This is a genomic window from Leisingera sp. SS27, assembly GCF_028368855.1.
Classification (GTDB): domain Bacteria; phylum Pseudomonadota; class Alphaproteobacteria; order Rhodobacterales; family Rhodobacteraceae; genus Leisingera.
In genome coordinates, this window is the sequence record NZ_JAQNCY010000001.1 from 111564 (window position 1) to 167723 (window position 56160).

Annotated in this window: 53 protein-coding genes and 1 pseudogene (1 of these 54 cut by a window edge); 36 read left to right on the plus strand and 18 right to left on the minus strand. The window is 63.6% G+C overall.

What is annotated here, in order from left to right:
• Positions 1–152: 152 nt before the first annotated feature.
• The gene (locus N6L27_RS00535) at positions 153–1025 is read right to left on the minus strand and encodes a PilZ domain-containing protein (RefSeq protein WP_271905101.1); all 873 of its coding nucleotides are present in this window, start codon (positions 1023–1025) and stop codon (positions 153–155) included.
• Between the two features lie 409 nt (positions 1026–1434).
• On the opposite strand from N6L27_RS00535, the gene fabF reads away from it, so the two are divergent.
• The 3 genes from fabF (at position 1435) to N6L27_RS00550 (ending at position 5154) form a co-directional block, all read left to right on the plus strand.
• On the plus strand, positions 1435–2700 hold the full coding sequence (gene fabF, locus N6L27_RS00540; protein ID WP_271905103.1) for a beta-ketoacyl-ACP synthase II: 1266 nt from the start codon (positions 1435–1437) through the stop codon (positions 2698–2700).
• Positions 2700–3857, plus strand: a complete 1158-nt coding sequence (gene mltG / locus N6L27_RS00545) for an endolytic transglycosylase MltG (protein ID WP_271905105.1) — start codon at positions 2700–2702, stop codon at positions 3855–3857. The genes fabF and mltG overlap by 1 nt, the downstream gene beginning before the upstream one ends.
• A 418-nt stretch (positions 3858–4275) precedes the next feature.
• Positions 4276–5154, plus strand: coding sequence for a hypothetical protein (locus N6L27_RS00550; RefSeq protein WP_271905107.1), 879 nt, complete (start codon positions 4276–4278; stop codon positions 5152–5154).
• Positions 5155–5332: 178 nt separating this feature from the next.
• On the opposite strand, the gene N6L27_RS00555 is transcribed toward N6L27_RS00550, so the two are convergent.
• Positions 5333–5731, minus strand: a complete 399-nt coding sequence (locus tag N6L27_RS00555; protein ID WP_271905109.1) for a hypothetical protein — start codon at positions 5729–5731, stop codon at positions 5333–5335.
• 472 nt (positions 5732–6203) lie between these two features.
• Entirely contained in the window at positions 6204–7436 is a 1233-nt protein-coding gene (locus tag N6L27_RS00560; protein ID WP_271905111.1) for a PAS domain-containing protein, read from the minus strand.
• Positions 7437–7730: 294 nt separating this feature from the next.
• Here N6L27_RS00560 and N6L27_RS00565 point away from each other — a divergent pair, with 294 nt between their 5' ends.
• The 18 genes and pseudogenes from N6L27_RS00565 (at position 7731) to N6L27_RS00650 (ending at position 22571) form a co-directional block, all read left to right on the plus strand.
• Positions 7731–8135 carry a hypothetical protein gene (locus tag N6L27_RS00565; protein WP_271905113.1) on the plus strand — a complete coding sequence of 135 codons (405 nt, stop codon included), beginning with the start codon at positions 7731–7733 and terminating at the stop codon, positions 8133–8135.
• Positions 8128–9413: pseudogene (locus N6L27_RS00570) on the plus strand (DNA-packaging protein). The gene N6L27_RS00565 and the pseudogene N6L27_RS00570 overlap by 8 nt, the downstream one beginning before the upstream one ends.
• 268 nt (positions 9414–9681) lie before the next feature.
• Complete coding sequence (locus N6L27_RS00575) at positions 9682–10941, plus strand: phage portal protein (protein ID WP_271905114.1); 1260 nt, start codon at positions 9682–9684, stop codon at positions 10939–10941.
• Entirely contained in the window at positions 10934–11158 is a 225-nt protein-coding gene (locus N6L27_RS00580) for a GTA head formation protein, RCAP_rcc01685 family (protein WP_039182700.1), read from the plus strand. The genes N6L27_RS00575 and N6L27_RS00580 overlap by 8 nt, the downstream gene beginning before the upstream one ends.
• A gap of 26 nt (positions 11159–11184) precedes the next feature.
• Positions 11185–11751, plus strand: coding sequence for an HK97 family phage prohead protease (locus N6L27_RS00585; protein WP_442915719.1), 567 nt, complete (start codon positions 11185–11187; stop codon positions 11749–11751).
• Positions 11748–12929: a phage major capsid protein gene (locus N6L27_RS00590; RefSeq protein WP_271905119.1), complete on the plus strand. Its 1182-nt coding sequence runs from the start codon at positions 11748–11750 to the stop codon at positions 12927–12929. Before N6L27_RS00585 ends, N6L27_RS00590 begins: the two co-directional genes overlap by 4 nt.
• 182 nt (positions 12930–13111) lie before the next feature.
• Positions 13112–13711, plus strand: coding sequence for a head-tail connector protein (locus tag N6L27_RS00595; RefSeq protein WP_271905120.1), 600 nt, complete (start codon positions 13112–13114; stop codon positions 13709–13711).
• The gene (locus N6L27_RS00600) at positions 13708–14040 is read left to right on the plus strand and encodes a head-tail adaptor protein (protein ID WP_271905122.1); all 333 of its coding nucleotides are present in this window, start codon (positions 13708–13710) and stop codon (positions 14038–14040) included. The genes N6L27_RS00595 and N6L27_RS00600 overlap by 4 nt, the downstream gene beginning before the upstream one ends.
• Entirely contained in the window at positions 14037–14444 is a 408-nt protein-coding gene (locus N6L27_RS00605; protein ID WP_271905123.1) for a DUF3168 domain-containing protein, read from the plus strand. The genes N6L27_RS00600 and N6L27_RS00605 overlap by 4 nt, the downstream gene beginning before the upstream one ends.
• Before the next feature lie 153 nt (positions 14445–14597).
• Complete coding sequence (locus N6L27_RS00610) at positions 14598–15011, plus strand: phage major tail protein, TP901-1 family (RefSeq protein WP_039170035.1); 414 nt, start codon at positions 14598–14600, stop codon at positions 15009–15011.
• Positions 15012–15014: 3 nt separating this feature from the next.
• Positions 15015–15335 carry a gene transfer agent family protein gene (locus N6L27_RS00615; RefSeq protein ID WP_271905124.1) on the plus strand — a complete coding sequence of 107 codons (321 nt, stop codon included), beginning with the start codon at positions 15015–15017 and terminating at the stop codon, positions 15333–15335.
• Complete coding sequence (locus N6L27_RS00620) at positions 15332–15547, plus strand: rcc01693 family protein (RefSeq protein ID WP_271905126.1); 216 nt, start codon at positions 15332–15334, stop codon at positions 15545–15547. The genes N6L27_RS00615 and N6L27_RS00620 overlap by 4 nt, the downstream gene beginning before the upstream one ends.
• On the plus strand, positions 15540–16199 hold the full coding sequence (locus tag N6L27_RS00625; protein WP_271905127.1) for a phage tail tape measure protein: 660 nt from the start codon (positions 15540–15542) through the stop codon (positions 16197–16199). Before N6L27_RS00620 ends, N6L27_RS00625 begins: the two co-directional genes overlap by 8 nt.
• A 17-nt stretch (positions 16200–16216) precedes the next feature.
• Positions 16217–16849 carry a DUF2460 domain-containing protein gene (locus N6L27_RS00630; protein ID WP_271905128.1) on the plus strand — a complete coding sequence of 211 codons (633 nt, stop codon included), beginning with the start codon at positions 16217–16219 and terminating at the stop codon, positions 16847–16849.
• On the plus strand, positions 16846–17733 hold the full coding sequence (locus N6L27_RS00635; protein ID WP_271905129.1) for a DUF2163 domain-containing protein: 888 nt from the start codon (positions 16846–16848) through the stop codon (positions 17731–17733). The genes N6L27_RS00630 and N6L27_RS00635 overlap by 4 nt, the downstream gene beginning before the upstream one ends.
• On the plus strand, positions 17730–18263 hold the full coding sequence (locus N6L27_RS00640; protein WP_271905130.1) for a peptidase: 534 nt from the start codon (positions 17730–17732) through the stop codon (positions 18261–18263). The genes N6L27_RS00635 and N6L27_RS00640 overlap by 4 nt, the downstream gene beginning before the upstream one ends.
• Before the next feature lie 16 nt (positions 18264–18279).
• Positions 18280–22209 carry a baseplate multidomain protein megatron gene (locus N6L27_RS00645; protein ID WP_271905131.1) on the plus strand — a complete coding sequence of 1310 codons (3930 nt, stop codon included), beginning with the start codon at positions 18280–18282 and terminating at the stop codon, positions 22207–22209.
• Positions 22206–22571 carry a DUF7742 family protein gene (locus N6L27_RS00650; RefSeq protein ID WP_271905132.1) on the plus strand — a complete coding sequence of 122 codons (366 nt, stop codon included), beginning with the start codon at positions 22206–22208 and terminating at the stop codon, positions 22569–22571. Before N6L27_RS00645 ends, N6L27_RS00650 begins: the two co-directional genes overlap by 4 nt.
• Before the next feature lie 217 nt (positions 22572–22788).
• On the opposite strand, the gene N6L27_RS00655 is transcribed toward N6L27_RS00650, so the two are convergent.
• Complete coding sequence (locus tag N6L27_RS00655; RefSeq protein ID WP_271905133.1) at positions 22789–23127, minus strand: TraR/DksA family transcriptional regulator; 339 nt, start codon at positions 23125–23127, stop codon at positions 22789–22791.
• 84 nt (positions 23128–23211) lie between these two features.
• Here N6L27_RS00655 and cysE point away from each other — a divergent pair, with 84 nt between their 5' ends.
• The 4 genes from cysE to N6L27_RS00675 all read left to right on the plus strand — a co-directional run bounded on the left by cysE (position 23212) and on the right by N6L27_RS00675 (position 27373).
• Complete coding sequence (gene cysE, locus N6L27_RS00660) at positions 23212–24033, plus strand: serine O-acetyltransferase (protein WP_039182723.1); 822 nt, start codon at positions 23212–23214, stop codon at positions 24031–24033.
• Positions 24034–24334: 301 nt separating this feature from the next.
• Entirely contained in the window at positions 24335–25399 is a 1065-nt protein-coding gene (locus N6L27_RS00665; RefSeq protein ID WP_271905134.1) for a PLP-dependent cysteine synthase family protein, read from the plus strand.
• A 274-nt stretch (positions 25400–25673) separates the two neighbouring features.
• Positions 25674–26513, plus strand: a complete 840-nt coding sequence (locus tag N6L27_RS00670; RefSeq protein WP_271905135.1) for a DUF2189 domain-containing protein — start codon at positions 25674–25676, stop codon at positions 26511–26513.
• A 305-nt stretch (positions 26514–26818) separates the two neighbouring features.
• Positions 26819–27373: a hypothetical protein gene (locus N6L27_RS00675; RefSeq protein ID WP_271905136.1), complete on the plus strand. Its 555-nt coding sequence runs from the start codon at positions 26819–26821 to the stop codon at positions 27371–27373.
• Between the two features lie 115 nt (positions 27374–27488).
• Here the strand turns inward: N6L27_RS00675 and N6L27_RS00680 are convergent, their stop codons facing one another.
• From N6L27_RS00680 to pdhA, 3 genes are read right to left on the minus strand one after another with little or no spacing between them, the layout of a single operon-like run.
• On the minus strand, positions 27489–28808 hold the full coding sequence (locus N6L27_RS00680) for a pyruvate dehydrogenase complex dihydrolipoamide acetyltransferase (protein ID WP_271905138.1): 1320 nt from the start codon (positions 28806–28808) through the stop codon (positions 27489–27491).
• An 11-nt stretch (positions 28809–28819) separates the two neighbouring features.
• A complete protein-coding gene (locus tag N6L27_RS00685) occupies positions 28820–30193 on the minus strand; it encodes a pyruvate dehydrogenase complex E1 component subunit beta (RefSeq protein WP_271905139.1) in 1374 nt (457 codons plus the stop codon).
• A gap of 16 nt (positions 30194–30209) precedes the next feature.
• Entirely contained in the window at positions 30210–31199 is a 990-nt protein-coding gene (gene pdhA / locus N6L27_RS00690; RefSeq protein WP_039146169.1) for a pyruvate dehydrogenase (acetyl-transferring) E1 component subunit alpha, read from the minus strand.
• Between the two features lie 301 nt (positions 31200–31500).
• Here pdhA and N6L27_RS00695 point away from each other — a divergent pair, with 301 nt between their 5' ends.
• Positions 31501–32256 (plus strand): SDR family oxidoreductase, encoded by a 756-nt coding sequence (locus N6L27_RS00695; protein WP_271906223.1) that lies wholly within the window; start codon positions 31501–31503, stop codon positions 32254–32256.
• Between the two features lie 51 nt (positions 32257–32307).
• Here N6L27_RS00695 and N6L27_RS00700 read toward each other — a convergent pair whose 3' ends face one another.
• Together N6L27_RS00700 and N6L27_RS00705 are read right to left on the minus strand one after the other, a co-directional pair.
• Positions 32308–32607 carry an FtsB family cell division protein gene (locus N6L27_RS00700; protein WP_271905141.1) on the minus strand — a complete coding sequence of 100 codons (300 nt, stop codon included), beginning with the start codon at positions 32605–32607 and terminating at the stop codon, positions 32308–32310.
• Positions 32608–32795: 188 nt separating this feature from the next.
• Complete coding sequence (locus N6L27_RS00705) at positions 32796–33986, minus strand: phosphoglycerate kinase (RefSeq protein WP_271905142.1); 1191 nt, start codon at positions 33984–33986, stop codon at positions 32796–32798.
• Between the two features lie 139 nt (positions 33987–34125).
• On the opposite strand from N6L27_RS00705, the gene N6L27_RS00710 reads away from it, so the two are divergent.
• The 3 genes from N6L27_RS00710 (at position 34126) to N6L27_RS00720 (ending at position 36288) form a co-directional block, all read left to right on the plus strand.
• A complete protein-coding gene (locus N6L27_RS00710) occupies positions 34126–34632 on the plus strand; it encodes a peptidylprolyl isomerase (protein ID WP_271905143.1) in 507 nt (168 codons plus the stop codon).
• On the plus strand, positions 34625–35173 hold the full coding sequence (locus N6L27_RS00715; protein ID WP_271905144.1) for a peptidylprolyl isomerase: 549 nt from the start codon (positions 34625–34627) through the stop codon (positions 35171–35173). The genes N6L27_RS00710 and N6L27_RS00715 overlap by 8 nt, the downstream gene beginning before the upstream one ends.
• Before the next feature lie 176 nt (positions 35174–35349).
• Positions 35350–36288, plus strand: coding sequence for a DUF3179 domain-containing protein (locus tag N6L27_RS00720; protein WP_271905145.1), 939 nt, complete (start codon positions 35350–35352; stop codon positions 36286–36288).
• Positions 36289–36342: 54 nt separating this feature from the next.
• Here the strand turns inward: N6L27_RS00720 and N6L27_RS00725 are convergent, their stop codons facing one another.
• The 7 genes from N6L27_RS00725 to N6L27_RS00755 form a co-directional block, all read right to left on the minus strand.
• On the minus strand, positions 36343–38067 hold the full coding sequence (locus N6L27_RS00725; protein WP_271905146.1) for a calcium-binding protein: 1725 nt from the start codon (positions 38065–38067) through the stop codon (positions 36343–36345).
• A 204-nt stretch (positions 38068–38271) separates the two neighbouring features.
• Positions 38272–38826 carry a bactofilin family protein gene (locus N6L27_RS00730; protein WP_271905147.1) on the minus strand — a complete coding sequence of 185 codons (555 nt, stop codon included), beginning with the start codon at positions 38824–38826 and terminating at the stop codon, positions 38272–38274.
• Complete coding sequence (locus N6L27_RS00735; protein WP_271905149.1) at positions 38816–40147, minus strand: M23 family metallopeptidase; 1332 nt, start codon at positions 40145–40147, stop codon at positions 38816–38818. Before N6L27_RS00735 ends, N6L27_RS00730 begins: the two co-directional genes overlap by 11 nt.
• A gap of 218 nt (positions 40148–40365) precedes the next feature.
• Entirely contained in the window at positions 40366–42384 is a 2019-nt protein-coding gene (locus N6L27_RS00740; RefSeq protein ID WP_271905150.1) for a Hint domain-containing protein, read from the minus strand.
• A 252-nt stretch (positions 42385–42636) separates the two neighbouring features.
• Positions 42637–43146 (minus strand): ribosome modulation factor, encoded by a 510-nt coding sequence (locus N6L27_RS00745; protein WP_271905151.1) that lies wholly within the window; start codon positions 43144–43146, stop codon positions 42637–42639.
• An 80-nt stretch (positions 43147–43226) separates the two neighbouring features.
• Positions 43227–44069, minus strand: a complete 843-nt coding sequence (locus tag N6L27_RS00750; RefSeq protein WP_271905152.1) for a ferritin-like domain-containing protein — start codon at positions 44067–44069, stop codon at positions 43227–43229.
• Between the two features lie 254 nt (positions 44070–44323).
• Positions 44324–44785, minus strand: coding sequence for a peroxiredoxin (locus tag N6L27_RS00755; protein ID WP_271905153.1), 462 nt, complete (start codon positions 44783–44785; stop codon positions 44324–44326).
• 50 nt (positions 44786–44835) lie between these two features.
• On the opposite strand from N6L27_RS00755, the gene N6L27_RS00760 reads away from it, so the two are divergent.
• The 5 genes from N6L27_RS00760 (at position 44836) to N6L27_RS00780 (ending at position 52204) form a co-directional block, all read left to right on the plus strand.
• Positions 44836–48303, plus strand: a complete 3468-nt coding sequence (locus N6L27_RS00760) for a YhdP family protein (RefSeq protein WP_271905154.1) — start codon at positions 44836–44838, stop codon at positions 48301–48303.
• A gap of 61 nt (positions 48304–48364) precedes the next feature.
• Positions 48365–49414: a tRNA preQ1(34) S-adenosylmethionine ribosyltransferase-isomerase QueA gene (queA, locus tag N6L27_RS00765; protein ID WP_271905156.1), complete on the plus strand. Its 1050-nt coding sequence runs from the start codon at positions 48365–48367 to the stop codon at positions 49412–49414.
• 204 nt (positions 49415–49618) lie between these two features.
• Positions 49619–50893, plus strand: a complete 1275-nt coding sequence (locus N6L27_RS00770) for an MFS transporter (protein ID WP_271905157.1) — start codon at positions 49619–49621, stop codon at positions 50891–50893.
• 138 nt (positions 50894–51031) lie between these two features.
• A complete protein-coding gene (locus N6L27_RS00775) occupies positions 51032–51610 on the plus strand; it encodes a DUF924 family protein (RefSeq protein WP_271905158.1) in 579 nt (192 codons plus the stop codon).
• Positions 51611–51769: 159 nt separating this feature from the next.
• Positions 51770–52204 carry a GFA family protein gene (locus N6L27_RS00780; protein WP_271905159.1) on the plus strand — a complete coding sequence of 145 codons (435 nt, stop codon included), beginning with the start codon at positions 51770–51772 and terminating at the stop codon, positions 52202–52204.
• A gap of 8 nt (positions 52205–52212) precedes the next feature.
• Here the strand turns inward: N6L27_RS00780 and N6L27_RS00785 are convergent, their stop codons facing one another.
• Positions 52213–52626: a hypothetical protein gene (locus N6L27_RS00785; protein ID WP_271905160.1), complete on the minus strand. Its 414-nt coding sequence runs from the start codon at positions 52624–52626 to the stop codon at positions 52213–52215.
• 195 nt (positions 52627–52821) lie between these two features.
• On the opposite strand from N6L27_RS00785, the gene lpdA reads away from it, so the two are divergent.
• Positions 52822–54216: a dihydrolipoyl dehydrogenase gene (gene lpdA / locus N6L27_RS00790; protein ID WP_271905161.1), complete on the plus strand. Its 1395-nt coding sequence runs from the start codon at positions 52822–52824 to the stop codon at positions 54214–54216.
• Positions 54217–54348: 132 nt separating this feature from the next.
• On the opposite strand, the gene N6L27_RS00795 is transcribed toward lpdA, so the two are convergent.
• Positions 54349–55638, minus strand: coding sequence for a WD40 repeat domain-containing protein (locus N6L27_RS00795; RefSeq protein WP_271905162.1), 1290 nt, complete (start codon positions 55636–55638; stop codon positions 54349–54351).
• A gap of 261 nt (positions 55639–55899) precedes the next feature.
• Between N6L27_RS00795 and N6L27_RS00800 the strand changes: the two genes are divergently transcribed.
• On the plus strand, positions 55900–56160 hold the 5' end (the start) of the coding sequence (locus N6L27_RS00800; RefSeq protein WP_271905163.1) for an MFS transporter. Its footprint extends 909 nt past the window's final position; 261 of the gene's 1170 nt are visible here — the first part of the coding sequence; the start codon lies at positions 55900–55902; the stop codon falls past the right edge of the window.

Sequence of the window (56160 nt, forward strand, 5' to 3'; positions counted from 1 at the left end):
TGAGCAGCCTGCCGCTGCAGAGGGCGGCTGACGGTCTGAGGATGCAGGGCCGAAGATGCAGGGCCGAAGATGCAGGTCCGAAGAAGCCGGTCCGGGACAGCGGGGGCCAGGCCGGCCTGCGCTTCTGATTCCGGGAGAGTTGCCGGAGGCGTCTACGACCCCATCCGGGCTTCTTCCCGGATGCCGCCGTCCTCCATCGGGAATTCCTCCAGCAGCCGGTGCAGCTGCATGAAGTTGAATTCGCTGACGAACTGCACGCCCACGTAATCGGCCGTCTTCCAGCGCACCTGGGCCTCCATGATGTGGCCGCCAAAGCGCAGAGTCACCCGGCCGGAGGGATCGCATTGGGTGTTCGGATGCACCTTCGCGCCGGCCCGGCTGAGATCGACAAGATAGCCTTGCACGGTCCGCCCGCCCGCCTGCAGAACGCAAGGCACGGCGCAGGGGTAGCGTTTGGTGCGGCGGATCTTGCGGATACCGATCCGGTCCAGAAAATACAGAACGCTGCCCCCCAGCACCAGAAAGGAAACCCAGGCAATGGCGGCGTTTATGATCTGCTGGCGCTGGCGGGCATCATTGGCACTGACCGCCACCAGCTTGCTGCCGAACCCGTCTTCCTTGATCTGATCGCACGGCAACGCCTCCACCAGAATACCGTAGTCCGACTGAAGTTCGAAAATTCCCATGTGGCGCGCCCCCTCCAGCGCCGCCTGGCGGCCCTGGCTGGACAGGATCTGAAGCAGAACCGTGGTTTGCTGCATCAGCTTGAGCGTGCCGGCCTCAACCTGCTGAATCCCGACGGCCCGCATCCGCTGCTTGAGCGGCGCAGGCGGATTTGCGCCGATCCAGCTGTTCAGCTGCTGCACGTAATAGGGGCTCTGTCCGGTCTCAAGATAGCCCAGAAACCCCGCAGAAGCCCGGTTCAGGTCGGAGAGATCCTGATGCACAGGGCAAGCCGCGTCCGCCCGTCCGGGCAGCAGGGACAGGGTCAGCAAAACGGCAGCTGTCGGAAGCCATTTGCGCATGGCAGTGTTTTCCTCACGTATTTCCGAAGGAGAGTCTGGCGCAAAGTTGCGAATTTGAGGTTAACGCGGAGACATCCGGCGCGGAAAACTGCCTGCAGGCGGTCCCGGTCACGGCTTCGCCGCTCCGGCCATGAAACACAGTTGTCTCCCGCCCGCAAAAATAACGGGCTGGAGACATAATGGCCCAGAGCTCCAGCCCGTTCTGGCAATCACGAGGACGGATGCCAAGTTTCGCGTTTTGATAAAATCAACTTAGGACAGAGTAGTTAATCAATCGTTCTCGTGACGCAAAAATAGCGTCACCACGCATTTTCCGCTGCGTCACACCAGCGGCCAGCCCGCTCTTGCACCCGGTTGCCATTCCAAGCTATTTGAACGGACGGATTGCCGAGGCATAGGAGAGCAAGGAATGCGCCGAGTAGTAGTCACCGGACTGGGCCTGGTCACCCCGCTGGCCAGCGGAGTCGAAGAAACCTGGTCCCGGTTGCTGGATGGACAGTCGGGTGCCGGCCCCATCACCCTGTTTGATGCCGAGGCAAGCGGCGTCACCACGACCTATGCCTGCGAGGTCCCGCGCGGCGATGGCTCCGAGGGCACCTTCAACCCCGATGACTGGGTCATCAAGAAAGAACAGAAGAAGATCGACGACTTCATCCTCTATGGCATCGCCGCCGCCGACATGGCCGTGCGCGACGCCGGCTGGACGCCCGAGGATGAGGAAAGCCGCCTGCGCACCGGCGTGATGATCGGCTCCGGCATCGGCGGCCTCAGCTCGATCGCTGACACCGCGGTGATGATCAAGGAGAAGGGCCCCCGCCGGGTGTCGCCGTTCTTCATCCCCGGCGCGCTGATCAACCTGATCTCCGGCCAGGTCTCGATCCGCTTCGGCTTCAAAGGCCCGAACCACTCCGTCGTGACTGCTTGCTCGACCGGCGCCCACGCTATTGGCGACGCGGCCCGGCTGATCAAATCCGGCGACGCCGACGTGATGATCGCAGGCGGCGCCGAAGCCGCGATCTGCGAAATCGGCATTGCCGGCTTTAACGCCTGCAAGGCGCTGTCCACCAAACGCGCTGACGACCCCACCAAGGCCTCGCGCCCCTATGACGCCGACCGCGACGGCTTCGTCATGGGTGAGGGCGCCGGCATTGTGGTGCTGGAAGATTATGAACACGCCAAGGCCCGCGGCGCCAGGATCTATGCCGAAGTGCTGGGCTATGGGCTCTCAGGCGACGCCTACCACATCACCGCACCTTCCGAGGACGGCGAGGGCGGCGAGCGCTCGATGAAGGCTGCCCTGGCCAACGCAGGGCTGGACGCCTCCGCCATCGACTACATCAACGCCCACGGCACCTCGACCATGGCCGACACCATCGAACTGGGCGCCGTGGAACGGCTGCTGGGCGACCACGCGGGCAATGTCACCATGTCCTCGACCAAATCCGCCACCGGCCACCTCCTGGGTGCCGCCGGCGCGATTGAGGCGATTTTCTCGATCCTGGCGATCCGTGATCAGGTGGCGCCGCCGACCATCAACCTCGACAACCCCGCGGTTGAAACCCCGGTCGACCTGGCCCCCAACGCCAAGCGCGAGCGCAAGATAAAAGTGGCGCTGTCGAATTCCTTCGGCTTTGGCGGCACCAACGCTTCGGTTCTCTTCGGAAAGCCTGAGTAATGTGGCGCAGCCTCGCCTCAAATATGATGACGGTCCTGATCGCCGCCCTGTTCCTGCTGGGCGGCCTCATCCTGTGGGGCCAGTCGCAATATAAGGCCGAGGGTCCGCTGGACACCGCCATCTGCCTCCGGGTGGAGCGCGGCTCCAACATGGCCCGTGTCAGCCGCGATCTGGAAACCCAAGGCGCGGTGTCTTCCGGCACCATCTTCCGCCTTGGCGCCAAATACAGCGAGAAAACCGGCCAGCTGAAGGCCGGCAGCTTCCTGGTGGAGCCGGGGTCGTCGATGGAGCGCATCGTTGACGAGATCACCCACTCCGGCGCCTCCACCTGCGGCACGGAAATTGTCTACCGCATCGGCGTGACCCGCACCCAGGCTGAGGTGCGCGAGCTGGACCCGGCGACAAACAAGTTCGTCGAAAAGGCGGAATTTGTTCTGGGCGAGGGCGAGGTGCCGTCTGAGTACACCGAGACCCGCCAGGACGCCGACACCCGCTACCGCATTGCGCTGGCCGAAGGCGTGACCAGCTGGCAGGTGGTTGAGGCGCTGAAAGCGATGGACGTGCTGGACGGCGAGCCGGGCGAGCGCCCGGGTGAGGGTCTCCTGGCGCCTGACAGCTATGAGGTCACCCCCGGCACCCAGCGCGCCTCCGTGCTGGCCGAGATGCAGGAGCGCCAGCAGCTGCGCATCAACGCCGCCTGGGAAGGCCGTGCCAGCGATTCCGCCGTCACCAGCCCTGAGGAAATGCTGATCCTCGCCTCGATCATCGAGAAGGAAACCGGCGTGGCCGAGGAGCGCGGCATGGTCGCCTCCGTCTTCACCAACCGCCTCAACCGCGGCATGCGCCTGCAGACCGACCCGACGGTGATCTACGGCGTCACCAAGGGCGAGGGCGTCCTGGGCCGCGGCCTGCGCCAAAGCGAGCTGCGCAAGGCCACCCCCTGGAACACCTATGTGATCGAGGGCCTGCCACCGACACCCATCGCCAACCCCGGCCTTGCGAGCCTCGAGGCCGCGGTGAACCCGGAGACCACCAGCTACGTGTTCTTCGTCGCCGACGGCACCGGCGGCCACGCCTTTGCCGAGACGCTGGACGAACACAACGCCAACGTCGCCAAATGGCGCGAGATCGAAGCCCAGCAGCAGCAGAACAACTGAGGCTGCGAATGCATTGACCGACTTGTGAAGGGTGCCGTCGGGCACCCTTTTCATTTTGAACCGCCCGAAAGGCTGATTGGCCGGGCGCCGCCATTCCTCTTCGGCGCAGACCAAATCAACCGGTGCAGTCTTCAAAGATGGATGCGCCAGTTTTTTCCAGAGGGCGCTTCATTCATAAGCAGGCAAAAAGAGAACGTGAGGCGGTATATTCGCAACTGACTTAAACTTGTGGCTTGCGGTCCTATTTCTGCTTGACGTTGCGGCAGGTCTCGCTTCAAGGTCCCTCCCCAATAGGGAGATGCCGTGTTTCGCGGCACAATCGGGGGGTTTCATTTTGGGTTTGAAAAGATCGCTTATTGCAGCTTTGGTTTTGGCCGGGTGTTCCGGCAATCAAACGGGTGTCAACACTCTGGATCAATTGACCACCAGCACAAGTAACAATGGTATTCACGCCAAGCCCATAAACTTGAAGTACCCTTTGCAGACACGCTTTCTGTCGATTAACGGGCTTTTGCCTGTCTCAGGCCCCGGCAGTGCCTGTCTCGCAGACAGCAACCGCCCTTCCAGCGCAATTGTCTGTTACAGCGGTTCCGGCAAAACCGAAGTCGCCTACAAGGTCTACGATACCAGCGCCACAATTTCAGATCTCCGGGCCATTCAGGAGAAGCTTCAGGCGTTGCAGGTGGAGCTTCTTGATCTGTTGGATGATGAAGAAAAGCTTGTTCCGGAAACAACCGTTCAAGACATCGTGGCAAGGGCGCGCGCGATTCAAAGCGATGCCGCCAAAAACAATATCTTCCTTTTCCGCTGGCGTCAGGATGAGGCGGCTGGCGGTTCGGTTGGCCTGACCGAACTCTTCTCCGGCAGGGCGCGCAGAGAAGAGTCTCAGAGCGGTGTTGTCATTGTCGGCGGATTGACCGTTTCACAGCTGCTGGTTGGCAGCGATGATTACAAGGCCGCCCTGTCAGGCTGGTCAAAGGGAACCAAGATTTCCACCTATTCTCTGGGTGCAAAACATCTGCTTTATTTCTCTGAGGCCAACCTCAGCGCTGCAATTGCCGCCAAGCTGGATGGAACACTGGACGAGTTGTCCAAGAAATTGTCTCCGACACAGGAGATTGCGCTGCGGGCTTATGCGGCCATTGGCCGTGCCCAGGAAAATCAGGGCAGTTTTTCTGCTGTGGCCCAAAAGGTTATACCGCTGCAGGAGTATCAAGAAACCCGGCCGGTTGAGCAGGTTTTCTATTCCACGCTCACCGATGCCGAAACGCTGCTGGAAGCGCTGGAAGACAGATAGGCTTCAACGGCAGAACGCTACCGCTGCCAGCTGGCAGCCGAAATCCAGGCAAACTCCTGAAGGCCGGCGGGAATACCGGCCCAGGCACCTGGCTGAGATTCTGGGACTGATCGGAAAAGGGCGCCGGCTGGCGCCCTTTTTTTGCAACTGTATAAGACCTGTATTGCGGATGCCGCTGTCAGGTATAGACGCAGATGTAGAAATTCGTTCCGCTCTGGTAGCCGCCGCATTTGTCGTAGAACTCAATTGTTGCCTTCACGGTCTTACCTGACAGCGCACTGAACTGCGATGTCAGGTCCTGCGGCTGCAAGGGGGTCACCACGCCTGAGCAGCCGTTGCTGTAGTCATGCGTATAGGTGGCGGTGTTCTGAGGATCGTTCTGATCAGTCAGAGTCAGCTTGACCACATCGTCAACCGACGTCTGGCCTTCGCCGCTCGGGCCGCCGGACATCACGACCGTCGCGCCGTCGGGAATGGGCAGATAGTGGAGCGTGGCATCGTAAAAGATCTTGCCGGCGTCGCCCGGTACAGGTGTCGACTCTTGCGCAGTGGCAATCTGGTAGTTTTTCCAACCCATCTGGTGATCCTCGCTAATGATGGAAACAATGATGCACAGTGCAGTGCACGACCGAACGTACAATCATAAATTGCAGATTCGAAAGATGGATTCCGCGATAGTTTCGCACCATTTGATTCACCTTATGCATTGGAAGTCGACGAATAATCACCGTTTTACAGATGCATAAGAGGTTGTTTGTTCTGGCCGTTCTGAACCGGCACCGCGACGCCCCGATGCGGACCCGCCGCGCGCGTGCCTTCCGCAACCTTAAAATTTTGCACCATTAACCCGTATGGGTTGTGCTTAGAGCTGGGGTAAACCGCCTGATGGCGCTTGGCGGAAGCCTGACAGTAAACAGCTGGCCAAGCACCGGAAACCTGCACAGGTTCCCGCGCGGCAAACACGTGTTTTCCGCGCTGTTTCCACCACGGGAAACGGTCTTCAGTGCGGGGCGTAACAGGAAGGGCGCCAAGAGGCGCCTTTTCCGCGTCTAGGCTGCAATGTCCTGCTTCAATTCCCGGATCTCAGCACAAAGGTGGGTAATCTTGTCCAGGCGCCGCGAGATCCGCTCCTGGAAAGAGCCAAGCTGGTCTATGATGTCGGACAGCGTTGCGCCGTCCCGCGGCAGCCGGGCGCTTTCGATCTTGCACAAGACCCTGGTGGAGCTCAGGCCCAGGAACTGCCGCCGCATTGTTTCGCAGGCACGGGTGATACGCTCGGCTTCCCTGTCAACTTCCTTCAGCTCCATCCGGGCGCTTGCCACCTGTGCCTGGGTCAGCTGGCTGAGAATGTCCTGTTCGGCGCTCAGGTCAATTCCGCCCAGGCTCCGCCGCTCGCGCTGCAGCTGGCCGTCGCACTCGGTCAGTATGCGGGCCATGCCTTCCACAAACAGGCCTTGATTGACCAGGTCCTTTATCTTCGCGAAATTGCTGTCCTCGCCCATCACATGGGTGGAAAACCAGGTCGACATTTCACGCGACATCGACCCGTAATTCTGGGACAGGACCGTCACCGGCCCGCCGGCCGGTTCAATCCTTGACGCAATCACGCGCAGGTTATGCGGAATGGTCCGCATGGCGGAAAAATCGTCAATCAGCCCTTTGGTCTCGGTGACAAGCACCTCAGAGTTTTTCAGCTTCTGCCGCAGTCCGCGGATTGTCATATCCGGCGCTGACCCAAGGCCCGCGTCCCGGCTTTCCAATTCTTCGCTCAAGGCGTGCGCGGCAAATTCGCGGTACGAGTCAAATCCCATCCCCGCCAGCCAGGCCAGCAGGTTGTCCCGGCTTTCCTCGGGGCTCAGGCCGTCGTCCTGCTCAGCCTTCAAGAGGTCGCAGTAGCCCTGTTTCACGGTGGCAAACAGGCTGCTGCTCGGCTTGATGCGGACGGAAAGGTATCCGTCTTCGCAGGGCACAACCACAGCGAACACCCAGTAGTACAATCCGTCCTTTGCCTTGTTCTTCACGTAGGCGCCGATAAATTCCCCGTTCTGGATGGTGTCCCAGAACAGCTGAAACACACCGCGCGGCATGTCCGGATGGCGGATGATCTTATGCGGCGCGCCCAAAAGGGAATCCCAATCAAAGCCGGAGACCCGGCGGAAAATGTCATTGCCGGTTTTGATCACACCGCGGTCATCGGTGCGCGAGAAGAAAATCTCATCGAGCGCAAAGGGGGCTTCGCCATTTGCCGGACGCGGCTCAATCCGTCGGTCTGTAAAGGTCATTCCATGTATTCCTTCTCAGTCATCACGCGTCCTGAAGCAGGGAATAGCCGGTAAAGATTTAAATAGGGTTTAGCTTATTACGGTGCCTTAACGGCAGCCTGCCAGCGTTTGCAGGCCATTGCCCGTTGCGTACCCACCGTACGCACCTCCTCCCGTAAACCTTGACTTTTACACTGAAATCGCGTAAAGGTTGTGGTGCAGCTGGAAGAAACATGGACGGCCCCGGACCCCTCCGCCGGCGGCCGTCCTGTCTTTCTCTTGTGCGGACAAGAAACGCATGAGGCAGAGCAACCCATGACACATCAGACCAATGGCCCGGAACCGGGCCAGAGACCGGAACAAACTCCGGAACAGGACGGCGGCGCCCTCCTGAAGCGGCAGGTGCATTACACCGCCGATCTCCTGCAATCCCTGCAGGAGAGCATACACCGCCTGCGCAACGAGGCGGAGGAGCTACGGGAGCAGCTCGAAACCACCGGCGGTGACGAAGTCACCGGCGCCAAGGCCCAGATCAGCCGTCTCGAAGGCCTGATCCGGGATTGCCAGAAAGTGGAGAAAGTCATTGCAGAACAAAGCACCGAATTCGCCCGCATGCTCAAATCCGAACACGAACTCGATCCCGTCGCGGCGCGCGCAGCTGTCGAGCTCGGACTTTCTCGCCTGCGTGCCGCCCTCGATCCTGAGCTTGTTCTTGGATGAGTTGGACCGCAAAACCCTTTGTGCGCTGCCGCATCTGTTCGACATCTGGGCGCTGGACCACCAGCGCCCGCCGCCGGGCGATTGGCGCGCCTGGGTGATCCTGGGCGGCCGCGGTGCCGGCAAGACGCGGGCAGGGCCGAATGGGTCCGTTCGCTGGCCGAAGGCGCCAGCCCCTATGATCCCGGCACCGCACGCCGTATCGCACTGGTGGCCGAAACCTATGACCAGGTGCGCGACGTGATGATCCACGGCGACAGCGGCATCCTGGCCTGCTCGCCGCCGGACCGGCGCCCCAAGTGGAAAGCGTCGGAGCGCAAGCTGATCTGGCCCAACGGCGCCGAGGCGCAGGCGTTTTCCGCCCACGATCCCGAGGCCCTGCGCGGCCCCCAGTTCGACGCCGCCTGGGCGGATGAGCTGGCCAAGTGGCGAAAGGGCCAGGAGAGCTGGGACATGCTGCAGTTCGCGCTGCGGCTGGGGCAGGACCCCCGCGTCTGCGTCACCACCACACCGCGCAACGCGCCCGTGCTGAAACGGTTGCTGGCCTCGCCCAGCACCGTCACCACCCACGCCGCGACTGAGGCCAACCGCGCCAACCTCGCGCCCTCCTTCCTGACGGAGGTGCGCGCGCGCTATGCAGGCACCCGCCTGGGCCGGCAGGAACTGGACGGGGTGATGCTCTCGGACATCCAGGGCGCGCTCTGGACCACCGCAGCGCTGGTGGATGCGCAGGTGGCTGAGGCGCCGCCCCTGGACCGGGTGGTGGTCGCCGTCGATCCGGCAGTCAGCGCCGGCAAGAACTCAGACGCTTGCGGCATCGTGGTGGCGGGCGCCGTCACCCACGGCCCGCCGCAGGACTGGCAGGCCTATGTGCTGGCGGATTGCACCGTGCAGGGCGCCGGCCCGCTCGCCTGGGCGCAGGCGGTGATCGCCGCCCGCGACCGCTTTGGCGCCGAACGGGTGGTGGCAGAGGTAAACCAGGGCGGCGCATTGGTCGAAACCGTGCTGCGCCAGGCCGACCCGCTGGTGCCGTTCCGCGCGCTCCACGCCCGCAAGGGCAAATCCGCCCGGGCCGAGCCGGTGGCCGCGCTCTATGAGCAGGGCCGGGTGCGCCACCTGCCGGGGCTGGGCGAGCTGGAAGACCAGATGTGCCAGATGACCCCGCAGGGCTTCCGCGGCAGCGGTTCGCCCGACCGGGTCGATGCGCTGGTCTGGGCGCTGCATGAGCTGATCATCCAGCCCGCCGCCAACCTGCGCAGGCCGCAGGTCAGGGTGCTGTAGAACCTCTCAAAAACCAACCGCCCGGCGGCACGCCGGGCAGCGCCCGTCCCGCCCCACACGGGGCGGGCGCTGCCCTCAGTGTGATGCAACACTGTATTGTTTCCTTTGTATTCGTTTAATTTCAGGAGCTTATATTCAGGTGTTGCGCACCCACCGTACGCACCGCTTGCCAAATCTTCAGGCCTTTGGGGCACTAATGATCCTCAGCAAAGGCGCACCATCCCCAAGGGCCGGCAGCGCCACCTAGGAACAACCTGAGGAGCGGACCATGGTCTTTGACCTGCTGCGGCGCAAAACGCCAGACCCCCAGAAATCAGGCCCCCTGAAACCGGGCCCCAATACTCCGGGCCTGGAACAGAAAGCCAGCCAGACCGCCCGCGTGGTCTCCTGGCACGGCGCCGGCCGCATCGCCTGGAGCCCGCGCGACACCGTTTCCCTGACTCGCAGCGGCTTTGCCGGCAATCCGGTCACCCACCGGGTGATCCGCCTCATTGCCGAGGCCGCCGCCTCGGTGCCGCTGGTCCTGCAGGACAACCGCCAGCGCTTTGACACCCACCCCTGGCTGGCGCTGCTGGCACGTCCCAATCCGGCCCAGACCCAGGCCGAGATGCTGGAGGCGCTCTACGGCCACCTGCTCCTGTCCGGCAACGCCTATATCGAGATGGTCACGGCAGAGGACGCAACCCCGGCCGAGCTGCACGTGCTGCGCTCCGACCGGATGAACGTGGTGCCGGGGCCGGACGGCTGGCCCGCGGGTTTTGACTATGTGGTCGGCGGGCGCAAGCACCGCTTCGCCAACGAGCCCGGCAATTCCCCGGTCTGCCATATCAAAAGCTTCCACCCGCAGGACGACCATTACGGCCTCTCACCCCTGCAGTCGGCGGCGATGGCCATTGACGTCCACAACGCTGCCTCGCGCTGGTCCAAGGCGCTGCTTGATAACGCGGCCCGCCCCTCCGGCGCGCTGGTCTGGACCGGATCCGACGGCCAGGGGCAGATGTCCGACGATCAATTCCGCCATCTGAGTGAAGAAATACAAACAAACTTCCAGGGCGCCCAGAATGCCGGCCGCCCGATGGTGCTGGAGGGCGGATTGGACTGGAAGCCGATGGGCTTCTCCCCCTCCGACATGGAATTCCAGAAAACCAAGGACACCGCCGCCCGCGAGATTGCGCTGGCCTTCGGGGTGCCGCCGATGCTGATCGGCATCCCCGGCGACGCAACCTATGCCAACTACCAGGAGGCCAACCGCGCCTTCTACCGGCTGACCGTGCTGCCGCTGGTCTCCAAGGTCACCGCTGCGCTGTCCGGTTGGCTCACCGCCTGGACCGGCGAGGCGCTGACGTTGAAGCCCGACCTCGACCAGCTGCCTGCGCTTGCAGCAGAGCGCGAGGCGCAGTGGCGGCGCATCACCTCCGCGGATTTCCTCACACACGAGGAAAAGCGGCGTCTGCTGGGGTTGCCCACAGAAACCCTGCCCACAGACCATACTGAGGGCGCGCAGACGGAGGGCGGACAGGATGACTGAGCACCCGATGCACGCATTTGATTGTTCACCGGGATTGCGCCTGTCCGCCCACGAGCGGGTGGCCCAGATCCAGAACGACGCCGTGAACCGCCGCCTCGACCGGATCGAACAGATGATGGAGCGGCTCGAGAAACGCCTCTGGCTCACCGTCTACGGCGTCGCCGCCGTCATCCTGGCGCAGGCCTTCCAATCCTTCCTGACGGTGCAGTTGCCGTAACTCCAACGACTTGCGAGGTTCAGATGATGCAGGGATCCCCCCAGCTGGAACATAAATTCGCACGCTTCGGCGAGGATCTCTCGCTGAAGGACGTAACCGAAATCAAGGGCTACGCCAGCCTGTTCGGCCAGACCGACCAGGGCGGTGACGTGGTGATGCGCGGCGCCTATGCCGCCTCGCTCAAGGCGCTCCGCGATCAGGGCCGCACGGTCAAGATGCTGTGGCAGCACGACCCGCACCAGCCCATCGGCGTTTGGGACGAGGTGCGCGAGGACACGCGCGGTCTGTACGTCAAGGGCCGCATCCTCACCGCCACACCCAAAGGCGCCGAAGCGGCCGCCTTGATCGAGGGTGGCGCCATCGACGGCCTGTCGATCGGCTACCGCACCCAGAAAGCCACCCGCGCTCCCGACGGCACCCGCCAGCTCACGCAGGTGGAACTGTGGGAGGTGTCGCTGGTCACCTTCCCGATGCTGCCGGCCGCCCGGGTGGCGGCCAAATCCTCCGCCGAGGCGGAAGCACAAGCGCTGCGCGCCCTGGCCGACGGCCTGCGCCAGATCACCCGTGACCTCAAAACAGGACACCAAACATGAGCAACCAAGACCTCCCGGCCCAAACCGGGGACGCAGCGCCCCTGGCGCATGAAGTGAAACAGGCCATCTCCGGCTTTCTTCATGAATTCAAGGGGTTTCAGGACGACGTGCAATCAAGGCTGAAACAGGCAGAAGAGCGAGTGACCATGCTGGACCGTAAGACAATCTCTCAGAACCGCCCCCATCTGGCAGCCAGCCAGGACGCGGGCGCCCCGCACCAGAAGGCGTTCAACGCCTACCTGCGCAACGGCGACGACGACGGCCTGCGCGGGCTCGAGCTGGACGGCAAATCCATGTCCACCGCCGTGGGCAGCGACGGCGGCTATCTGGTCGACCCGCAGACCGCCGACACCGTCAAGGCGGTGCTGAACGCCTCCGCCTCGATCCGCGCCGTGGCCTCCGTGGTGCATGTGGAGGCCTCAAGCTATGACGTGCTGATCGACCACAGCGAAATGGGAGCCGGCTGGGCCAATGAAACCGGCCCGTCCACGGAAACCTCCACCGGCAGCATCGACCGCATCTCGATCCCGCTGCACGAACTCAGCGCGCTGCCCAAGGCGTCGCAGCGACTGCTCGATGACAGCGCCTTTGATATCGAGGGCTGGCTGGCCGGCCGCATCGCCGACAAATTCGCCCGCTCCGAGGCCGACGCCTTCATCAACGGCGACGGCGTCGACAAGCCCACCGGCTTCCTCAACTACAACGTCGAGGAAAACGACAGCTGGACCTGGGGCAACATCGGCTACAAGGCCACCGGCGTCGACGGCGAGATCGGCAACGGCGACGCGATCATCGACCTGGTCTATGCGCTGGGGGCGGAATACCGCGCCAATGCCACCTTCATTCTGAACTCCAAGACCGCGGGAATGCTGCGGAAACTGAAGGACGCCGATGGCCGCTTCCTGTGGTCCGACGGCCTGGCCGCGGGCGAGCCTGCGCGCCTCATGGGCTACCCGGTGCTGATCGCCGAGGACATGCCGGACCCGGCCGCCAACAGCTTCCCCATCGCCTTCGGCGACTTCCGCGCCGGCTACACCATTGCCGAACGCCCGGACCTGCGGGTGATGCGCGACCCCTTCAGCGCCAAGCCGCATGTGCTGTTCTACGCGACCAAACGCGTCGGCGGCGACGTCAGCGACTTTGCCGCGATCAAGCTGATGAAATTCGGCCTGAGCTGACCGCTCAGCGCTGATGGCGGACCGGCAGCCCGGTCCGCCGGCTGGCACGCACCCCATATTCCCTGCCGTCTAGCTGCTCCCCCTCCGTCCGAGCGGCAGGGAACGGTGCGTGCCGGCCGAACCTTAAAAACCGGACAGCAGATCAGGGCCGGCACAAGGGGGAGGCCCGCAGGAGTGAGATGATGATGCTGAGCGAAGTGCCCCCCGTGCCCGAGGCCGCCCTGCCGCTGGCCCCCTTCAAGGCGCACCTCCGCCTGGGCACCGGCTTTGGCGAGGACAGCCTGCAGGACGAGGTGCTGATCGGCTTCCTGCGCGCCGCCGTGGCCGCGGTGGAAGGAAGAACCGGCAAGGCACTGATAACACGTGAATTTGAGATCGAGATCCGCCACTGGCGCGACCGTGCCCGGATGGTGTTTCCCATCGCCCCGGTGCAGGCTGTGACAGAGGTGATGATCCGCGGCGCCGCTGGCGCTGAGACGGTGCTGGACCCCGCCGCCTACCAGCTGGAGCGCGACAGCCAGCGCCCGGCGCTGTGTCCCGCGGGCAGCCTGCTGCCCGCCATTCCCGCCGGCGGCCTGGCACGGATCACCCTGCAGGCCGGCATGGCCGCGGACTTGGGCGGCTTGCCCGCCGATCTGGGCCAGGCGGTGATGCTGCTGGCCGCGCATTACTACGAATACCGGGCCGACACCGGCCTCCATGGCGGCTGCATGCCCTTTGGCGTCACCAGCCTGATTGAACGTTACCGTACCCTGCGGCTGACATTGGGAGGCCTGGCATGAAACGCCCCCCGAACCTGACCCGCAAACTGGTGCTGGAAGACCCCCAGCGCGCCCCCGACGGCGCCGGCGGCTATACCGAGACCTGGGTGGCGCTTGGCACTCTCTGGGCTGAGGTGAAATCTCTCAGGGGGCGCCTCAACAGCGACAGCCTATCTTTGCAAAAATACCGTATCACCCTGCGCGCCAGCCCGGATGGCTTTGCGTCCCGTCCGCGCCCGGATCAGCGGTTCCGGGACGAGGGCCGCCTCTACCGTATTGATGCAGTTACGGAAAATGGACCGGACGCCCGCTATCTCACCTGTTTCGCGGTTGCGGAGGTGAGCGCATGACCTATGCCATCGCAGGCGGGCTGCAATCCGCCGTCTACACCCATCTGACCGGCGACGCGGATCTGACGGCGCTGGTCGGCAGCGCGATTTATGACGCCATCCCCGCAGGCCCCTTGCCGCAGACCTATGTGGCGCTTGGCAGCGAGGAGGTGCTGGATCGCTCCGACAAGACCGCAGGCGGGGCTGAGCACCGGTTTTTCATTACCGTCACCACCGACATGGCCGGTTTTGCCACCGCCAAATCCGCCGCCGCCGCCGTTTGCCACGCGCTGGTCGGGGCCCAGGTGCCGCTGCCGCGCGGGCAATTGACCGGCCTGTGGTTCGACCGCGCCAAGGCAGAACGGCTGAGCACCGGCGGACATCAGATCACCCTGCGGTTCCGTGCGCGGGTGGATGACGTTTGATGTTCGACAACAGAGGGCAGCGTCCGGCCCGTCCGGGGTGGAAGCGAAGCGCCCGCCCCGGTGGGGGGCGGGACGGGCGCTGCCCGGGGCCTTCGGCCCAGGCGGGGTCCTCAAGAACCGATGCCTAACATATGATTTTACAGGAGAAACCCCATGACAGTTCAAAACGGCAAGGACCTCTTGGTCAAAGTGGACATGAACGGCGCAGGCCTGTTTGAAACCATCGCCGGCCTGCGTGCCACGCGCATCAGCTTCAACGCAGAAAGCGTCGATGTGACCAGCCTCGAAAGCCAGGGCGGCTGGCGCGAACTGCTGGCCGGCGCCGGTGTGCGCTCCGCCAGCATCTCCGGCTCCGGCATCTTCCGGGATGAGGCCACGGACGAACGCGCCCGGCAGCTGTTCTTTGACGGGCTGACGCCGGAGTTCCAGGTGATCATCCCCGACTTCGGCATCGTGCAGGGGCCGTTCCAGGTCACCGCGCTGGAATATGCCGGCAGCCACAATGGCGAGGCGACCTATGAACTGTCGCTCGCCAGCGCCGGCCAGCTCAGCTTTGCGGCGGTCTGACCGATGGTGAACCCGCATGCAGGTGAGGCAGAATTGCTCGTGAATGGAACGCCTTACGCGTTGAAGCTGACACTCGGCGCATTGGCGGGGCTTGAGGCCGCGCTGGAGGAAGGCACCCTGGTGGATCTGGTGCAGCGGTTCGAACAGGGCCGGTTTTCCGCCCGCGACGTGCTGGCGCTGCTGGCCGCCGGCCTGCAGGGCGGCGGCCATGATCTCAGCCGCGAGGACCTTGCCGCGGCCGCCATCACCGGCGGCCCGATGCAGGCGGCGCGGGTGGCGGCGGAGCTGCTAGTGCGCAGCTTTGCCGTGCCCGAAAGCCCATGAGTGCGCTCGACTGGCCCGCGCTGATGCACGCCGGGATGGCGGGGCTGAAACTGCTGCCGCGCGATTTCTGGCAGCTGACGCCTGCCGAACTGCGGCTGATGCTGGGCGATCCGGCGGCGCCGCAGCCGCTGGGCCGCGACCGGCTGGCAGCCTTGATGCAGGCATTCCCGGACACCGCCGGCGCGAAGAACAAGGAGACAACAGATGACTGACTCATCTTCAATGGCAGAACTGGAATTGCAGGGCGAGGCTTTGGGCGAAGCCCTGGGCGGTGCCTCAGGAATGGCCGCGGCCTTTGCAGAAGTGCTGGGGCGGGTCAAGCAAGGGTTCTCCGAGACCGGCCGCGATGCCCAGATCCTGGACCGCAGCCTTTCCAAGGGCTTGCGCCGCGCCTTTGACGGTCTTGTGTTCGACGGCGACAGCCTTTCCGAGGCGATGGAGACGCTGAGGAACAGCATGATCCGCACCACCTATAACGCGGCGATGAAACCGGTCACCAACCATGTGGGCGGACTGATTTCCGACGGGTTCGGCAGTCTGATCGGAAACATCCTTCCCTTCGCCAATGGCGCCGCCTTCAGCCAGGGCAAGGTGATGCCCTTTGCCAAGGGCGGCGTTGTCACCAGCCCCACAACCTTCCCGATGCGGGGCGCCACCGGACTGGTGGGGGAAGCGGGGCCAGAGGCGATCCTGCCGCTCACACGCGGGGCCGATGGCTCGCTTGGTGTGCGCAGCCAGGGCGGAGGCGCGGTCAGCGTGGTGATGAATGTCTCCACCCCCGACGTCAAAGGCTTTGAACGCAGCCGCAGCCAGATCGCCGCACAGCTGTCACGCGCGCTGAGCCGCGGCGGACGAAACCGTTAAGGATGGAGGTTAACACTATGAATTTCCACGAAGTCCGCTTTCCCGCGTCGCTCAGCTTCGGCTCTGTCGGTGGCCCCGAGCGGCGCACCGATGTGGTGACGCTGGCCAATGGGTTTGAGGAGCGCAACACCCCGTGGGCGCACTCCCGCCGCCGCTATGACGCGGGGCTTGGCCTGCGCGCGCTGGAGGATATCGAGGTGCTGATCGCCTTCTTCGAGGCGCGCCAGGGGCAGCTCTACGGCTTCCGCTGGAAGGATTGGAGCGATTACAAATCTGCCCGGCCCAGCGCGGAAGTGGCCTTTGACGATCAAGAGATCGCAACGGGTGACGGCAGCAGCGTGACGTTCCAGCTCACCAAGACCTACCGCTCCGGCGCGTTCACCTATCAGCGTCCGATTGCCAAACCCGTGTCCGGGACCGTGCGGGTGGGGAGCGAGCAGGACGAGCTGCGCGAAGGTGTGGATTACGCGCTGGATACCGCCACCGGCCTCATCACCCTGGCGCACCCGCCGGAGCTTGGCCTCAGCATCAATGCAGGCTTTGAGTTTGACGTGCCGGTGCGGTTCGACACCGCCAGTATCCAGACCAGCGTGTCCTCCTTTCAGGCCGGCGAGGCGCCTGCAGTTCCGGTGGTGGAGGTGCGGGTATGACCAGCCTTTCCAGTGGCTTGCGCGACCACCTTCAATCCGGAATCACCACGGTGTGCCGTGCCTGGGCGCTGGAGCGGCGCGACGGAACGGTGCTGGGATTTACCGACCATGACTGCGTGCTGTCCTTTGACGGCATCACCTTCCAGCCCGGCAGCGGGCTGACCGCGCGGGCGGTGCAGCAGGCCACCGGCCTGTCGGTCGACAACACCGAGGCCTTGGGGGTGCTGAGCGACGCCGCGGTGCGAGAGGAGGACATCGAGGCAGGCCGGTTTGACGGCGCGGAGGTGCGCTGCTGGCTGGTCAATTGGCAAGACGTCAGCATGCGGTGGCTGCAGTTCCGAGGCTCCATCGGCGAGATCCGCCGGGCAGGCGGTGCCTTTGAGGCTGAACTGCGCGGGCTGACCGAAGCGCTGAACCAGCCGCTGGGGCGGATTTACCAGAAGCCCTGCACGGCTGTGCTGGGCAGCCGCACCTGCGGTTTCGATCTGGAAACGCCCGGATATGCCACTGACGTTGCGGTGGCGGAGACAAACCGCAGCGAGGCGTTCCGCTGGGACGCCTTGCCGGGGTTTGAGCCCGGCTGGTTTGCCGATGGCCGGCTGACGGTCCTCAGCGGTGCGGCAGAGGGGCTGTGGGCTGCCATCAAGGCGGACCGCAGCGATGCTGAGGGCCGCAGGATCACCCTGTGGGAGCCGGTGCGCGCCGCGGTGCAGCCGGGTGACATGGTCCGGCTGCAGGCTGGCTGCGACAAACGCATGGAGACCTGCCGCCTGAAGTTCAACAACCTTCTGAACTTTCAGGGGTTTCCCGATATTCCGGGCGAAGACTGGGTGATGGCGGTGCCGCGCCAGTCCGGCACCAACACCGGGGGCAGCCGCAGATGAGCCGGGTGGTGGAGGCCGCGCGCGGCTGGATCGGCACGCCCTATGTGCATCAGGCGTCCTGCAAGGGGGCGGGCTGCGATTGCCTGGGGCTGATCCTGGGGCTGTGGCGCGAACTGCTGGGCGCTGAGCCGGAGCTGCCGCCCGCCTACACGATGGACTGGTCCGAACCTCAGGGCGCCGAGGCGCTGTGGCAGGCCGCAACGCGGCATCTGGCAGCGAAGCCGCTGGATGCGGCGGCCCCCGGCGATGTGATCCTGTTCCGGATGCGCGAGGGATCGGTGGCCAAGCATCTGGGGGTGCAGGCTGTCGTTAGTACCAAAGAAATGAGGGCTGCGTCTGCCTGGGCGGGCGCGAATGCGCCTGCTGGGGGGCAGGCAGGCGCAGCCCGGCGGTGCCGCCGGGCGAAACAGGTATGCAGTGTCCCCTCCTTCATCCACGCCTATGCCGGCCACGGGGTTGTGGAAAGCCCGCTGAGCCCGCCCTGGCAGCGCCGCATCGTGGCGCGGTTTCACTTCCCTGGCACGTCCTGACAAAGGAGCTGATCTGATGGCAACCATTCTACTCTCTGCTGCCGGCGCGGCGATTGGCGGCGCAATTGGCGGCTCGGTCGCGGGGCTGTCCTCAGCCGTCATCGGCAGGGCGGTCGGCGCCACCCTGGGGCGGCTGATTGACCAGCGCCTGATGGGTTCAGGCGCGGAGCCGGTGGAGACAGGCAAAGTGGACCGTTTCCGCCTGACCCAGGCCAGCGAGGGCGCGCCGGTGGCGCAGGTTTATGGCCGGATGCGGCTGGGCGGGCAGGTAATCTGGTCCTCCCGCTTTCTGGAGACAGTCACCGTCACTCCCGGCAGCAGCGGCGGCGGCAAGGGAAGCCCCCGGCCGCCGCAGCCGCAGGTGACCAGCTACAGTTATTCGGTGTCGCTGGCGGTTGCGCTCTGCGAGGGTGAGGTCGCCAGCATCTCCCGTGTTTGGGCCGATGGCGAGGAAGTGGCACCGAAGGATCTGAACATGACCGTCTACCGCGGCACTGCGGACCAGCTGCCGGACCCGGTGATGGAGGCGGTCGAGGGCGCAGGCCAGGTGCCCGCCTACCGCGGTACGGCTTATGTGGTGATGGAGAATGTGCAGCTGGCGCGGTTTGGCAACCGGGTGCCGCAGTTCTCATTCGATGTGCTGCGTCCTGAGCAGCCTGCCAGCAGCACCTATGAGCAGGATCTGGGGCAGCTGGTGCAGGGGGTGGCGCTGATGTCGGGCACGGGCGAGTATGCGCTGGCGCCTGGCACGGTGATGTATTCCGGCGGGCCGGGGGATATGAAACCCGCCAATCAGCACACGCCCTCGGGGATGAGCGACCTCAAGACCTCGCTGACCGCCTTGAACGCGGAACTGCCCGCCTGCGGTGCGGCGTCCCTGATCGTATCCTGGTTCGGCAATGATCTGCGCTGCGGGGCCTGTTCAATTAGGCCGAAGGTGGAGCATAAGGATGCCGAGGGCAGCATTCCCTGGACGGCGGGCGGGCTGAACCGGGCGTCTGCCGAACAGGTGCTGCGGGAAAACGGAACGCCGCTTTATGGCGGCACGCCGGCCGATGCCTCGGTGGTGCAATCGATATGGGAAATGCGGGCGCGGGGCCTGCGGGTGATGTTCTATCCCTTCATCCTGATGGATCAGGCGGCGGGCAACACGCTGCCCGATCCCTGGACCGGCGAGGACGGCCAGCCGCATCTGCCGTGGCGCGGGCGGATCACCTTGTCGGTGGCACCGGGCCAGGCCGGGTCTCCTGATGGCACCGCGGCAGCGGATGCCGAAGTGGCGGCGTTCTTCGGCACGGCCACGGCGGCGCATTTCACCGTCGGCAGCGGCACCGTGACATATAGCGGCCCGGATGAATGGAGCCTCAGCCGCTTCATCCTGCACAATGCCGCCCTGTGTGCGGCGGCGGGCGGGGTTGAGGCGTTCTGCATCAGCTCTGAAATGCGCAGCCTGACCCAGATCCGCGGTGCCAATGGCTTCCCGGCGGTGCAGCGGCTGAAGGCGCTGGCGGCAGAAGTGCGCAGCCTGCTGGGGCCGGGCACCAAAATCGGCTATGCCGCCGACTGGTCGGAATACTGGGGCTATCAATCGCCGGAGGGCGACCGCTACTTTCACCTCGACCCGCTGTGGGCGGATGCCAATATCGACTTTGTCGGCATCGATAATTACATGCCGCTGTCCGACTGGCGCGAGGGCAGCGGCCATCTGGACGCGCAGGCGGGCGTGCCGTCGGTCTACGACCTCGATTACCTGCGCAGCAACGTGGAGGGCGGCGAGGGGTTTGACTGGTATTACCACTCTCCCCAGGCGCGGGAGGCGCAGATCCGCACCCCGATCACCGATGGCGCCCATGATGAGCCCTGGATCTGGCGCTACAAGGATATCCGCAGCTGGTGGACTGAGACGCATCACGAGCGCATCGGCGGGGTGCGGCAGGCTGCGCCCACGGACTGGGTGCCGCAATCAAAGCCCATCTGGTTCACCGAACTGGGCTGCGCGGCGATCGACAAGGGCACCAATCAGCCCAACAAGTTCCTGGATCCGAAAAGCTCTGAATCGAAACTGCCGCAGTATTCCAACGGGTTGCGGGACGATCTGATGCAGATCCAGTACCTGCGCGCCTTTCTGGGATATTGGGGCGAGGCCGCCAATAATCCCGTTTCCGAGGAATACGGCGGGCCAATGCTGGATATGTCCAACGCCTATGTCTGGGCCTGGGACGCGCGCCCGTTTCCGGCCTTCCCGAGCCGCATGGAGATCTGGAACGACGGCGAAAACTACCTGCGCGGCCATTGGCTGAACGGGCGTGCCGGACAGCGGACGCTGGCCTCTGTGGTGGAGGAGATCTGCCGCAGCGCGGGCCTTTATGACATTGATACAACGGGTCTTTACGGCGTGGTGCATGGGTTTGTGAACCCAGATGTGGCAGACGCCCGCGCGGTGCTGCAGCCGCTTATGCTGCGGCACGGGTTTGACGCGGTGGAGCGCGACGGTGTGCTGCGGTTCCGGATGCGCAAGGGCAGCGTGACTGAGGCGCTGACGCTGGAGCAACTGGCTGACAGCGACGAGACGGACGGCAGCCTGGAATTGGCCCGCGCCAGCGAAGCCGAACTGGCGGGCCGGGTGCGGCTGCGGTTCACCGAATGGGGCGGCGACCATGCCGCCGGCTCGGTCGAGGCGGTCCTGCCCGACGAGGAGACGCATAGTGTCAGCCAGAATGAGCTGCCCTTGTCGCTCACCCGGGCCGAGGCGCGCCAGACCGTCGCCCGCTGGCTGGCAGAGGCGCGGATATCCCGCGACACCGCCCGGTTCACGCTGCCGCCGTCGCTCTTGCATCTGGGAGCGGGCGATGTGGTGTCGCTGCCGGTTGAGGGCAAGGCGCAGCTCTACCGGATCGACCGGGTGGAGCAGGCGGAGGCGCAGGCGGTGGAGGCGGTTCGGATCGAGCCCGGCTCCTATGATCTGGACGCGGTGGCGGAGGAACTGCCGGGCGTCAATGCCTTTGCCGCTCCGGGCCCGGTGCTGCCGCTGTTCATGGACCTGCCGCTGATGCGCGGCGATGAGGTGCCGCACGCGCCGCATCTGGCGCTGACCGCTGCGGCCTGGCCCGGCAGCGTCGCGGTCTACGGCTCCGAAGCGGATGAAAATTACGCTCTGGAACAGGTGGTTGCGGCGCGGCAGGTGGTGGGCGTCACTGAGACGCCGCTCTATGCAGCAGGCCCGGGGCGCTGGGATCTGGGCGCGGACTTGCAGGTCAGGCTGATCTCCGGCGCGCTGGAGAGCCGCACCGCGGAAGCGGTGCTGAACGGCGCCAATGCGGCTGCCATCGGCGATGGCAGCCCTGGCAACTGGGAGCTGTTCCAGTTCTGCGAGGCGGAGCTGATTGCGCCGCAGACCTATCTTTTGCGCGGACGCTTGCGCGGACAGCTGGGCAGTGATGCGCTGATGCCGGAGGTCTGGGCCGCGGGGGTTTACTTCGTGCTGCTGGATGGCAGTGCGGTCCAGATGAGCCTGTCGCCGGAGCAGCGCCGCCGCCTGCGCCACTACCGGATCGGCCCGGCTCGCCGCGGTCTGGAGGATCCGTCTTATCTGCATCTGCAGGAGAGTTTCGAGGGCGTAGGCCTGCGGCCCTATGCCCCGGTGCATCTGCGGCTGAGCGGCGCGCTCGGGCAGGATGTTTCAGCGGACTGGATCCGCCGCACCCGGATCGAGGGCGACAGCTGGGAGCTGGACGAGGTGCCGCTGGGCGAGGAGATCGAGAGCTACCGCATCCGGGTGATGCGCGGGGCAACTGTGCTGCGGGAAGAAACCTCAGCCACGCCCGCCTGGGCCTATCCGGCAGGGGCGCAGGCGCTGGACGGGGTGCAGGCGGGAGACGTGCTGGAAGTGGCGCAGCGCTCGGCGCGGTTTGGTGCCGGGGCGGCGGCGGAGGTGGTGCTGGGATGATACGCCCGGTGCTGCCCGGCGATGTGTCCGCGGTGGCGCGGGTGCTGCTGCTGGTGCCAGAGAGTGAGCGCCTTGCCCTGTGCCGCCGGATATTCAGGGGCGCTGCAGAGGCTGCGGCGCATTGCACCTTGCTGGGCCGGCTGCATCCGCGCTGGGGCGACGGCAGCTTGAGTGCTGTTTCCCGGCGGTTTGCACTGGCAGATGAGCCGTTTCTGGACGATCCTGAGTATCTCAGCTGCACGCGGCTGGTGCTGCGGGAGCTGGCAGCGGTGCTGGAAACGGACCGGGAGGCTCACGCCCGGCAGGCTGGCGGGGTCAAGGAGGGCCGCAGGCCCCCGCGTACTGGCGCGGCTTGTCCTTGAGGCTGACGGACTGGCTATAAACTCGGGCAAGCGCTTGAGGACGCAGAATGCGCCCTCAAGCGCTTCTCAGCAAAATCTTTTCTGCATCAGTAACTGCGTGTCTTCCGGCACAAAAATTGACTGCAAAGGCTGATTTCAGGCGGCAGCGCCGCGCACCGTAGGTGCGCGGCGCCGGTCGTTTCGGGCGCAGCCCGAAGCGAAAGACCTTCAGGCGGGTTTATCCCGAAGCGCAGGAAATGCACTTGAGCGCGGCCGGGTCCAGTTGCAGCCGTTTCAGGGCGATGTCCTCGCCGCAGTCCTCGCAAAACCCGTATTCACCCTTGTCCATACGGGCCAGCGCAGCCTTCAGGCGTTGGGTTTCCAGCTGGCGGCGGGCACCTTGCGCCTTGGCCATTGCCTGCATCTGCAGCGCATCCATACGGGACAGGCGGCCGACCATTTGCTGGTCCAGTTCAACCACTTCCCGGGCGTCCGCACCGCGGGCATCCTCTGCCGCCAGTTCGGTCAGCCGGATGGTGATCTGATGCTTCAACCCCGCCTGATCGGACTCATTCATTTTTAAAATATGCCTCATCACGGGTTTGCGTTTGCTGCAAACCACCTTAGATGGGTAGTCTGAGCGGAGAAAGGACGTTGACCCATGGCAAAAACACAGCAAGCCGTTACTCCGGTGGATCCCGTATGGGACCGCATCACCCGCGAAGCTGAGGAGGCCATTGCCGCCCAGCCGCTGATGGGCGGGCTGATTCACGCCTGTATCCTGCACCACAAGACGCTGGAAAAGGCGCTGTCCTACCGGATTGCCGCCAAGCTCTGCTCGAACGAAATGTCGATGATGGTGCTTCGCGAGATCGTTGACGAGGCCTATGAGACCTGCCCGGAGCTGCTGGAAGCCGCGCGCGCCGACCTGATGGCGATCAATGAGCGCGACCCGGCGAGCCACCGGCTGCTGCAGCCGATCCTCTACTTCAAGGGGTTCCAGGCGGTGCAGGCCTACCGTGTCAGCCATTACCTGTGGGACAAGGGGCAGAAGGATCTGGCCTATTTCTTCCAGATGCGCACGTCTGAGATATTCGGGATCGACATCCACCCCGGCGCCCGCATCGGCAAGGGGATCATGATCGACCATGCCCATTCCATCGTGATCGGCGAGACCGCCGTGGTGGGCGACAATGTGTCCATGCTGCATTCGGTGACCCTGGGCGGCACCGGCAAGGAAGAGCAGGACCGCCATCCCAAGATCGGTGACGGTGTGCTGATCGGTGCCGGCGCCAAGGTTCTGGGCAACATCAAGGTGGGCCATTGCAGCCGCATTGCCGCCGGTTCTGTGGTGCTGTCGGAGGTTCCGCCCTGCACCACGGTGGCGGGCGTGCCTGCGAAGATCGTGGGCGAAGCAGGCTGTGACCAGCCGTCGATCAACATGGACCAGGTGGTGCCGGCGGGATCTCCCTCAGCGGAGTGAGGCGCCTGGCTGCAGGCCCGTGGATTTGAGTATTTCCGGAAAGATGAAAGGGGCGGGTTCCGCCCCTTTTTTGATGTTTGGAAGTGTGGTGAATTTTGTTTTCTAATAAGGGGTTGCAGGCGGCCGCTGATCTTCTGCAGGCAGGCCGCGCGGCCTGCGGTTCTGCAAATGCCGGATTGTGGCGGAGGCTGGTCTTAATCGCTGTCTGCGGGGGCCGGCTGGCTTGAACCTGGCGGCGGCGGGGCGCATATTCCTGACCAGCAGCTTCTAATTTTCGCAGTTTCGATTTGGGGGACAGATCATGATTTACACAACCGAAGGCCGCGGCCGCCTGTTTGGCTCGATCCTGGAAACGGTGGGCAACACGCCCGCTATCCGGCTGAACAATATCGCTCCGGAACATGTCACCCTGTATGTGAAATTCGAGGCGTTCAATCCGGCGGGGTCAGTAAAGGACCGGCTGGCGCTCAACATTATCGAGGCGGCTGAGCGCGAAGGGCGGCTGAAGCCGGGCCAGACCGTGGTAGAGGCGACCAGCGGCAATACCGGCATCGGCCTGGCCATGGTGTGCGCCGCCAAAGGCTACCCGCTGGTCATCACCATGCACGACGGGTTTTCCGTCGAGCGGCGGCGGCTGATGCGGATGCTGGGCGCCAAGGTGGTGCTGACCCGCAAGGAAGACAAGGCGGTGGGCATGGTGGTGAAAGCCAAGGAACTGGCGGAGGCCAACGGCTGGTTCCTGGCGCATCAGTTCGAAACCAAGGACAATGCCGATATCCACGAGAGCACCACCGCGCGGGAAATTCTGGGCGATTTCGCGGGCGAACAGCTGGATCACGTGGTGCTGGGCTATGGCACTGGCGGCACCGTCACGGGGCTGGGCCGGGTGCTGAAGGATGCGCGCCCCGGTCTGAAGATCACCCTCAGCGAGCCTGCCAATGCGGCGCTGGTGCAGTCCGGTGAGGCGCAGGCGCGTAACGAGGAGGGTGAGCCTGCGGCGACCCATCCTGCCTTCAACCCGCATCCCATTCAGGGCTGGACCCCGGATTTCATTCCGCTGGTGCTGCAGGAGGCGCTGGACAAGGGCTACTTTGATGCGCTGGAGCCGGTGAGCGGCGATGAAAGCATCAAATGGTCGAAACGGCTGGCGTCGGAAGAAGGCATCCTGACCGGGATTTCCGGCGGGGCCAGCCTGGCGGCGGCTGTCAAAGTGGCCGAGAGCGCGCCGGAGGGCTCTGTTCTGCTGGCAATGCTGCCGGATACCGGTGAGCGTTATCTGTCGACACCGCTGTTTGAAGATATTCCTGCGGATATGGATGAGGCGGAGCAGGCGCTGTCGGCCTCGACCCCCGGGTTTCAGTACTGAAACCGTGTGCTGCCGCTGGCGGTTTGCCGGCGGCGGCTGTGGCGCAGATGAGTATTTGGGAAAGATGAAAAAGGGGGCGGGCGCGCTCCCTTTTTTGATTGGGAGTTCGGCACCTGCAAATGCGGTCACTGTGCAGGGCTTTGCCGCTTTGCACGCCCCTTGCCCTTGTGCCGGGGCTGATGCACACTTCCCTTTACAGGAGGGATGTCTGTTTCATTGCCTGGCCCGTTTGCACGGGGGCCGGCCCAAGGTTCTGCTTTGGAAGGAGTGTGCCATGACAACCGATACTGACCGTTCCCCGTCACCGGAAAAGCTGAAGCCGCGGCAGCCAAGCGTTCCCGAGGTCAACAGGCTGACTGCGGGTGATATCAGCGCAGCGCTGAAGGCCGGGTTTGTCGATTTTCTGGCGCGCCCCGTGATGAGCGGATTTTTCGGCCTGTTCTATGCGGTTTTCGGCATCCTGTTTGTCTGGTGCCTGGTTTGGCTGGGCAAGATCTGGATGATCATTCCCGACGCCGTGGGCTTTCCGCTGGTGGCGCCTTTTGCTGCGGCCGGGCTTTATGAGATGTCGCGTCGGATGCAGGCGGGCGAGAGTTTCGGCTGGTCCGAGATCCTCGGCGTCATGGTCAGCCAGCGCAACCGTGAAATGGGCTGGATGGCCTTTGTGACGCTGTTCATTTTCTGGGTGTGGATGTATCAGGTCCGGCTTTGGCTGGCGATCACCCTGCAGAATTCGTCGTTTTCGGATTTTGATGGGTTCCTGCAGGCGGTCTTTTTCACGCCGCAGGGCTGGGCCTTTCTTGCGGTCGGCACCTGTGCCGGGGCGTTTCTGTCCGCTGTCCTGTTCACGGTGACCGTTGTGGCCATGCCGATGCTGCTGGACCGGGACACCAATTTCGTGACGGCCATGCTGACGTCGATCCGCGCGGTTGCGGAAAATCCGGTGGTCATGCTGGGCTGGGCGGCGATCATCACCGGCGCCATGCTGCTGTCGATGGCGCCGGCGTTTCTGGGCCTGATCGTCACGCTGCCGGTTCTGGGGCACACCACATGGCATCTGTACCGGCGGGCGGTGCCGTTGGCGGAGGAGGGGGCTGCCGCTGCCGCTGTTTGACGGCATTCCGGCAGAGATGGGTGAGGCGGAGCGGGCGCTGTCGGTCTCGGCGCCCGGGTATTCGTGTTAAGCCGAGCGCCGCCGCTGACGGGGGGCTGGCGGTGGTGTTGCGCAGGTGAGCATTTTGGGAAAGATGAAGGGGGCGTGGTAGTTCGCTTTTTTGCTACTGTAAATCCCGGGGCTCTGGCGAGCATTAGCTATGCCTTTCGCTCCGCCCGCTATGCGGGACAAAGCTGCCGTTTCCAGTTCGGTTGGCCACATCAAGGTTACTTGGTTCAATTGATCTATAGTAATGAAATTATTGAATGTACGGAAAGACCCATATGCTCAAGTACTACGCCTTCGTAACTTATCTGTGTTTTGGGCATATCTCTCATGCAGAGGGTGGGCCGTTCCGCTATCTGGTCGATCACTATTTGATAGAAAACTTGGAACGCGACGGTGATTGGGATGTGACATTCCTTGAAACCAGGGTCGTATATGAATGTTTAAAATGCGCAGGATCGGTTAAGGCGGAAATCGAAGTCTTCCCGGTAAGGGGCAAAGAAAACCGCGCTGATTTCCATGAACGTTACTTGTACCAGCGGAAGCTGTTCTGCACAAATCTCGTCGTTAAAGGCAATGGTCGGTGTTTGAGCACTGAGGCTAGGCACATGCGGGTTGGTGCTCTTTCCGGGTTCCGCTCGAGCCAAATCATTGAAAATCGACGGGAAGTCGAAACTGCGTTCTTTAGCTATGATTGGGATCGTCAGCCTATAGTGATGAAGGCTACAGTGTCCTCGGATATTGAGGCGGAATCTACCTTCGACATACTTAGCACGCTAGAGTGGCATATGCGCAGGCTAACAATGTTCTGGTAGCATTGAATTCGATGTACTTTGGGCTCGAAACGGGCATTTGGAACAGGCAGTTTCATCGCGAAAGAAAAGCCTCGGTGCAGGACCGGGGCTTTTCACTGTGTCGCAATCGGGCCCCTCAGGCCAGCATCACCATCGGGTTTTCCAGGTTGTCGACGATGGCCTTCAACAGATCGGCGCCGAGGGCGCCGTCGATGACGCGGTGGTCGACCGACATGGTGACGCTCATCACGGTGGCGACCTTCAGCTCGCCGTCCGAACCGACAACCGGCTTCTTGACGCCGGAGCCGACCGCCAGGATGCCCGCATGCGGCGGGTTCACGATGGCGTCGAAGTTGTCGATGCCGAACATGCCAAGGTTGGAGATCGCAAAGCTGCCGCCCTGGTATTCATGCGGCGCCAGCTTGCGGTCGCGGGCGCGGGAGGCGAGGTCCTTCATCTCAGCCGAAAGAGCCGAAAGCGATTTGGTGTCGCTGTCCTGCAGGACCGGGGTGAACAACCCGCCCTCGATGGCGACGGCAACAGCCACGTCGGAGGCTTTCATCTTGAGCACCCGGTCGCCGGCCCAGACCGCGTTGGCGTCCGGCACCGCCTGCAGCGCCAGCGCCACCGCCTTGATGATGAAGTCGTTGACCGAGAGCTTCACACCGCGGCCCTCGAGCTGCTTGTTCAGCTGGGCGCGGAACGCCAGCAGCGCGTCGAGCTGGATGTCGCGGCGCAGGTAGAAGTGCGGGATGGTCTGCTTGGCCTCGGTCAGGCGGGCGGCGATGGTCTTGCGCATGCCGTCCAGCTTGACCTCTTCGTACGCGCGGCCCTCGTACATGCGGGCAACCATGTCGGCGGAGGGGCCGGCAGGGGCTGCAGCAGCGGCAGGTGCGGCGGCCGGGGCGGAAGCTGCCGGGGCAGCGGCTGCAGTGGCCTGCGGTTTGGCGTCGATCACGTCGGCCTTGACGATGCGGCCCTTGGGGCCGGAGCCCTTGATGGCGTTCAGGTCCAGGCCCTTGTCGGCGGCGATGCGGCGGGCCAGCGGCGAGGCGAAGATGCGGCTTCCGTCGGCGCCCTGCGGCGCGGCGGGGGCGGCATTGGCCTCTTCCTTGGGTGCGGCTGCGGGCGCCTCCGCTTTGGCTGCAGGGGCTTCTTCCTTGGCCGGGGCAGCAGCGCCGCCGCCGGAGGATTGGATATCGTCGGCGCTTTCGCCGTCTTCCAGCAGCACCGCGATGGGAGTGTTGACCTTCACGCCCTCGGAGCCTTCGGCGATCAGGATCTTGCCGACCACGCCTTCGTCCACGGCTTCGAATTCCATGGTGGCCTTGTCGGTCTCGATCTCGGCGATCAGGTCGCCGGAGGAGACGGTGTCACCCTCCTTGACCAGCCATTTGGCAAGGGTGCCTTCCTCCATGGTGGGAGAAAGCGCGGGCATCAGGATTTCATTGGGCATCTTGAGGCTCCTTACCGGTATGTCACTTGCTTCACGGCTTCGACCACCTCATCCGTGGTGATCAGCGCGTGGCGTTCCAGGTTGGCGGCATAGGGCATGGGCACGTCCTTGCCGGTGCAGGTCACAACCGGCGCGTCCAGATAGTCGAACGCCTGCTGCATCACCTCAGACGCGATGTAGCTGCCGACGGAGCCCTGCGGCCAGCCTTCCTCGACCGTGACCAGGCGGTTGGTCTTCTTGACCGACTCGATCACCGTGGGCAGGTCCATCGGGCGCAGGGTGCGCAGGTCGATGACCTCAGCTGAGATGCCGTCCTGGGCCAGCTTGTCAGCCGCTTCCAGCGCGTACTGCATGCCGATGCCGAAAGAGACGATGGTGACGTCGGAGCCTTCGCGCCAGATGCGGGCCTTGCCGAAGGGGATGGTGAAATCGTCCAGCTTCGGCACGTCGAAGGCACGGCCGTAGAGGATTTCGTTCTCGAGGAAGATCACCGGGTTGTTGTCGCGGATCGCGGTCTTCATCAGGCCCTTGGCGTCGGCGGCGGAGTAGGGCATCACCACCTTGAGGCCCGGGATCTGCATGTACCAGGCGGCGTAGTCCTGGCTGTGCTGGGCGCCGACGCGGGCGGCAGCGCCATTGGGGCCGCGGAACACCATCGGGGCCCCCATCTGGCCGCCGGACATATAGAGCGTCTTGGCTGCCGAGTTGATAATGTGGTCAATCGCCTGCATGGCGAAGTTGAAGGTCATGAACTCGACAATCGGGCGCAGGCCGCCGAAGGCTGCGCCGGTGGCGATGCCGGCAAAGCCGTGTTCGGTGATCGGGGTGTCGATCACCCGCTTGGCGCCGAATTCGTCCAAGAGGCCCTGGGACACCTTGTAGGCGCCCTGGTACTCTGCGACTTCCTCGCCCATCAGGAACACGTCCTCGTCGCGGCGCATTTCCTCGGCCATGGCGTCGCGCAGCGCTTCGCGCACGGTGGTCTGCACCATTTCGGTGCCTTCCGGGTAGTCCGGTTCCAGCACGCGGCTTTCGACCGGTGCGGGCGCGGCAGCGGCAGCAGCGGGGGCTGCGGGCGCCTCAGCTGCGGGTGCCGGAGCTTCAGCAGCCGGGGCAGGGGCGGCGGAGGCGTCGTAGCTTTCGCCGTCTTCCAGCAGCACCGCGATGGGGGTGTTCACTTTCACGCCCTCGGTGCCTTCGCCGATCAGGATCTTGCCGACGGTGCCTTCGTCGACGGCTTCGAACTCCATCGTCGCCTTGTCGGTTTCAATCTCGGCGAGGATGTCGCCGGAGCTTACGGTATCGCCTTCCTTGACCAGCCATTTGGCCAGGGTGCCTTCCTCCATGGTCGGCGACAGGGCGGGCATCAGAATTTCAGTTGCCATGTCTTGTTCTTCCCTCTCAGGCGTAGATGTCGGTCCAGAGTTCGTCCAGGGCCGGCTCGGGGCTTTCCTTGGCGAATTCTGCGGATTTGTTGACGATCTCCTTGATCTCTTTGTCGATCGCCTTGAGATCCTCTTCGGTCGCGTGCTTGCCGGTCAGCAGCATCTCGCGGACCTGCTCGATCGGGTCGCGCTCCTCGCGCATTTTCTGGACCTCTTCGCGGGTGCGGTACTTGGCCGGGTCCGACATCGAGTGGCCGCGGTAGCGGTAGGTCTTCACTTCAAGGATGTAGGGGCCATCGCCGCTGCGGCAGTGGGCCACGGCGCGCTCGCCGGCTTCCTTGACGGACAGCACGTTCATGCCGTCCACCGCTTCGCCCGGGATGCCGAACGCCTTGCCGCGTTCCCAGATCTCGGCGCTGGAGGTGGAGCGCTGCTGCGAGGTGCCCATGGCGTACTGGTTGTTTTCGATCACGAAGACCACCGGCAGTTTCCACAGGGCAGCCATGTTGAAGGTCTCGTAGACCTGGCCCTGGTTGGCGGCGCCGTCACCGAAATAGGCGAAGGTCACGCGGCCGTTGCCCTTGTATTTGTCGGCAAAGGCAAGGCCCGCGCCGATCGGCACCTGGGCGCCGACGATGCCGTGGCCGCCATAGAAATGCTTCTCCTTGGAGAACATGTGCATGGAGCCGCCCTTGCCCTTGGAGTAGCCGCCTTCGCGGCCCGTGAGCTCGGCCATGACGCCGTCGGGGTCCATGCCGCAGGCCAGCATGTGGCCGTGGTCGCGGTAGGAGGTGACGCGCTTGTCGCCTTCCTCTGCTGCGGCCTCAAGCCCCACAACAACCGCTTCCTGGCCGATGTAGAGGTGGCAGAAGCCGCCGATCAGGCCCATGCCGTAGAGCTGGCCGGACTTCTCCTCGAATCGGCGGATCAGCAGCATCTCGCGGTAGTGTTTGGTCAGTTCTTCGGCAGAAACGTTTGGTTTCTTTGCGCTTTTTCTAGCGGCCATGGTGGTCAGCTCCCCCTGAAGGCTAGATAGTTTAGTGTTAAACAAATCCATAGCGGGTTTTGGCCCGGCTGGATAGTGCTATTCTGCCGCGGGGTGAAGCCGGGGTAAAGATCCGCCGACGGGCACGCAGAAATGCAACAATTGGCGGCTGGCGCAGCGGCCGGGCGGTCCGGCCTGGAGCACCCCGCCGGCCCGGATCTTGCGGTTACGGCCCAGGCTGCGCGGCAAGCGCAAGATCCGGGTCGCACCGCCTGGTCTTTCCTCCTTTCTTGACTGGCATGCAAAACGAAAGGGCATGACCATGGAACTGAAAGACAAGACAATCATCATTACCGGAGCCAGCAGCGGTATCGGCGCCGCTGCAGCGCTGCTGTTTGCGGCTGAAGGAGCGAATGTGGTGCTGGGTGCACGCAGAGAGGCACGGCTGCAATCCATAGCCGGGCAGATTGAACAAAGCGGCGGGCGCGCGGCCTTTCTGGCCGGGGATGTCTGCGACGGATCTTTTGCCAAGGCGCTGGTTGATTTGGCGGAGGAACAGTTCGGCGGGCTTGATGGCGCGTTCAACAATGCGGGCATGATGGGGGATGTGGGACCTGTTGCTGAGATGGAACCCGGCAACTGGGACACCGTCCTTGAAACCAACCTCACCAGCGCATTCCTCTCTGCAAGGTCCCAGATCCCTGCGCTGCAAAGACGGGGCGGAGGTGCCATTGTCTTTACCGGGACCTTTGTCGGCGTCAGCAATGGCGGCATGCCGGGCATGGCGGCCTATGCCGCGTCGAAAGCCGGGCTGCTGGGGCTGATGCAATCGCTGGCCTCAGAGCATGCGGCGGAGGGCATCCGGGTGAATACGATCCTGCCGGGCGGCACAAAAACGGATATGGCTGGCGACGATCCGGCAGTGCATGAGTTCATCGCGGGCCTGCATCCGCTCAAGCGGATGGCGGAGCCGAGGGAGATTGCCCAGTCTGCCATGTTCCTGCTGTCGGACAGGGCAAGCTTTATGACCGGTGCGCCGGTGTCCGTGGATGGCGGTATTTCGGCCCGGTTGCTGTAAGCGTCCTGCTGCCGGCTGCTGTGCGGCCGGCGGCAAAAGTTGCAGGACAGATCAGCGGATCACGATCTCGTCCGCGCGGACGAGACCGAGAACCGTGCGTGCCTGTTCGTCGAGGAGGTCGAGGTCGAGGTAGTCGTCGGACAGGCGGCGGGTCAGATTCTCCATCTCGCCGATACGGGATTGGAGACGGCCGAGATCCTGCTGAAGTTCTTCTGCTTCGGCCTGAATCTCAACCCGTCTGAACAGCCCGAAGTCGCCCTGAACCGCCGCAAAGGTAAAATAGGCGCTGAGCGCGAATGCGATGGCGAAAAAGGCAATGGCGCCGAGAGACGGCCGTGTGCTTCGGGTCACTTTGGAGGTGCCTGTATGTTACTGCTTATGTTGTATTTTGCGCCGTTTGCCGGCGTCTGGAACAACTATGCCACAGGCGAATCGTCTTGGGAATCCCAAATCTGTCCACAGGGGCGTTTTTTACTTTGAAAAGACGGTGCCCCGGCACGGAAGCCGGGGCATGACACATTTTCGGACAGGGTTTGCCCTTACTGGTCCAGCGCGGCGACGCCGGGCAGAACTTTGCCTTCCATCCATTCCAGGAAGGCACCGCCGGCGGTGGAGATGTAGGTGAAGTCGCCGGCTGCGCCGGAGGCGTTCAGGGCTGCCACGGTGTCACCGCCGCCGGCAACCGAAATCAGCTGGCCGGAGCGGGTCATCGCGGCGGCTTTCAGCGCTGCGGCGTTGGTGGCGGAATCAAACGGCTCCAGCTCAAACGCGCCGAGGGGGCCGTTCCAGATCAGCGTCTTGCTGTTTGCAAAGACTTCGATGATGCGGGCGACGCTCTCGGGGCCGGCGTCCAGGATCATGCCGTCCTCGGGGCACTGGTCCGCGGGCAGCACCTCATGTGGCGCGTTGGATTCGAACTTCTTGGCGACCACGATGTCGGACGGCAGGATGATCTCGCAGCCCGCGGCCTCGGCCTTTGCCAAAATCTCAGCTGCCGTGTCCTTCATAATTCGTTCAGCCAGGGAGATGCCGACGGGCAGGCCCTTGGCGACCAGGAAGGTGTTGGCCATGCCGCCGCCGATCACCAGGTGGTCGACCTTCTCGATCAGGTTGCCCAGCAGTTCCAGTTTGGTGGAGACCTTGGCGCCACCGACCACGGCAGTGACCGGGCGCTTGGGCTGGCCCAGGGCGCTTTCCAGCGCTTCCAGCTCTGCCTGCATCAGGCGGCCGGCACAGGCGGGCAGCAGGCGGGCAATCGCCTCGGTCGAGGAATGCGCGCGGTGGGCGGCAGAGAAAGCGTCGTTGCAGTAGACCTCGCCCAGGCGGGCCATGCCGGCGGCCAGGTCGGGATCGTTTTTGGTCTCAGCCGCGTGGAAGCGGGTGTTTTCCAAGAGGAGGACTTCGCCGGGCTGCAGGGCGTCCGCAGCGGCTTCGGCCCCGGCGCCGACGCAATCAGCTGCGAACAGGACCTTGGTTTCAAAGGCACGCTCCAGCGTCGGCACCAGCTGGTTCAGAGACAGGTTCTCGCGGCGCTCGCCGCCGGGGCGGCCGAAGTGGGCCAGCAGGATCGGCTTGCCGCCGGCGGCCAGAATGTCGCGCACGGTGGGGGCGATGCGGCGGATACGGGTGGAGTCGGTCACCACGCCGTCGACGATCGGCACGTTGATGTCCACGCGCACCAGCACGCGCTTACCGTTCAGATCCATGTCGTCGAGTGTTTTCCAGCCCATCTGCCGAGCTCCCTATGGTGAAAGTGCAGGTAAATCCGCGGGCTGTTTCGGGGGTTTTTGCGCATCAGTCAATGCTCCCTTGGCATTTCCGGGCGCTGCCCTTAACTATCGTTGCAAATTTCGACGACAGGAGGGCCTCATGGCCGAGATTAAAGATCCCGAAAACACCGTCATCATTGAGCTGAAAGACGGCAACGTTGTGATTGAGCTGCTGCCCGACGTGGCGCCGAAGCATGCTGAGCGCATGAAGGAACTGGCCCGTGCAGGTGAGTATGACAACGTCTGCTTCCACCGGGTGATCGACGGTTTCATGGCGCAGACCGGCGACGTTGCCAATGGCGACATGGAAGACGGGTTCAACATCCGCATGGCGGGCACCGGCGGCTCCAATCTGCCGAACCTGCCGGCCGAGTTCTCCAAGCTGCCGCATGACCGCGGCACCCTGGGTGCTGCGCGTTCCGCCAACCCGGACAGCGCCAACTCGCAGTTCTTCATCAACTTCAAGGACAACCACTTCCTGAACGGCCAGTACACCGTTTACGGCCGTGTCATCGAAGGCATGGAGCATGTGGACGCGATCACCAAGGGCGAGCCGCCTGCGAACCCGGACCGGATGATCTCCGTCAAGGTCGCTGCGGATGCTTAAACGCCTGACAGCCCTGGCCCTGCTGGCGGCAGGACCTGCCTTTGCCTCCGGTCTGGAAATCCAGGTCGAGGGCGAAGCCAACGGCACCATCAAGATCGACCTCTTTGAGGAGGTGGCGCCCAAGCATGTGGAGCAGATCACCGCGCTGGCGGCGGAAGGCCAATACGATGGCGTGGTGTTCCACCGTGTGATCGAGGGCTTCATGGCGCAGACCGGCGACGTGGAATTCGGCCGGACCGGCGGAGACATGAGCTATGCCGGACGCGGCGGCTCTGATCGTCCGGACCTGCCGGCCGAGTTCTCGGATCTGGCGTTTGACCGCGGCGTGGTCGGCATGGCCCGCTCGCAAAGCCCCAACAGCGCCAACTCGCAGTTCTTCATCATGTTCGATGCGGGCCATTTCCTGAACGGCCAGTACACGGTTGTCGGCAAGGTCACCGAAGGCATGGATGTGGTAGATGCGATCAAGCGCGGCGCCGGCAACAACGGTTCGGTGATCGGCCAGCCCGACGCGATGACCAAGGTGACCGTGACCGAATAATCCGGTCCTGTTTCAATAAACCAATCGGCCCGCACCCGTCGTTCCGGGGGCGGGCTTTTTTGTGCCCAGCGCTGACAGGCAGTCACAAGCCCGTGCTTGCCCCTGTTCCCGGGCTTTTTACCGCCCTCTAATGAGGCGGGGAGGCGCTGGCCATGTTCAGAGGTTTATTGTTGTGTATGGCGCTGCTGCTGTCGTCGGCTGCTGCCGCCGATCCGCAGGTCTGGCAGCGGGAGTGGCCGCAGACCGATTTCAGCCGCACCAGCGTGCCGGAGTGGCGCCAGATCCGCTCTGGCGGGGTGGGCAAGGACGCGATCCCGGCGCTGGATGGGCCGCAGTTCGTGGCAGCAGCCAAGGCGCGGCGGCTGAAGCCGCGCGAGCCGGTGATCACGCTGGAGATGGAGGGCGCAGCGCCGCGGGCCTATCCGCTGCGTTACCTGACCTGGCATGAGATCGTGAACGATGTGGTGGCAGGGGTTCCGGTGGCGGTGACCTATTGCCCGCTGTGCAATTCTGCGGTGACGTTTGAGAGGCGCACCGCTGCCGGCACGTTGAGTTTCGGCGTCAGCGGCAAGCTGCGGTTTTCCGACATGGTGATGTATGACCGCGAGAGCCAGAGCTGGTGGCAGCAGGCCACCGGCACCGGCATCGTGGGCCGGATGACCGGCACCCGGCTGAAGACGCTGCCCAGCTGGGTTGAGAGCTGGCAGGAGTTCACCGAACGCAATCCTGACGGGCTGGTGATGGCGGAGCCGGGGTGGAACCGCGATTACGGGCGCAACCCCTACCGCGGCTACGACACGGCGAAATGGCCGTTCCTCTATGACGGCAGCCCGCCGCCGCACGGTTTGGCACCAATGGCGCGGGTGGTGCGGGTTGGCAGCCGGGCCTGGCCGTTGGAGCGGCTGGCGCAGGAGGGAGAGATCCGCGAGGCCGGGCTGGTGCTGAGCTGGCGGGCAGGGCAGGCCTCTGCACTGGACACCGGGCGGCTGGCGCAGGGGCGCGATATTGGATCTGTCCGGGTGCGCGATGCCCAGGGGCGGAACATGGCCCACGACGTGATGTTTGCCTTTGCCTTCCACGCTTTCTGGCCGGACGGGCGCTGGATGCTGAAATAGCGAAAGGCGCGCCGGGCAGGGCGCGCCTTTGCAAGTCTTCAGCGGAAAATTCCGTCAGAACAAAAAGTTGTCCGCGTCCTGCAACTGGGCCAGGGTGATGTCCTCCACCAGGATGCTGGTGGTCCCGAAATCAATCCGCACGTCATCGCCCACTGTGGTGAAGGTCAGATCGTCCAGCGATCCTGCCCCGCCGGTGATCTGTATGGTGTCAAAATCTGCGGTGAAATCTGTGACGGTGTCATTGCCGTCCGCCTCTGCAAAGACAAACACGTCGCGGTGCGCGCCGCCGGTCAGCCTGTCGTCGCCTGCGCCGCCTGTCAGCGTGTCGGCTCCGGAGCCGCCGGCAAGTGTGTCCGCACCTTCGCCGCCGGTCATGCTGTCGTTGTGGTTGCCGCCGCCCAGCAGGTCGTTGCCGGTGCCACCGTCCATGATGTCATTGCCGGAGCCGCCCCAGAGGGTGTCATTGCCGCTGCTGCCCCGCATCGTGTCGATACCGTCGCTGCCGACCAGATAGTCGTTGTTCTGGCCGCCATCCATCGAGTCGTCGCCAATGCCGCCCCACATGCGGTCGTTGTGCCCGCCGCCCATGAGGGTGTCGTTGCCGGCACCGCCCAGGAGGCGGTCGGCACCGAAGTAGCCGGCCAGGAAGTCGTCGCCGGTGGCGCCGTCCATGCTGTCGCGGCCCCAGCCGCCCCACAGCCGGTCGTTGTCGCCGCCGCCGTTCAGGGTGTCGTCGCCTGCGCCGCCGATCAGGGTGTCATTCCCGTCGTCGCCGTGCAGGACGTCGTTTTCATCACCACCATCCAGGCGGTCTCTGCCTATGCCGCCCCAGAGTGAATCGTCCGAGCTGCCTCCTTCGAGTATGTCATCACCGTTTCCACCGAACAGGCTATCGCTGCCATTATCGCCTTTCAGGGTGTCCTCGCCGTCACCTCCGCGCAGAACGTCAGAACCTTCTCCGCCCCAGAGTTGGTCACTACCAAGATCGCCCCAAAGTGTGTCATTGTCCCAGCCGCCGAGAAGCAAATCAGAACCAGCTTTTCCGGAAATAAAATCATTGCCTTGGCCGCCTTCGACAAATTCAAAGGATGCGCTGCCGGTAATTGTGTCGTTGCCACCGCGACCGTGGATCATTGCCTCACTTAAAAATTCGCCACTCGCCCTGCTGACTATTACCTCTGACGCATCGCTACCATCCTGTATTTCCTTGCGAACATCACCATACTCTATGGTTTCAATTCCGGACAGGTAGTCTTCGACGATTCCATCTGGGGAAAAAATGTTCACACCGCTTGCGTAACTGAAACCAAAGCCGAAACCGGCCCTCTGTTGATCGAGAACATAGGTGTCGTGCCCACTGCCGCCGATGATGGTATCATTCCCGGTGCCGGATTGGATGGTGTCGTCGCCGCCGTAGGTTTCGATAATCTCGCCGCCGTTCCAGGCTGAGGTATAGGTGTCATTCCCGGACAACTGCTGCTGCAGCAGGGTGTCCAGGTCCTGCGTGGCCAGTTCCTCGTAGGTAAGGTCCAGGCCCGTCACAGACAGAACGGTTGTGCCGTCATAGCGCAGCGTGAAGGCGGATATGGTGCTGCCTGCCGTGACCTCTCCCTGGGAAGTGTAATTGAAGGACCCCTGAAAGGTGATGTTGAAGCCGTTGAAACCCACCACCAGCCGGGAGGCCGTGGCGTCAATCACGTCCACATCCGCGGGATCGAATGCGGAGAGATCATAATCGGGTACGGAATTGGAGGCGTCCGTTACAACGACGTTTACCATAATGCGTCCTGTCTAGCGGCTTTAATCATGCAAGAGTTGTTTCCAGCAGGGGTAAATCCCCTAGGAAAAATGGTAAAGCCGGAACTGGGTGACGTGGCGTTCCCAGGTGCCGAAGCGCAACAAAAAACGCCGCAGGAATGCTCCTGCGGCGTCTGTGCGGTCCCTGTCAGACCCGGCGGTGCTGAGAACCTGCCGTGCGGCGGCTCAGCTTTCGGTTTTGCGGGCCGCGGTGGCGGCCTGAACAGCAGCAGACGGTGCCGGTGCCGGCGCTGCTGCGGGGGCTGCGGCGGCCGGGGCGGACTTGCGGCCGCCCGGGTTCAGCGGGTCGTCCTGGCGCTGCACGGAGCCTTCGAAGTGGGCGCCGCTTTCGATTGCGATGGTCTTGTGGATGATGTCGCCCTCGACCCGCGCGGTGGAGGTCAGGCGCACCTTGAGGCCGCGCACGCGGCCGACGATGCGGCCGTTGATCACCACGTCATCGGCGGTGATTTCGCCCTTGATGGTGGCGGTTTCGCCGACGGTCAGCAGATGCGCGCGGATGTCGCCTTCGACGGTGCCTTCGACCTGGATGTCGCCGGTGGTCTTGACGTTGCCGGTGATGTGCAGGTCAGAGCTCAGCAGCGATGCGGCGGGCTTGGCCTTGGGCATGCTGGAGGTGTAGTCGCTGGCCGCAGGTGCGGCTGCCGGTGCCGCCGCGGGTGCCGGGGTTGCTTCGGCCTGCTTCGGCCCGGGCTCGTTGATTTTGCTCTTAGAAAACATTTCTCGCAGCCTTGATGTAGATCATGGGGTTAACAGCTTGCCCGTTGACCCTGACCTCATAGTGGAGGTGGGTCCCGGTGGACCGTCCGGTGTTACCCATATCAGCAATGTGATCCCCGCGCGAGACCCTTTGGCCCTTTGTCACGCGGATCCTGGAGTTATGGGCGTATCTGGTTTCGATGCCGAAGGCGTGGCGGATGGTGACCATCTTGCCGTAGCCCGATTGCCAGCCGGCATGGGTGACAACGCCGTCGGCGGTGGCAAAGATATCGGTGCCGGTGCTGCCGGCGAAATCGGAGCCCTTGTGCAGGCGGCGGCCGCCTGTTTTCGGGTCGCGGCGGTAGCCGAAGCCGGAGGTCTGGCGCACGTGGCCGAGATTCACTGGCGTCGCAAAGGGCGCCTGCTGGGCGGCCAGACGGTAGAGGTTCAGCTGGTCGAGCTTGGCCAGGATAGCGTTGGCGCGCAGCGCTTCGGGGCTGGGCTCCTCACCGCGGGTCGACATCGCCAGCGGCTCAAGCGGGCCGCCCTGGCCGCTGTAGCCGCGGCGCACCTGTTCGAGGATGCGGTCGGGCGGCATGCCGGCGTTGCGGAACATCTTGTCGAGCGGGGTGACGGAGACCGCGACCGCCTCTTCCAGCTGGCGGAAGATCTGGCTGTTGCGCTCATTCATCAGCTGCAGTTCCAGCTCCAGTTCGTCGCGCTGTTCAAGCGCGCCGCGGGCGTCGGCCAGGATCTGGTCGCGTTCGGTTGCGGTGTCGGCCAGCACATTCGCCAGCAGGCCCATCTGCGCCTCGGCGCTGGCCATCATGGCATGGGGGCTGGCGCCGCCTTGGGAGTCTTCCTTCAGCTGCGCCAGTTCCCTGCGGGCGCCGTCTCGTTGGGTCATGGTGTCGCGCAGGGTCGACTGAATCACCTCAATGCCTGTCTCCAGCTCGCGGCGGCGGGTCTCGGAGGCCAGCAGTTCCGACTGCATCGCAGAGATCTGCGCCAGCGCCGCATTGAAGCGCTCCTGGGCCGCCAATGCCTCTTCGGCGCGGGCGTCGCGTTCATCGGAAATGGAATTCAGGCGGGTGCGGTAGGTTTGCTGGTCGCGCTTTGCCAGCTCGCGGAAATTGCCTGAGCCGATGCTGTCCATCAGCACGATGGCGGTGGCGACAATCGACCAAGCCACAAACAGGGTAACGCCGGCCACGGCCACCAGCTGGGTTTCGGAGCGCAGCCGGATGAATCTTGTGTCGGTGTCGGATTTCAGGAAGACGCGCCGCTCCGGGAAGCGGCGTTCGAGAAAGCTGTGAATTCTGATCGCGAGCCGTGTGCGCAATGTGACTTCCCTGTCTGTCCCGTCCTCCGGTCCGGGGCGCGCCGCTGCGGGGCGGGGCCGGAACCTTGGCCGAAGTCAATAGACAGGGCTGGCCATTTGGGCAAGCCTGTTGACCCATCGGGGGCGGAAGGTGCTGGTCAAGGCCGGGGATAGGCGGAATTTTGCCGAAGGTTCAGCGGGATGGAGCGTGCTGGGCAATAAGGGCCAGTGCTGCGGCGTCAAAATGCAAGGTGCTGTGCAAGGAAGGCGGTTGGCAGCATGTGCGGGGCTGGCCGCCTGGCTTGCGCAGGTTGCGCGACAACGGGCCGGGCGGGGCTTCCGTAGGCGCTGGCGGCGCTGGCACCGGGCCGGAACAATTGCGGGAACAGCGCGGCAATGCCGGCCCGGCCGGCAGGGCTGAGGGCCCCGAGGGCCATCGGGCCGGGATAGAAGCTTTCGGCCGGGGTGTCTTCGGCGAAGATGATCTGGTGCTGCTCGAACATCAGGTGGATGTAGGTCACCTGCCGGATACCGTTGCAGATGCGCGCACCGGGCATTTGCCTCGCGAGATGTTTGGCTGCTATCAGGCGCTGGCCGCCGTGCCCGGCCAGAATGCGGTGTTGCGGCGACAGCAGCAGATCGCGGCTGGAGTCCAGCACCTCGCGCCGGAACAGCACCGGGCGCCAGTTCGGGTGCAGCTGAAGGTCAGCGTGATTGAGGCGCCGGGTGCCGATCCAGCACACCGGCTGAGGCCCATTGTCGAGGGTGCAGACAAGGTCGCCGGGGCGCAGCGTCTCAATGGGTCTGCTGCCCCGCGGCGTGCGGATGGCGGTACCTGCGGTGAAGCAGACAACGCCGGTGTTCTCGGTGGTGAAGGAAGACCTGTCCGCGGACGCGCCGGAGAAGGTGAGGCTGTCGCCGGCGCCGAATTGGGTGTTGTCGCTGTAGTCGACCGTATTGCCGAAGGTGTCGGTTGTGTTCGACTGGTTCAGGATGCCGTCATCGGCCTGGTCGGCGTAAAGCTCGGACAGGTGGTCATAGTGGCCCGAGAGGTCGATGAAATCATTGTTGCTGCTGTCGCCATCGTCCAGCGCGCCGGTGTTACCGGTGTTGAAATCGCTGATGGTGTCATGGCCGGTGGAGACGGCAAAGACGTCGTTGCCTGCGCCGCCGGTCAGCGAGTCATTGCCTGCTCCGCCATCGAGCGTGTCATCGCCGCTGCCGCCTGTGAGGTCATCATCGCCGCCCAGGCCGTACATCACGTTCTGGTCGTGCGGGCCGGTCATGGTGTCATTACCGCTTTCGGTGCCGATGGCGATGCCCAGGGTTTCCGTATAGGTGTTGGTGTCCGGATCCGTCACCTGCACCGTGATGGTATCGCTGAACAGCGTGTCGGCGTCATGGTCGGCAGCGAGGGAAATGTCACCGGTATTCGGGTCAATCACGAATTTGCCGCCGGCATCATCGGTCAGCGAATACGTATGACCAGTCGGGTTGTCAGGGTCTGTGACCTCAGACACTGAGGCGACAATCGTGCCTGCGGCGATCGTCGGGGCAGTATCGGTGTGGGTTGCCGTGACTTCCGACTGGGTGAGGGCGCGGTCATAGATCTGCAGCGTATCCATCTCGCCGCCGTAATAGCGGTCGGCGTTGAAGTCGCTGCGGCTGCCGAGGATCACATCGCCGGTCGGGTTGATGGCATCGCCGCCCGCGGTGCTGCTGTTCTGCTCGGTCCCGTCGAGGTAGACCGTGGAGCCGGTGGCATCCACCGTCAGCGTGTAGGTGTGCCACTGGCCGTCGCCGACAATGCCGCTGATGTCAAACTGCAGGTCAGTGTTGCTGAGCGTGTCGTTCTCGTCCCGGATCACCGTGCGCATCACGCTGGGGTCGGTGCCGTGGGCATTTTCCGTCAGAAAGATGTTGATGCTGTTGGTGCTGTTGATGTCGCCGTGGCTGTAAAGGTACTGGAACAGCGAGCCGTCGTTCTCATCGATCCTGAACTGGAAGGTGATGGTGAATTCATTGTTCATCTCGACGTCGGGAATGGCGACATAATCGTCCGTTTCGTCGAAGCTGAGCGCGTCGCCGTCCCTGCCGGCCACGGTGGTGGCGCCATAGACAGTGCCGTTGTTGCTGCCGGCGCTGTCGCCGGCGTCGCCGTCCAGATGGAACAGGTTGGTGAGGCCCGAGTGCATGACCGTGCGGTCCTCGGTCTCGAGCATGTCATTGGGGATGAATTCGAGGTCTGTCGGATTCATGCCGCCACCTGCAGAGATCCTTCAGCGCGCAGGCCGCCGCTTTGGTGGCGCGTCCAGACTGCCCTTGCTGCGGCGGCGCGGAGATCCCGTCCCCGGTATGTTTTCTTGCGATCAGGCACGACTTGTAAACCACTGTTTCAGTGGAACAGTGTCGCGGAAATGCTTGAAAAGACCGTTAAGCGGCCCGGGATGCGGGTTGAAAGCCCCTCGGCGCCGGCTCTGGCGGCACGTCAGGAGCGCCCGTGGCAGCGGTCAGTCCTGATGGTCCTCCTGCGCTTCGCTCCAGCCGCTTTCCCAGGCTTGATGGTCGGCATTGTCGAACGCGTAAGGATTGGCGGTGATCGGCTGGCCTGTCATGCCGGCCTGGAACCCTTCGTCGAAATGGGCGCCGCGCGGGTCCATGCCGCAGGGTTTGTGTGCGGTTTCGCGAAGATGTTCGGCAAATTCCGGGTACCGGGCCAGATCGGTCTGATCGAGGCCCTCGGGGTGCTGCTCCAGCGCCCGGCGCCCGCGCCGGGTCAGCTGCCAGAGGCCTGTCCCCAGAGGCTCCAGAATGCAGGCCGTCTGCAGATCTGCCAGATGGCCTGCAAGCCGTCCGCGCAGCTCTGCCCGCGGCAGGCCCGGGGTTTCGTTCGCTTGCCGGAACAGAGCGTCAAGGGCGGTTTCGCAGCTTTCCAGCGTGACCGGCCCCGAGCTGGCCTTGTGCATGATCAAGGCAACAAGGCTGGCGGTGCTCAGCAATGGAAAATCGTTTTGGAACATGGGTTCAGCCGGATTGCCGGGGCGCACAGTCTACGCGCCGGCGGGGCTTTGGTAAAGGCCGGGACTGGCGGCCCTCCGGGTTACCAGCCAGGCAGCGGTTTCACCTGATCCGCCAGCGGCCAGTAGAAATCCGGCGGCAGGCCGGCGTCGGCGCGCTTCTCCTCGTTGAACGGCGGTTTCAGCGCGCCGCGGAAGTATTTGCGCACCAGCGCGTGGAATTCCTCCTTGGGGTCAAGATTGTCCCGTCCGCAGAGGAAGTTGAACCATTTCGAGCCATAGGCCACATGACTGACCTCTTCGGCATAGATGAGTTCCAGCGCCTCCACCGCCTGGGAGAGGTTTGCCTTGCGGAAGATGCCGATCATGCCGGGGGTCACGTCAAGGCCGCGGGCCTCCAGCACCATCGGCACGACGGCGAGGCGGCCCATCAGATCCTCTGCCGTGTCCTCAGCCGCGCGCCACATGCCAGCATGTGCGGGCAGGGCGCCATAGTGGCTGCCCAAGGCTTCAAGACAGTCGCACATGAGGTTGAAATGCTTGGATTCCTCATCCGCGGCCTTGACCCAGTCGTCGAAGAACCCCAGCGGCATTGGCACATGTGAGAAGCGGGCGATGATGTCCCAGTGCAGGTCGACGGCATTCAGTTCGATATGGGCCACCGCGTGCAGCAGCGCGATGCGGCCCGCTTCGGATCCCGGCTTGCGCTTGGGCACATCGCGCGGGTTCAGGAGTTCGGGGCTGTCCGGGCGGGCCGGGTGCATCGGCGGACTGGCAGTGCCGATGGGGATTTGCGGCGCCTCGCCCTTGCGGCTGGCTGACCATTCGGCGGCATGGCGGCGCGACAGGGCGGTTTTGGCGCGCCCGTCCGCCGTGGTCAGCACTTCTGCGGCGCGTTCGGCGAGCGAAAGGGGCTGATCGGTCATGCGTCTCTCCTGTTGCAGCGGTGCGGCTGGATCACTCAAGAGGCGGGTTCACCTGATTTGAGCGGCAGAGTCCAGTCCGGAAACCGGTGCACTCCCGCGCCTGCGGGCGATCAGCGGGCTGATCTCCCTGGCCGGCTTGGGCATGGCAGCGCGCGTCCCGCGCGCTGCGCGCCGCCCCGCCGGGGCGGCGCCGGGCCCAACAGCCGCGGTCCGTGCCCGTCAGGGCGCGGGCAGGGCTGGCGGGAGCACGCCGCCTAAAGGGCGCGGACTGCTTCCAGAACTTCTTCGGCGTGGCCGTCCACCTTCACCTTGCGCCAGACGCGGGCGATGGTGCCGTCGGCACCGATCAGGAAGGTGGAGCGCTCGATGCCCCAATGCTTCTTGCCGTACATGCTTTTCTCTTTCCAGACGCCGTAGTCCTCGCAAACGCTGCCCTCTGCATCCGACAGAAGCGGCGTGGTCAGCCCGTGTTTTGCGGTGAAATTCTCATGCTTCTTGAGGCTGTCCTTGGAAATCCCGAAAACGTGAGCGCCGGCATCGGCGAAGGACTGCAAAGCCTCTGAAAAGGCGATGGATTCTTTGGTGCAGCCGGGGGTATTATCACGGGGATAGAAAAACAGCACCACGGGCGCGCCCTTGAGGGCGGACAAAGTGACCTCTCCGCCGCCGCCGCGGGGCAGGGTAAAGGAAGGGGCGGGATCTGAAACGTCGAGCATTGGCCTGTCTCCTGTCTTTTGCGCAAATCACTGCGCGGCGACCATAACCCATGAGCAGCGAAGGGAAAGCTGAGATCAAACCCGCCGGCGAGAATATCCGCGCCGCCGCCGAGGCGGTGCCGGTGTCCGGTCCCGCTCCGGAAACGGATGCGGCTGTGCGGACTGTGCCCGGGCGGCGCCGCCGCTGGCGGCTGCTGCGCGGGCTGGCCTGGGTGCTGGCGCTGCTGAGTTTTCTGGGCGCGGGCGCGGTTTATTTCGGGATCGGCACGCGGCTGGATGCGCCGGATTGGGTCAGGGACCGGGTTGAGGCCCGGATCGAGCGGCACCTGAACGGGCTGCAGGTTGAATTCGGCGCCATTCATGTCGTGGTGAACAAGGGCTGGCGGCCGCGGGTGAGCCTGCGGGATGTGGTGCTGCGGCACCCGGACGGCAGCGTCTTTGCCCAGCTGGCCGATGCCCAGGCGAGTCTTGCGATGCGGCCTCTGCTACGGGGGCGTATCCAGCCTAAGCGGATCGCGTTGAGCGGGCTGTTTGCGGCGCTCAGGCGCAATGAGGACGGCAGCCTTGCGCTGAGCTTTGCCAGCGGCGCAGCCCCGTCGCGCCGGGCCGCCAGCCTGGTGGAGCTGATCGAGCAATGGGACAGCCAGTTGCAGAAGCCGGTTCTTGCTGCATTGACTGAAGTCGAAACCAGCGAACTGACGCTGTCCTATACGGACGACCGGCTGGGGCGAGGCTGGACCCTGGATGGCGGCCGGATCGGATTGCAGCGGGAGGATGGCACGGTCTCCCTGTCGGCGGCCTTCTCGGTCCTCAGCGGGCGCGGCGAGGTGGGCACCGTGGAGGCCAGCTATGCGTCTGAGATCGGCAGCCCGGAGGCGGAGTTCGGGGTGCTGGTCTCCGAAATCGCCAGCGAGGATATCGCAGCGCAAAGCCCAGCGCTTGGCTGGCTGGGAGTGCTGCGGGCGCCGATTTCCGGCTCCTTGCGCGGCGGCGTGGCGGCGGATGGCGTGGTGCAGCCGGTGCAGGCAAGCCTGCGGATCGGCGAGGGGGTGATCCAGCCGGCGGCGCAGACCCGCCCGGTGCCGATCACCGGCGCCCGCAGCTATTTCACCTATGATCCGGCGCGTCAGCTTCTGGCGTTCTCCGAACTGAGCATCGAAAGCGGCTGGGTCTCCGGGGTGATGCAGGGTCAGGCGAGCCTGGCCGGGGTGCAGAACGGCCAGCTGGCCGGGCTGGTGGGGCAGTTGCGGTTCTCGAACCTGAAGCTGAACCCGCGCCGCCTGTTTGAAAGCCCGGTGGAATTCCCTGCGGTGGATGCGGATTTCGATCTGCGGCTCAAGCCGTTCCGGCTGCGGCTGGGCGAGATGCTGGTGCGCGACGGCGGCAGCCGCATTCATCTTGACGGCACTGTCGGCGCAGGCCCGGAGGGCTGGGACTATGACCTGAACGGCAGCGTCGATCAGGTGCGTGTGAAGCGGGTCAAGGAGTTGTGGCCCTCGGTGCTGGCGCCCAAGCCGCGGGAGTGGGTGGGCGAAAATCTGCACGCCGGGCTGGTGCGCAACGTCGGCTTCCATATGCGCGGGCGCGGCAGCGGCAAGCCGTTTGTCAGCCTGGATCTGGCCTTTGAGGACGCCGAGGTGGTGTTTCAGAAGTTCATGCCGCCGGTGCGGGGCGGCTCGGGCCAGCTGAGCCTCTATGGCCAGCGGTTTGTGGTCACGGCCTCCGGCGGCACGGTCTCGGCGGAACAGGGCGGCGATGTGGAGGTCGCAGGCACGTCCTTTATCATCCCTGATGTCACTGCCAAGGATGGCACGCCGGGGATTGCCAGGATCAAGGCGCGCGGATCTGCCACGGCGGCGCTGTCGCTTCTGAACCGGGAGCCGCTCAGGGTCATGGACAAGGCCAGCCTGCCGGTGGATCTGGCGGAGGGGCAGGTGGAGGCCGAGGGCACGCTGGCGCTGCCGCTGCAGAAGAAGATACCGGTCGAGCAGATCCTCTATCACTACCGGGGCACGGTGCGCGGTGTTCAGTCGGCTAAACTGGTGCCGGGCCATGTTGCGGCTGCACCGCTGCTGCAGATCGAGGGCGACCAGGGGCAGGTTCGGATCAGCGGCAATGGCAGCCTGTCCGGTGTGCCGCTGAGCGCCAGCTGGAGGCAGATGATCGGGAAGGACGCCGCACCGGACAGCCGGGTTGAAGGAACGATCGAGCTTTCGGCGGCAGCTGTCGAGGCTTTCAATATCGGCCTGCCGCGCGGTGCTGTGTCGGGCAAGTCGCGGGCGCGCTACGCAGTGGATCTGAGGCCGGGCGTGACGCCGCGGCTGGAACTGGACTCGGACCTGAAGGGCGCGGGGCTCCGGATCCCGGAAATCAGCTGGCGCAAGGGGGAAGGCGCAGGCGGCAGGCTTTCTTTGACCGCAACCCTGGGCAAGAGTGCCACGGTGGACAGGCTGGAACTGGAAGCGCCGGGCCTTTCAGCCACGGGCCGGGTCACGACGCACAAGAACGGCGGACTGAATCAGGCGGTGTTCACCTCAGCGCGGGCGGGCAACTGGTTTCAGGGCGCGGTGACCTTTACCGGCCGGGGCGCGGCAGCGCCTGCGATTGAGGTGACCGGCGGGCGGCTGGACCTGAACCGGTCGCCGTTTGCTGACACGGCAAGCGGTGGCGGAGGAGCCAGCCGCGGCGGCGATGTGCCTGTGACACTGCGGCTGCAGAACCTGCAGGTGACCGACAGCATCGGGCTGCAGAATTTCCAGGGCCGGTTTTCCACCCGCGGCGGCATGAACGGGGAGTTCACCGCGCGGCTGAACGGGCAGACACCGGTGGCGGGCACGCTGGTGCCGCAGAACGGCGGCACCGCCTCGCGTATCCGCTCCAACGATGCGGGCGGGGTGTTCCGCTCAGCCGGGGTGTTCGGGCATGGCCGCGGCGGCAGCTTTGACATGACACTGGTGCCGGCCGCAGGGGCGCCGGGCGAATATGACGGCAGGGTCACGGTCCGCAACATCCGGGTAAAAAACGCGCCTTCGATGGCGGCGATCCTGAATGCGATCAGCCTGGTGGGTCTTCTGGACGAGATGACCGGGCAGGGCATCCTTTTCACCAGCATGGAGGGGCGGTTCCGGCTGGGGGCCTCGCATCTGATCCTGCACCAGAGCAGCGCGGTCGGCCCGTCGATGGGGCTGTCGCTGGACGGCAATTTCGACCTGAACAGCAGCCGGTTGAACATGCGCGGGGTAATCTCGCCCGTTTACCTGCTGAACGCCATCGGACGGGTGCTGTCGCCGCGGGACGGCGAGGGCCTGTTCGGGTTTACCTTCACCCTGCGCGGCACCGCTGATGATCCGTCGGTCACCGTGAATCCGCTGGCTGGCCTTGCGCCGGGGTTCCTGCGCGAGATCTTCCGCGGCCCGGCACCGGCGGTGCCCGGGGACAACCGGGCCTTCACGGCGGACGGAGAGGAGCTGGAGGAAGGCCAGGAGCAGTTCCGCGAGCCGCGGGGATCCGACAAGTAAACCTTGCAGCATGCGAAAATCGCCATAGATTTCTCCCGCTGCACAGCCTATAGCGCGCGCCATGAAACTCAGCGATTTCGACTTCGACCTGCCTGACGACCTGATTGCCACCCGACCTGCCAATCCGCGCAGCTCGGCCCGCCTGCTGGTGGCTGAGGGCGGTGCCCTGCACGACGGGCAGGTGACCGATCTGATCCGCTGGCTGCAGCCCGGTGACCGGCTGGTGCTGAACGATACCAAGGTGATTCCGGCGCGCCTCAGCGGGCTGCGGCACCGCGACAGCGCGCAAGGCCCCGTTGCGGCCAGGATCGAGGCAACCCTGCTGGAACCCCGCGCCGATGGCAGCTGGGCGGCACTACTGAAGCCCCTGAAGAAAATCAAGGCGGGTGAGGAGATTGTCTTCTCTGAAAACCTGAGCGCCAGGCTTGAAGCCATTGAGGACGGCCAGGGGCAGCTGCGCTTCAATCTGAGCGGCACCGATTTTGATGCTGCATTGGCAGAGGCTGGCGCGATGCCGCTGCCGCCCTATATCGCCGCCAAGCGTGCCGCGGATGAGCAGGACAAGACCGACTACCAGACCGTCTGGGCCAAAAACTCCGGCGCGGTGGCGGCGCCGACGGCCTCATTGCATTTCGACGCGTCGCTGCTGGAGGCGCTGAAGGCGCGCGGGGTTGAGATTTCCTATGTCACCCTGCATGTGGGGGCGGGCACCTTCCTGCCGGTGAAGGTGGAGGACGTGACCACCCACCGGATGCACGCGGAATGGGGAAAGGTCAGCGAAGAAGCAGCGGCTGAAATAGCGGCCACCAAGGCCGCGGGCGGGCGGGTGATCCCGGTCGGCACCACGGCGCTGCGGCTGATCGAAAGCGCGGCCAGGGACGGGCAGATCCATCCCTGGGAAGGTGACACAGACATCTTTATCTATCCGGGGTTCGCGTTCCAGGTGGCGGATGCGCTGATGACAAACTTCCACCTGCCGAAATCAACGCTGCTGATGCTGGTCTCGGCGCTGATGGGGCAGGAAGAGATCCGCAAAATCTATGCTCATGCCGTTGAAAACCGCTACCGGTTCTTCTCCTATGGCGATGCGTCGCTTTTGATCCCGGCTTAGGCGAATACATCTTAGAATTGCGGCAAGAAATCGCAGATAAGCGCCGCAATCATGGAACCCGGACAGCGCGCAAAGGGTTCATCAAACTGAAATCTGAATCGGCGATAACGGCCTGGCAGGCTTGATCGGCCGGACATAACAAACAAAGGTGTTGGCAGCCCGTCCCGTTGTGGAGGGCTGCTTTGCTTTCGAAGGAGGCATGAAATGCTGCAGGTGCTGTCGAGCGCATGGGCGCTGTTGCTGGGGGTTTGCTTGCTGATGGTGGGCAACGGCCTGCAGGGCACCATGCTGGGTGTGCGCGGCGAGCTTGAGGGCTTTTCGACCTTCCAGATGTCGATCGTGATGTCGGCCTATTTCGTGGGCTTCCTGGGCGGCTCGCGGCTGGCGCCGGAGATGATCCGCCGCGTCGGCCATGTGCGGGTTTTTGCGGCACTGGCCTCCTTCATCTCGGCAGTGATGATCCTCTATCCGCTGCTGCCCAACACGGTTGCCTGGGCGCTGGGGCGGATCGTCATCGGCTTCTGCTTTTCGGGCGTGTATGTGACCGCGGAAAGCTGGCTGAACAACGCGGCTGACAACACCAACCGGGGCAAGGCGCTGTCGCTCTATATGATCGTGCAGACCATCGGCATCATTGCAGCGCAGGGCCTGATCCAAGTTGGCAATCCGGCCGGATTTGAGGCCTTCATCATCGCGTCGATCCTGGTTTCGATCTCCTTTGCCCCCATTCTTCTGTCGATTTCGCCCACGCCGGCATTCGACACCACTAAGCCAATGACCCTGCGCCAGCTGTTCGAAACCTCGCCCTTGGGGTGCGTTGGCATGTTTCTTCTCGGCGGCGTGTTCTCGGCCCAGTTCGGGATGAGCGCGGTTTACGGCTCGGCGGCCGGGCTGACCTTGACCCAGCTGTCGATCTTCGTCTCGGCTTTCTATGTGGGGGCCATGCTGCTGCAGTATCCCCTGGGATGGCTGTCGGACCGCATGGACCGCCGGGTTCTGATCCTTTTTGTCGCTCTGGTGGGCGGCGGCGGTGCGGTGCTGGGCTTCCTGTTCGGGATGGAGTTCAAGATGCTCCTGGTGGCGGCTTTCTTCATCGGCGGGTTGTCGAACCCGCTCTATTCGCTGCTGATCGCCTATACCAACGATTACCTGCAGCATGACGACATGGCGGCTGCATCAGGCGGGCTGGTTTTCATCAACGGGCTGGGCGCCATTGCCGGGCCGCTGATCACCGGCTGGCTGATGGAGGACGCGGTGTTCGGGCCTGCTGGATTCTTTACCTTCATCGGTGCGCTGATGTTTGCAATGGCTGCCTATGCTGCCTACCGCGCGACGCAGCGTGCGGCGGTGCCTGTCGATGAAACCGGCAGCTTTGCCGCGATGTCGCCGACAGCAACACCTGTGGCGGTGGAATTTGCCCAGGAATACGCCATCGAGACCGAACTGGAGGAGCAGGAAACTGCCCAAGAAACAGTTTGATTGCGCTAACCAGCCGGAATTGTGAGGATTATTTCACACAATGGGCTTGTCTGACGCAATTTGTGACCCAAGGTTACTTGTAAAGGTAATGTAAAATGGCCTGAAGTTAGGGTCAGGAAAAACTTGGAGTTACGACCGATGACTGGTCCCGAAGAGATACTTGCGTTCTGGCTCGACAAAGTCGGGGAGAAGGGATGGTATCTGCAGGATGACGCGCTGGATCAGGAGATCCGCGAGACGTTCCAATCCACATGGGAGGCGGCCTGCGAGGGCCGGTTCTCCTTCTGGCTCACCTACCCGAGCGGCACGCTGGCCTACATCATCCTGATGGACCAGTTCCCGCGCAACATGTTCCGCGGCGAGGGCCGCGCCTTTGCCTCTGACCGGGCAGCCCTGTCGGCGGCCAAGATCGCCATCAACAAGAACTGGGATCTGAAGATCGACGAGCCTGCGCGGCAGTTCTTCTATCTGCCGCTGATGCACTCGGAAAACCTGTGTGATCAGGAACGGTGCATCCGGCTGATGATGGAGCGGATGCCGCAGAACGGCACCAGCAACCTGCTGCATGCCCGCGCCCACCGCGAAGTGATCCGCCAGTTCGGCCGCTTCCCCTACCGCAATGAGGCCTTGCACCGCGCCAGCACCAGCCCGGAACTGGCCTATGTGCAGGCCGGCGGCTACGGCGAGACCGTGCGGCAGATGCAAGCGGCCGGCTGACACCGGTCCAATTGGAAGGTATCAGCGCCGCGCCCCGGTAACGGGCGCGGCGTTTTCTTTTGCGGCCCCTTGCTTGCGGCGCAGCACTTCGGCAGGGAAAAGGTCTGCTTTTTTTGACAAGCCATTGAGGACAGGCCCTTGACCACAGTTCAATTTCCGATGACGGGAAGCTGCCGCTGCGGCGCCACCGCCGTTGAAGCCTCAGCGCCGCCGGTGCTGACCGCGGCCTGCCATTGCCGCGGCTGCCAGAAGATGAGCGCCAGCGCGTTTTCCCTGACCGCGATGTTCCCGGCAGAGGCGTTCCGGGTTGTCCAGGGCGATCCTGTCGTTGGCGGCGCCAAGGGTGCCGAATTGGCCCACTATTGCTGCCCGGAGTGCCAGACTTGGATGTTTACCCGTATCACCGGCGTGGAGGAGTTTGTGAACGTCCGCCCCACGATGTTCGAGGACACCAGCTGGTTCCGCCCGTTCATTGAGACCTGGACAGCGGCCAAACATCCGTTTGTGCAGGTTACCGCTGAGCACAGCTTTGAGCATTTCCCCACGATGGAGGAGTTCGGCGGGCTGCTGGCAGCCTACGCCGCAAAGGGCTGAGCAGGTGATCAGCTTTCACCGGGGCCGCAAGCACTGCCGTCCTTCAGAAGAGGTACGGCGAGAATGATGCGGCTGGCCAGTTCCGCGGCCCCTGTGCGGGCGGCGTCTGCCGCGGCGTGCCGGGGCAGGGTGCGCATGTCAGCGAGGGCGGTTTGGAACTGTGCAAGGCGTGCCTCCAGCCGGGCGAGCCTTTCGGCAGGAGCCGTGCCGGACTGAACCGAACTGCGAAGACCGGCAACCTCCTGTTGCAGCTCTGTGACGGCGGTGCGCAGCGGCGCAACCTGGCCGGTGATGGCTTCAGCATTGGCCGTAACGCCCTCGGCTGCGGTCATCAGTTTCCATCCCAGGAACAGGCACACTGCCAGCAGGATCAGGGTGGCGTTCAAAAGAGCCTTGGCGAAGTCGAAAAGGAGTTTTGTCATGGGCATGCGGTCCAGGGTTGTGGATTGCAGAAAGCTTCCGGCTTATGCTGACCCGGAGCTATCCGTGCTGCCAAGCGGAAACCTGCCGTAAAACGCATGGCCGCTATGCCGCAGCAGAGGGTGATTGCAGTGCAGCAAAAACTAGTTTAACGGTAAACTAGTTTTTTGGAACCTGTTCGAGGGCGAGGGAGCAACATGGCCGCACAATCTTATGACGTGATCGTAATCGGCGCCGGGCCGGGGGGCTATGTCGCCGCCATCCGTGCGGCACAGCTGGGCCTGAAGACCTGCGTGGTCGAGCGTGAGCATCTGGGCGGCATCTGCCTGAACTGGGGCTGCATTCCGACCAAGGCGCTGCTGCGGTCGTCAGAAGTGTTCCACCTGATGGAGCGCGCCAAGGATTTCGGCCTTAAGGCGGAGAACATCGGCTATGACCTGGACGCGGTGGTGAAACGCTCGCGCGGGGTGGCGAAACAGCTCAGCTCCGGCATCGGCCACCTGATGAAGAAGAACAAGATCGACGTGGTGATGGGCGAAGCGTCGATTCCGGCCAAAGGCAAGGTTTCGGTCAAGACCGACAAGGGCACACAGGATCTGACCGCCAAGAACATCGTTCTGGCCACCGGCGCCCGCGCCCGCGAGCTGCCGGGGCTGGAAGCGGACGGCGATCTGGTCTGGACCTACAAACACGCGCTGCAGCCGGTGCGGATGCCGAAGAAGCTGCTGGTGATCGGCTCCGGCGCCATCGGCATCGAATTTGCCAGCTTCTACAACACCCTGGGCGCTGACACGACGGTGGTTGAGGTGATGGACCGGGTGCTGCCGGTCGAGGACGCCGAAATCTCCGCCTTTGCCAAGAAGGCCTTTGTCAAACAGGGCATGAAGATCATGGAGAAAGCCATGGTCAAGCAGCTGGATCGGGGCAAGGGCAAAGTGACTGCCCAAATCGAAGTGGGCGGCAAGGTAGAGAAACAGGAGTTCGACACCGTGATCTCCGCCGTGGGTATCGTCGGCAATGTCGAGGGCCTGGGGCTGGAAGAGCTGGGCGTCAAGGTCGACCGGACCCATGTGATCACTGATGAATTCTGCCGTACCGGCGTCGATGGCCTCTATGCTATCGGCGACATCGCCGGCGCGCCCTGGCTGGCGCACAAGGCGTCCCACGAAGGTGTGATGGTGGCCGAGCTGATCGCGGGCAAGCACGCGCACGCCGTTAAGCCGGAAAGCATTGCCGGCTGCACCTACTGCCAGCCGCAGGTGGCCTCTGTCGGCTATACCGAAGCGAAAGCCAAGGAACTGGGTTACGACATCAAGGTCGGCCGCTTCCCCTTTATCGGCAATGGCAAGGCCATCGCGCTGGGTGAGGCCGAGGGCATGGTCAAGACTATATTTGACGCCAAGACCGGCGAGCTGCTGGGTGCCCACATGGTCGGCGCCGAGGTGACCGAGATGATCCAGGGCTATGTGGTGGGCCGCCAGCTGGAGACCACCGAGGAAGACCTGATGAACACCGTCTTCCCGCACCCCACGCTCAGCGAGATGATGCATGAATCGGTGCTGGATGCCTATGACCGGGTGATCCACATGTGAGCTGCCCGAGGCAGTGTAGGATTGAAAAGGCGGCCTGCTGAGGGTCGCCTTTTTTTGCTGGCGCATTGAATTCTTTCAGAAATTCCGCAAATTTCTTGCGTTTTCTCTGCTTCGTGAACCGCGATGCGAGAATTACCTCTCGACCAAAAGGTCTCTGACCTCACCAATCGAAAAGAATGGATCTCCGCCGTTTTCGTAACGGACGGCGTATCTCGTGTTTTTTTCCGAAAAAACAATATGCGGCGCCTCATTGTTCGGGGCATCTTTACGTTCGAAGTCCAATATAATGGGTCCGCTTTCAGAAAGATGGTAGATGTAGAAATCCACGTCCCCGCTGCTCGCCCTCTTGTAAGCTGAGATTACACCCGCAATGCCGTCAGGCCAGGCTGAAATAAAAGTCGGATGCTCACCTAAGTCGTACTGGGGAAAGGGAAAGTCACGAATGACTTCTCCGCTATCTGCGTCATGTACAGCTAAGCCCTCAACGCGACCTACGTTATCGTCCCTTACCAAATAGTTGTAAATAACCTGGTCTTTCGGAGGTAACCACTTGGCGAACCAGCTTTGATCAGGTTTTGTCAACCACTCTGATGTAAAAACCATGTCAGCTTCAGGAGCCAGCGGCCTGGGTTTTACGGTTCGATTACCCGGTTCAACAATATAGCTCGCTCCGTAAAGCGTGCCGATGATCAGGTATTTGCCCGAAGGGGACCACTTCAGTTCATTGACAATGGATGCCTCGTAAACATCACTTGAGATCTGTTTGTAACGCTGTTTTACCTTTAGGTGCCTGCCCTCATAGATAACAACCTGACCGTCATGGCCAGTTGCAAAAAGGCTGCCGTCAGGTGACCAGCTCGCTAGATGGGTCTGACGGTGACCGTGATTTAGTTCTACAACCTCATTAGTCTCTAGATTTACTGTAATCCCCGACGACCGGAAGTTCGCCGCCGTAAGAAACCGGCCATCAGGTGATAAGATTCCCTGGCTGTTGGACGCAAGGCCCCAATCAAGACCATCGATTTCAACCTGCGACCATTCGATACCATCCCATTTTACCAAAGTGTCGTTGACGCCGGGAACGAAAAGTCCCGGTTCCCCGTCGGTTGCGGTGTACCAAGAGGGAACAGCAGATTGGACTATGTTGTCATCAGACCTGGCGACCAAATCTCCAGTCTCTGCGTTTCGGATCTCCAGATAGCCCCGGTAACGGTCGGCCTCTAGGCTGTGAACAAAAAGAGTGGCATCCGGAGAAAAACTGTACGTGACATTTGACAGGTTTCCTGCCTTGATCTCAACAGTTCGTTTTCCATTTTCTGCATGTGGTCTTGTCACCGGGTTCAGATGATCGAACTCAGTTACTACCAGCGTTACACCAACGACGGCTAGGATGCCGATTGAAAAAGCTATGGATTTCTTCATGAAATTTGCACCTTAATATTGTGTCGGGGTGTCTTTAAACAACCCTGAACGCTTCCTGAAGCCTATTTTTGTTGGTGCAAAGAGCGATGTCTTTTCCCCTGTGATAGCGTTCGGAAACAGTGCTTTGAAAGCCGAAGATCAATGAAGCGGCATAGATGAAAGAGGTGCTTGCTTGTTTTTTTCAACGAGCCCCTAACGCTCTGGCTTCTGGCTGTGCACAGGGGTAACCAGTGGCAGAACAAGATCAAAGGGGCGGCAGTCATGATGGCATCCGGGAAAACCCGCTGGGGCGCGATCCTTGCGGTCTGGGCTGCGGGCCTTGGCGCTGCTGCGCAATACGGCAAGGTTTCGGTTGTCTTTGACCAGCTGGGCGCGCTGTATCCGGAAGCCGGCGCCAGCCTGAGCCTCAGCGTGTCGATGACGGGCGTGCTGGGCATTCTGATGGGTGCGGTGGCCGGGTTGTTCGTTTCTTCCTTCGGCTACCGGCGCACACTGGTCTGGGCCTTATGGACAGGCGCCGTG

Bases quoted from the DNA above. Each gene is read 5' to 3' on its own strand.
- N6L27_RS00535 (WP_271905101.1), bottom strand. From the start codon at position 1,025: ATGCGCAAATGGCTTCCGACAGCTGCCGTTTTGCTGACCCTGTCCCTG.
- fabF (WP_271905103.1), top strand. From the start codon at position 1,435: ATGCGCCGAGTAGTAGTCACCGGACTGGGCCTGGTCACCCCGCTGGCC.
- mltG (WP_271905105.1), top strand. From the start codon at position 2,700: ATGTGGCGCAGCCTCGCCTCAAATATGATGACGGTCCTGATCGCCGCC.
- N6L27_RS00555 (WP_271905109.1), bottom strand. From the start codon at position 5,731: ATGGGTTGGAAAAACTACCAGATTGCCACTGCGCAAGAGTCGACACCT.
- N6L27_RS00560 (WP_271905111.1), bottom strand. From the start codon at position 7,436: ATGACCTTTACAGACCGACGGATTGAGCCGCGTCCGGCAAATGGCGAA.
- N6L27_RS00565 (WP_271905113.1), top strand. From the start codon at position 7,731: ATGACACATCAGACCAATGGCCCGGAACCGGGCCAGAGACCGGAACAA.
- N6L27_RS00575 (WP_271905114.1), top strand. From the start codon at position 9,682: ATGGTCTTTGACCTGCTGCGGCGCAAAACGCCAGACCCCCAGAAATCA.
- N6L27_RS00580 (WP_039182700.1), top strand. From the start codon at position 10,934: ATGACTGAGCACCCGATGCACGCATTTGATTGTTCACCGGGATTGCGC.
- N6L27_RS00585 (WP_442915719.1), top strand. From the start codon at position 11,185: ATGCAGGGATCCCCCCAGCTGGAACATAAATTCGCACGCTTCGGCGAG.
- N6L27_RS00590 (WP_271905119.1), top strand. From the start codon at position 11,748: ATGAGCAACCAAGACCTCCCGGCCCAAACCGGGGACGCAGCGCCCCTG.
- N6L27_RS00595 (WP_271905120.1), top strand. From the start codon at position 13,112: ATGATGCTGAGCGAAGTGCCCCCCGTGCCCGAGGCCGCCCTGCCGCTG.
- N6L27_RS00600 (WP_271905122.1), top strand. From the start codon at position 13,708: ATGAAACGCCCCCCGAACCTGACCCGCAAACTGGTGCTGGAAGACCCC.
- N6L27_RS00605 (WP_271905123.1), top strand. From the start codon at position 14,037: ATGACCTATGCCATCGCAGGCGGGCTGCAATCCGCCGTCTACACCCAT.
- N6L27_RS00610 (WP_039170035.1), top strand. From the start codon at position 14,598: ATGACAGTTCAAAACGGCAAGGACCTCTTGGTCAAAGTGGACATGAAC.
- N6L27_RS00615 (WP_271905124.1), top strand. From the start codon at position 15,015: ATGGTGAACCCGCATGCAGGTGAGGCAGAATTGCTCGTGAATGGAACG.
- N6L27_RS00620 (WP_271905126.1), top strand. From the start codon at position 15,332: ATGAGTGCGCTCGACTGGCCCGCGCTGATGCACGCCGGGATGGCGGGG.
- N6L27_RS00625 (WP_271905127.1), top strand. From the start codon at position 15,540: ATGACTGACTCATCTTCAATGGCAGAACTGGAATTGCAGGGCGAGGCT.
- N6L27_RS00630 (WP_271905128.1), top strand. From the start codon at position 16,217: ATGAATTTCCACGAAGTCCGCTTTCCCGCGTCGCTCAGCTTCGGCTCT.
- N6L27_RS00635 (WP_271905129.1), top strand. From the start codon at position 16,846: ATGACCAGCCTTTCCAGTGGCTTGCGCGACCACCTTCAATCCGGAATC.
- N6L27_RS00640 (WP_271905130.1), top strand. From the start codon at position 17,730: ATGAGCCGGGTGGTGGAGGCCGCGCGCGGCTGGATCGGCACGCCCTAT.
- N6L27_RS00645 (WP_271905131.1), top strand. From the start codon at position 18,280: ATGGCAACCATTCTACTCTCTGCTGCCGGCGCGGCGATTGGCGGCGCA.
- N6L27_RS00650 (WP_271905132.1), top strand. From the start codon at position 22,206: ATGATACGCCCGGTGCTGCCCGGCGATGTGTCCGCGGTGGCGCGGGTG.
- N6L27_RS00655 (WP_271905133.1), bottom strand. From the start codon at position 23,127: ATGAATGAGTCCGATCAGGCGGGGTTGAAGCATCAGATCACCATCCGG.
- cysE (WP_039182723.1), top strand. From the start codon at position 23,212: ATGGCAAAAACACAGCAAGCCGTTACTCCGGTGGATCCCGTATGGGAC.
- N6L27_RS00665 (WP_271905134.1), top strand. From the start codon at position 24,335: ATGATTTACACAACCGAAGGCCGCGGCCGCCTGTTTGGCTCGATCCTG.
- N6L27_RS00670 (WP_271905135.1), top strand. From the start codon at position 25,674: ATGACAACCGATACTGACCGTTCCCCGTCACCGGAAAAGCTGAAGCCG.
- N6L27_RS00675 (WP_271905136.1), top strand. From the start codon at position 26,819: ATGTACGGAAAGACCCATATGCTCAAGTACTACGCCTTCGTAACTTAT.
- N6L27_RS00680 (WP_271905138.1), bottom strand. From the start codon at position 28,808: ATGCCCAATGAAATCCTGATGCCCGCGCTTTCTCCCACCATGGAGGAA.
- N6L27_RS00685 (WP_271905139.1), bottom strand. From the start codon at position 30,193: ATGGCAACTGAAATTCTGATGCCCGCCCTGTCGCCGACCATGGAGGAA.
- pdhA (WP_039146169.1), bottom strand. From the start codon at position 31,199: ATGGCCGCTAGAAAAAGCGCAAAGAAACCAAACGTTTCTGCCGAAGAA.
- N6L27_RS00695 (WP_271906223.1), top strand. From the start codon at position 31,501: ATGGAACTGAAAGACAAGACAATCATCATTACCGGAGCCAGCAGCGGT.
- N6L27_RS00705 (WP_271905142.1), bottom strand. From the start codon at position 33,986: ATGGGCTGGAAAACACTCGACGACATGGATCTGAACGGTAAGCGCGTG.
- N6L27_RS00710 (WP_271905143.1), top strand. From the start codon at position 34,126: ATGGCCGAGATTAAAGATCCCGAAAACACCGTCATCATTGAGCTGAAA.
- N6L27_RS00715 (WP_271905144.1), top strand. From the start codon at position 34,625: ATGCTTAAACGCCTGACAGCCCTGGCCCTGCTGGCGGCAGGACCTGCC.
- N6L27_RS00720 (WP_271905145.1), top strand. From the start codon at position 35,350: ATGGCGCTGCTGCTGTCGTCGGCTGCTGCCGCCGATCCGCAGGTCTGG.
- N6L27_RS00725 (WP_271905146.1), bottom strand. From the start codon at position 38,067: ATGGTAAACGTCGTTGTAACGGACGCCTCCAATTCCGTACCCGATTAT.
- N6L27_RS00730 (WP_271905147.1), bottom strand. From the start codon at position 38,826: ATGTTTTCTAAGAGCAAAATCAACGAGCCCGGGCCGAAGCAGGCCGAA.
- N6L27_RS00740 (WP_271905150.1), bottom strand. From the start codon at position 42,384: ATGAATCCGACAGACCTCGAATTCATCCCCAATGACATGCTCGAGACC.
- N6L27_RS00745 (WP_271905151.1), bottom strand. From the start codon at position 43,146: ATGTTCCAAAACGATTTTCCATTGCTGAGCACCGCCAGCCTTGTTGCC.
- N6L27_RS00750 (WP_271905152.1), bottom strand. From the start codon at position 44,069: ATGACCGATCAGCCCCTTTCGCTCGCCGAACGCGCCGCAGAAGTGCTG.
- N6L27_RS00755 (WP_271905153.1), bottom strand. From the start codon at position 44,785: ATGCTCGACGTTTCAGATCCCGCCCCTTCCTTTACCCTGCCCCGCGGC.
- N6L27_RS00760 (WP_271905154.1), top strand. From the start codon at position 44,836: ATGAGCAGCGAAGGGAAAGCTGAGATCAAACCCGCCGGCGAGAATATC.
- queA (WP_271905156.1), top strand. From the start codon at position 48,365: ATGAAACTCAGCGATTTCGACTTCGACCTGCCTGACGACCTGATTGCC.
- N6L27_RS00770 (WP_271905157.1), top strand. From the start codon at position 49,619: ATGCTGCAGGTGCTGTCGAGCGCATGGGCGCTGTTGCTGGGGGTTTGC.
- N6L27_RS00775 (WP_271905158.1), top strand. From the start codon at position 51,032: ATGACTGGTCCCGAAGAGATACTTGCGTTCTGGCTCGACAAAGTCGGG.
- N6L27_RS00780 (WP_271905159.1), top strand. From the start codon at position 51,770: ATGACGGGAAGCTGCCGCTGCGGCGCCACCGCCGTTGAAGCCTCAGCG.
- N6L27_RS00785 (WP_271905160.1), bottom strand. From the start codon at position 52,626: ATGACAAAACTCCTTTTCGACTTCGCCAAGGCTCTTTTGAACGCCACC.
- lpdA (WP_271905161.1), top strand. From the start codon at position 52,822: ATGGCCGCACAATCTTATGACGTGATCGTAATCGGCGCCGGGCCGGGG.
- N6L27_RS00795 (WP_271905162.1), bottom strand. From the start codon at position 55,638: ATGAAGAAATCCATAGCTTTTTCAATCGGCATCCTAGCCGTCGTTGGT.